The sequence below is a fragment of the Collinsella sp. AM33-4BH genome (assembly GCF_003469205.1).
Lineage (GTDB): Bacteria > Actinomycetota > Coriobacteriia > Coriobacteriales > Coriobacteriaceae > Collinsella.
In genome coordinates this window covers 1-57671 of sequence record NZ_QSIN01000005.1, presented here as the reverse complement: position 1 = coordinate 57671, position 57671 = coordinate 1, and the positions used below count along the sequence as shown (strand labels likewise).

Here is a 57671-nt window from a genome sequence, read left to right as displayed (position 1 = left end):
TCTGGTTGGTGTGCAGGAAGCGTCCGTTCTGGGTGCCGCCGCCAAAGAAGTTCTCGGACTTCTCCTTGGCGAGCGTCTGGACGGTACCCTTCTTATCAAGGTCGAGGGACGCGGACTCGGAAACCACGACACGGTCGCCTGACTTGATACTCATCTTGCCAGTCGCCTTGTCCAGGATCACGGTCGCCTTTCCGCCGGTGATCTCGATAGTGTCGCCCTTGTCGGCAACCGTCGCGCTCGGCTTGCTGTAGGTGTCCGAGGTATCGGGCTGAGCCTGGATTTTAGCCGTGTGGGACTTACTGCGCGGTGTGGCGTAATCGGAAAACTCACCCTTGGGGTCGACGTTATAACGGAAAATACCGTCCTCGAGGAACGTAATACGGCCCTTGATGCCGTCAGCGAAATCGATGTCGACGACATTCGAGGCAGACTGGGACACGGTCGCTGAGTCGACGCCCTTGAGTGGCGTGGCAATCGCCTGCTGGGGATTGGCAAACACGAGCGTCGCTGCAGTGGCAACGAGGACCGCGCTTCCCTTCACCCACCGTTTCGTAAAAATGGAATTCCTGCGCACCTGGTCTCCTTTCTTCCGAGATGCTGAGGTGCCGAGGACGCCCCCCCCCGGCAGCATGGGAAAACGTATCAAACGGGGATGTTCGGTACATTCCGCACAATGGGGCCACCCGTTACCAAGGGGCCAACTGGTAGTAACCAGATAGCCACCTACTAGGTCATATCAATATATGGGAGCACTTGCGCAACCAAGTTCGGAAGTCCACCAGCGGCAGTAAAATGAGCGTCAGCGGCAAGGTGGGCTTAATAAGCCATACCAATTGGTTCTTCAGTCAAATACCAATCTAGCAAAAATGTACTGTTTATCTGGTATTACACAGACCATACCTTTCCCTCGGGAACTGGGCTTCGCGAAGTTTCCCGAGAGAAAAGCTCGACCGCCGCCCTGCGACCTACCGAAGATTGCTATGACGTACGTTGGCTGATTTGGTTTGGAATGAGAGGTTGACGGAGGATGGTGGACAGTTAGTTCAGATTTGTATTTTTTGGCCGGGTCCTTACGTGCAAACGTATCGTTTTGAAGCCGTTTTAGACCCAATAACGCCCTTTTCTCATTCCTGACTGCGCATCCTTGTCGCATCAGACCGCCAAGAACGACTCATTTGAGCTCAAATCGGCCTTTTCCACCCTCACAAAAATACAAATCTGAACTAACTGTCCAGCGGCACTCTCAGCCAGCCACAAAAAGGTCCTCCGGTGAATGCAATTCACCGGAGGACCCCATACAAAACGTGGGCTCTGCCCACACTCACTTTTTATTCAGCCCTAGTCATCGCGCAAAGCCCCTTCGGCAGCACACGGTGCAACCGAGTCACCGTAGGCCGGGGCGGAGGGGGCTGAGTTTCCCCCTTCGCTCCGGCTGCAAGCAGAGTCGCTCAGTGAGAAACTCAGCCCCCTCCGCCCCGGCCGGCCAGCTCAATCTACACCGTGTACTGCGGCAGGTCCTGCAGGGCGATGACGTCCATGCCCATGTCGTTGGCGCTGCCGTGACCCTGCTGGTCCTCGCGCACCGCCTCGATGGCACTCACATACGTGTTGGCGGCAGACATCGCGGTCACGCAGGTCACACCGCGTCGCACCGCCTCGGTGCGCAGCAGATAGCCGTCGCCGCGCGAGCCCGGACCGTACGGCGTGTTGATGATCACCGCGATCTTGCCATCGGCGATGAGGTCGCCGATGTTGGGGCGCTCGCCGTCGTGCGGGCCGCTAATCTTCTCCACGATCTCGCACGTCACGTTGCCTCCACGCAGCACGCGCGCCGTACCCTCGGTGGAGCAGATGTCAAAGCCCAGGTAACGCAGGATACGCGCGACCGAAAGGATGTGGCGCTTGTCGCGGTCGCACACGCTGATGAATACCTTGCCGGCGCTCGGGTCGGGCAGCCTGTAGTCGATCGCCAGCTGCGTCTTGGCGTATGCCTCGGGATAGCTCTTAGCGATACCCATGACCTCGCCCGTCGACTTCATCTCGGGCCCCAGGATGACGTCGGCGCCCGGGAAACGACCCCAGGGCATAACGGCTTCCTTCATGCAGAACCAGTCCAGCTGACGTTCGTCGCTCGGCAGGCCCAAGCTCGCGATGGAATCGCCTGCCATGATGCGCGCCGCGCATTTGGCCAGCGGCACGCCGGTGGCCTTGGAGATAAACGGCACGGTACGGCTGGCGCGCGGGTTGGCCTCGATCACGTAAACGGTCTCGCCCTTAATGGCGTACTGCACGTTGACCAGACCGCGCACGCCCAGCGCCATCGCGATGCGGCGCGTGGTCTCGCGGAGCTTCGCCTGCAGGCTCTCGCTAAAGCTGAACGGCGGGATGCAGGTCGCGGAGTCGCCGGAGTGAATACCGGCTTCCTCGATATGCTCCAGGATGCCGCCGATGTATACCTCTTCGCCATCGCACAGGGCGTCGACGTCGGACTCGATCGCACCCTCCAGGAAGCGGTCCAGGTACACCGGGTAGTCGGGGCTAATGCGCGCAGCCTCGGCCATGTAATCGCGCAGATGCTCGGCATCGTAGGCGATCATCATGCCGCGGCCGCCCAGCACATAGCTCGGGCGCACCAGCAGCGGATAGCCGATGTGCGCGGCCACGGCCTCGGCCTCCTCAAACGAGGTGGCCTGGCCCGCCGGCGGGTACATGATGCCCAGCTTGTCGAGCAGAGCGGCGAAGCGCTCGCGGTCCTCGGCAAAGTCGATGGCATCGGGCTTGGTGCCCATAATGTTCACGCCGCTCTCCTCGAGCATGCGCGCCAGCTTAAGCGGGGTCTGGCCACCGAGCGTCACCACGACGCCGTCGGGGCGCTCGACATCGATAACGTCCATGACGTCCTCGTAGGTGAGCGGCTCAAAGTACAAGCGGTCCGAGGTGTCGTAGTCAGTCGAAACGGTCTCGGGGTTGCAGTTGACTATGATGGTCTCGAAGCCGCGAGCCGCCAGTGCGTAGCTCGCGTGCACGCAGCAGTAATCGAACTCGATACCTTGGCCAATGCGGTTGGGGCCGGCGCCCAGGATCATCGCCTTGGGCTTGTCCGCCGGCGTGGTCTCGTCGGGAGCCACGCACTTCTTGGCATCCGGGCTCGTGCGGTAGATGTTCTCGTACGTCTTGTAGTGGTACTCCGTGGCGCTCGAAAACTCCGCAGCGCAGGTATCGACCGTCTTCATGCTGGGAACCACGCCCAGACCCTTGCGATAGGCGCGCACAAAGCGCTCGTCCGAGCCGGTCAGCGCGGCAATCTCGGCGTCGCTCGTGCCGTACTGCTTGAGCAGGCGCATCGCGTCGGCGTCGATATCCTCCACACGCAGGCCGCGGATGCTCTCCTGGACCTGCACCATGTCGTTGATACGGTTGAGGTACCACGGATCGATACCGCAGATGGCATGGATGTGGGCGATGTCCCAGCCACGGCGCAGGGCCTCGACCACAAAGAAGATGCGGTGCTCGGTCGGGGTTGCCACGGCCTGAGCGAGCTCATCGTCGCTCAGCTTGTCGGCACCCTCCTTGCCACCGGCGCAGATGCCCTGGTGACCGTCCTCCAGTGAGCGCATGGCCTTGCCGAAGGCCTCCTCAAAGGTGCGGCCGATCGCCATAATCTCGCCCACGGCCTTCATGCGCGTGGTGAGCGTAGGATCAGTGCCTTTAAACTTCTCGAAGGCAAAGCGCGGCACCTTGACGACGCAGTAGTCGATTGTGGGCTCAAAGCAGGCGGGCGTTGCCTTGGTGATGTCGTTGACGATCTCGTCGAGCGTGTAGCCCACGGCCAGGCGAGCGGCGGCCTTGGCGATGGGGAAGCCCGTGGCCTTGGAGGCCAGTGCGGACGAACGGCTCACGCGCGGGTTCATCTCGATGACGATCAGGCGGCCGGTCTGGGGGTTCACGGCAAACTGCACGTTGGAGCCGCCGGTCTCGACGCCGATCTTCCCCAAGATGGCGAGCGAGGCGACACGCATGCGCTGGTACTCAAGGTCGGAGAGCGTCTGCGCCGGCGCCACGGTGATGGAGTCGCCGGTGTGCACGCCCATGGGGTCGAGATTCTCGATGGAGCACACGATGATGCCGTTGCCGGCGTGGTCGCGCATGACCTCCATCTCATACTCTTTCCAACCCTCGATGGACTCCTCGACCAGCACCTCATGGGCAGGCGAGAGCTCAAGGCCCTGGCTCACGATGGAGACGAGCTCCTCGTGGGTATGCGCGATGCCGCCGCCGGCGCCACCGAGGGTAAAGCTCGGGCGCAGTACGCAGGGATATCCCACGCGCTCGGCGATAGCCTCGGCGTCGGCCACGCTGTAGGCATAGCCCGAGCGCGCAACCTCCAGGCCGATCTCGGCCATGGCCTCGTTAAAGAGTTTGCGGTCCTCGCCGCGCTCGATAGCGGCCAGGTCGCAGCCGATCATCTCGACGCCGTACTTGTCGAGCGTGCCGTCCTTTGCCAGCTCGACGGCGGCGTTCAGACCGGTCTGGCCGCCCAGCGTGGGCAGCAGCGCGTCCGGGCGCTCTTTCTTGATTACGCGCTCGATAAACTCGGCGGTGATGGGCTCGACATAGGTGCGGTCGGCAAGACCCGGGTCGGTCATGATGGTCGCCGGATTGGAGTTGACCAGGATGACCTCAAAGCCATCCTCCTTGAGCACCTTGCAGGCCTGTGCGCCGGAGTAGTCGAACTCACAGGCCTGGCCAATGACGATAGGGCCCGAACCAATAACGAGGATGCGCTTGATGTCAGTACGTTTAGGCATGTTAGTTCTCCTCGGTCGCAGCGTTCTCGGACTCGGCGAAATTCCAGCCGGCGAGGCGGTCCTTCGCGGTGTCGATGTCCAGGTAGTTCTCCTCGCCGTCCATGAGTCGCGTAAAGGCGGTAAAGAGATAGTGGGCATCGGTGGGGCCAGGCGAAGCCTCGGGGTGGTACTGGACCGAGAAACACGGGGCGTCGAGCAGCTGGATGCCCTCGGCGGTGCCGTCGTTGAGGTTCACATGTGTCAGGCGAATGCGACCAAAGCGCTCGTTCATCACGACCGGCGCGATGCCGCGACGCACCCAGGCGCGCAGGTCACCGTCGGCCGCATGCTCGGTTTCGCCGCCGGAAAGCTCCGGAATCAGTTTGCCCAGACTGGGGAACAGCAGGCCAAAGCCGTGGTTTTGCGCGGTGATCTCCACGCGACGGCTCACCAGATTCATAACCGGCTGGTTACCGCCACGGTGACCGAATTTAAGCTTTTCCATTTGGGCGCCGCAGGCCAGGCTGATCATCTGGTGACCGAGGCAAATGCCAAAGACCGGCACCTTGCCGATCAGCTGCTGTACCTGCTCATAGGTCTCCACCACGGCATCGGGGTCGCCGGGGCCGTTGGACAAAAAGACGCCATCGGGATTCATGTCGAGCACCTGCTGGGCGGGCGTATCCCACGGCACGACGGTGAGATCGCAGCCGGCACGGACCAGGCCCTCCAGAATACCGCGCTTCACACCGCAGTCGTAGGCGACCACTTTGTGACGGGCAGGAGCGGCAGCCGCAAGCGCAAAGTCATGCGTGGCAGGCAGGTCGGCGGCCACAAACTCGTGAGGCGCGGGGCAACTTACGGTCTTGACCAGGTTCTCGCCTACCAGCGTGGGCGCAGCGGACAAGCGCTCGGCAAGCTCGTCGACGTCGAAGATCTCGGTCGAGATAATGCCCATCTTGGAACCATTGTCGCGCAGATGGCGCACCAGAGCGCGGGTGTCGATACCCTCGATAGCGACGATGCCGTGAGCGCGCAGGTACTCCGGCACGCTGACGGCCGAGCGCCAGTTAGAAGGCGTGGCGCACATATCGCGAACGATCATGCCGCGCATAGCCGGAGCGCTCGCAGGGCGCACGGCGTCGCCGGGGAAGGCCGACTGGACATCGGTCTCGTCGATACCGTAATTGCCGATCTGCGGATAGGTCATGGTTACAATTTGGCCGGCATAACTCGGGTCGGTCATGACCTCAAAGTAGCCCTCGAGCGAGGTGTTGAAGCAGACTTCGCCGGTCGCGGTGCCCTCGGCGCCGCATGCACGTCCATAAAAAATGGTCCCATCCTCAAGATACAGGATACAGGGACCGCAGGTGCCCTTGCTGGTTTTGGCCAGCATACGCTGGCAAAGCTCGCTGGGCGCGAAGGTGCGGGCGGCAGCGCCCGCGGTATGGTTGTTCGCCATAATTCTCCTTCCCGGTCTCACAGGACCGGCTTAAAGGTGTGTAGTTAGGCCTCGCGGTATTGTAACCGCAAGCATGCCTCATGGCGTTAATTTCATCGAAATGTTTACGAAATGATAATTATGACTTTCTATGCATAATGATTATTTAATCCCCGTCCCAGAAAAATTATCCCGCGTGGGCTTGTGGCTCACGCGGGATAATGGCCTCTTACTTTTGCTTGTCCTGTTCCAGCAGATCGGACGGTGAGCGATCGGGCTTGCCGCCGCGGAAAATCTCGCGGCCATGCAGACGATGCTCCAGGTCACGTTCGGCCTTTTCCTCGTCAATCTTGGTCTGGCTCACCACCGGGTCCTCGATCAGCGACGAAACCGAGTTCACCTGTTTTTGAATGCGCTCGGCAATGGTGTCGTCCATGCTTACGATGCGCATCTTCCAGTCGATACTCGTGGCGTTGGATGAGCTCTTGGTCCACACAAACGTCAAAATGGCGCTCTGATGACCCCGCGCGGGAAACATGCCAAAGAAGGAATCGTGCTGAATGTTGCTATCCTCGTCGATATAGGCGTGAACGTTATACACCACGCGGTCGATCTTATCGTTGAGCAGCGCGTTGGTCGCAAGCGCAGCGGCCTGAATCTGCCCGTTGGACAGCAGCTCGAGCTCGTTGGCAGACGATGTGTCCAACACCGTCACCTCGACCGTGCCCGTACGCTCATCAGCTTCATCGACGGTAAAGTCGAGCGGGAACTGCGTAAAGCCGTTGCCCCACTCAAGGCCGCCCTTCAGCGCCGTCGAAACGGTATCCACCGAAACGCTCTCGGACAGGTTGGCGGTGTTCAGGCGTCGCATCACGCCGTAGCCAATCTGCATGCCCACAATCAGCACCAAGATGCCAATGACCACGGCCATGGCAGTCTTCGTAATGGTATGGCTCACCTGCGAGCCCGAAGGGTCGTCCTCGGACAGCGGGTCGATATGTTTTGCCTGGCTCGCGCGGTCCTCGCTGCGCAGCTGCGCTAGCGCCGCTTTGTCACCGCGCTTGGCCGCAGCCTCCTTCTCACGCATGCGCTCGGTGCGCTTTTTGGCAAGCGTGGGATCCAAGACACCGGATGCATCGATTTCGGAGAATAACTCCGTCACTTCTTCCGGAGTCAAAGGGTTCTTGTCAGCCATAAACTTCCTGTCATATCAATCAGTCGAGCTCGTGCGCACGCGCACCTTCGAACTGCATTCGATAGTAACGGGCATAAGTGCCGCCACGGGCGAGAAGCTCCTCGTGCGTGCCACGCTCCACAACGCGACCATGCTCAACGGTCGCGATCTCATCGGCATGCTTAATGGTCGAAAGACGGTGGGCGATGATAATCGTGGTGCGGCCGCGTGCCAGCTCTTCGAGCGACTCCTGCACCGCCTCCTCGCTCTCGTTATCCAAAGCACTCGTCGCCTCATCCAAAATAAGGATCTTGGGGTTCTTGAGAAACACTCGCGCGATGGCAACACGCTGCTTCTGTCCGCCCGAAAGACGGCTGCCGCGCTCGCCCACGACCGTGTCATAACCCTGTGGAAGCGACTCGATAAAGGCATCGATGTTGGCGCGACGGGCGGCCTCGGCGATCTCTCCTGCCGTAGCGCCCGGCTTGCCGTAGGCGATGTTCTCGCCAATCGTGCCGTCAAACAGATAGACATCCTGCTGCACCAGGCCGATGGCGCGACGCAGGCTCTGCTGCGTCACATCGCGCACGTCCTGGCCGTCGATGCTAATGGATCCGGCAGCCACGTCATAAAAGCGCGGCAGCAGCGAACAGGTCGTGGACTTGCCACCGCCCGAAGGGCCAACCAAAGCGATGGTCTGCCCGGGCTTGATGGACAGATTCATATGGTCGATAACGGGACGCTCTTCGGCATCGCCCTCGCCCAGCTCAACGTCCTCGTAGTTAAAGCACACGTCGTGATATTCCACGGCGCCGGCAGTCACCTGCAGATCCGTGGCGCCCGGCTTGTCCTGGATATCCGGCACGGTCGAGAGCACCTCGTCCATACGCTTAAAGCCGGCGATAGCCTTCTGATACGTTTCGGCCGAATTGACGAGCGTCTCGAGCGGCGTGCAGAACAGCGAAATATAGAGTGCAAAGGTCGCCATATCGACCGCCTGCAGCTGTCCCTGGGCGACCAGCCAGCCGCCCAGCAGTACCACGATCACATAGAGCACACCCGAGAGCAGGCCATACGTCGCAGTATAGACGCCCATGGCGTGATACATGTTTTCCTTGGACGAAAGGTAGCGATTGTTGGAGGCGCGGAACTTAGAGCGCTCGGTCTCCTCATTGGCAAAGCTCTTGACCACGCGCATGCCCGCCAGCGAATCCTGCAGCTGCGCATTGATGCCGCTGATTTTTTTGCGATTGTCGCTAAAGACCTCGCGCATGCGCATGTTCTGCCAAAACATGATGACCGCAAACGCTGCTGTCACCACAGCCATGGCAAGCGCCAGCACCGGGGCGATGGTAAAGAGGATCACAAACGAGCCGATAATCTCGATGCCGCAGATGATGATCCACTCGGGCACATGGTGCGCCGCCTCGCAGATATCGAACAGGTCGTTGACCACGCGGCTCATCATGTCGCCCGAGCTGTTGCGATCGAAGTATGCAAAGCTAAAGCGCTCGTACTGATCGAACAGGTCCTCGCGCATCTTGGACTCCATGCGCGCGCCCATCACATGGCCCCAGTAGCTCACAAAGTAGCGGCAGGCGCAGCGGATGGCATACATCAGCACCAGTCCCACCGCAATCATACCGAGCGCCTGCATAATGGCAGCCTGACCCTGGGTAAACAACCCGCCGGTCAGATTGCGCAGAATAATAGGAAACGCAAGGTCAATGGCAGCAAGCACCAGAGCACAAACAGTATCGGCAACAAAAAGCCCCGTCTGGGGCTCGTAATACGAGAGAAACCTTTTAAACATGCAATCCTCGAAGAGAAATAAATAGCGTGAGAAATCCGGTTGAACCGGTCAGGCTGAAAACAAAGCGTCCCAACAAGCATAACGCCGATGTTCTGGCAGCGTCAGCGAAAACGTCCCTAAGCGAGCAAGGTGCCTTGAAAGAGGAGCGACGCGTACTTCGGTACGCGAGCGACGATTGAAAGGCAGATTGCCGCTTAGGGGCGTTTGCAGCGTCGACTCGTTACGCGGTTTGGTAAAACCGCGTAACCTAGAGCTCGGCCCCACCCAAGCGGTGCGCGATGCTGTCGCAGGCAAGCGCGCCTACGACGGTCTTGGCGTCTTCGATCTTGCCGTCGAGCACGGCGTCGATCAGCTCGTGCAGCGGCACCAGGTCCACGTTGACAAACTCATCATCGTCGGGGTTGGGCGCATCAAACTCGAGCTTGGTGGCCAGGTAGATGTGGATAATCTCGTCGCAGAAACCGCAGGTCGTGACAATCGACGTCAAAAAGCGAATACGGCCGGCCCTAAAGCCCGTCTCCTCATGCAGCTCGCGTTTGGCGCAATCGAGCGGGTCCTCGCCCGGGTCGAGCTTGCCGGCGGGAATCTCGACCGTCACGCGGTCGATAGCGGTGCGATACTGACGCACCAGCACGATCTTGCCGGTCTCGGTCAGCGCGACAACGGCCGCCGCGCCAGGATGACGAATCACATCGCGGGCACTGCGGTGGCCGTTGGGCAGTTCAACCTCAAGACGGTGGACGTCGAGGATCTTGCCCTTCCAGGCGCACTCCTCCGAAAGAATCTTCTCGTGCAGCAGCGCGTCATGCGGGTCTTCGTCCCCCAGCACCAGCACCGGCTCATCGGCAACCTCGCCGCCCGGCTCGCCCTCTGCGTGTCCGTACGCGCGGCTGTCTTCCTCGACGATCTGCGCGTCCACGAGCTCTTCGTTCTTATCGTCCATCCGTCTCATTCCTCCCGGATTTTAGGCATCCCAGGCGTCGCGGCCGCGCAGCGCGCGCAGACCAATGTCGTGACGCAGGGTCTTGCCCTCAAAATCGATCTTCTCGCAGGCCTCATAGGCAAGGTTGCGGGCGTTCTCGAACGTGTCGCCCAGCGCGGTCACGGCGAGCACGCGGCCGCCGTTGGTCACGAGCTGGCCGTCCACCACGGCGGTGCCGGCGTGGTACACCGTCACGTTCTCCATGGCCTCGGCATCCTCGATACCGGTGATGACCTTGCCCTTCTCGTAGCTGCCGGGATAGCCCGCACTCGTCAGGACAACGGCCACGGCCCACTCGTCACGCCAATCGAGCTCAATCTGGTCGAGCTCGCAGTTAGCGCAGGCGAGCATGACCTCGACCAGGTCGTTCTTAAGGCGCGGCAGCACGACCTGCGTCTCGGGGTCGCCAAAGCGGGCGTTGAACTCCAACACCTTGGGGCCGGCGGGGGTAAGCATAAAGCCGCCGTACAGGCAGCCGCGGTAGTCGATGCCCTCGGCAGCAAGCTCGGCAACGGTCTGCTCCATGACCGCCACCATGGTGGCGTGCTCCTCGTCGGTCACGATGGGCACCGGGCTGTAGACGCCCATGCCGCCGGTGTTGGGACCCTTGTCGCCCTCGAGCGCGCGCTTGTGGTCCTGCGAGGTGGCCATGGGGCGCACGGTCTTGCCGTCGGTAAAGGCCAAAAGCGAGCACTCGGGGCCGGTCAGCATCTCCTCGATGACCACAGTATTGCCGGCATCGCCAAAGGTGCCGCCAAAGCACTCGCGCACGGCCTCCTCGGCCTGCTCAAGTTCGATCGCCACGATGACGCCCTTGCCCGCGGCAAGGCCGTCGGCCTTGACGACCAGCGGGGCGCCCTGCTCGCGCACGTAGGCGAGAGCCGAAGCCTCGTCGGTGAACGAGCCGTAGGCTGCCGTCGGGATACCGGCGCGCTCCATGAGCTGCTTGGAGAACAGCTTGGAGCCCTCCATCTGGGCACCCTCGGCACCCGGGCCAAAGCACGGGATGCCCGCCGCGCGCACGGCGTCGGCCACGCCCACCACGAGCGGGGCCTCGGGGCCGATCACCACGAGTCCGCATCCGTGGCTCTGGGCAAACGCCGCCACGGCCGCAGGATCGCAATCGTCGAGAACCACGTTCTCGCCGCAGCTCGCGGTGCCGCCGTTGCCCGGCGCAATGTAGAGCTTGCCGGCGCGCGGTGATGCTGCGAGCTTGGCCGCCAGAGCGTGCTCGCGGCCGCCGCTGCCCAACAACAGGATGTCGATGGTTTGAGTGTCCGCCTTCAAGGGTGCCTCCTCTATGGATTAACGGCCCGCTCCGCGCGAGCCCTTTGCAAGCAAATATACCCCTCGGCCGCCCGCTTGGGCTGCAAAGGGGTATATCGCAATAACCAAATAGTCCCGATTACTTCCAGAATCGGTTGATGATCTGCTCGCGACCGGCGCCGACGCCAATGAACGTCACGCGGGTGTGTGCCAGATCCTCGATAAACGCCACGTAGTCCTGAGCCTCCTGCGGCAGCTCATCAAAGCTGCGGCAACCGGTGATGTCGCACTTCCAGCCGGGGAGCTCCTCGTAGATGGGCTTGGCATGCTCAAAGCGCACCTGATGCTCGGGCACGCTGGTGTAGCGCTCGCCATCGACGTCGTAGGCCACGCACACCTTGATGGTGTCGAAGGCCGAAAGCACGTCGAGCTTAGTCAGGGCGATATCGGTGAGGCCGTTGACGCGTGAGGCGTAGTTGGCGATGGGGCCGTCGAACCAGCCGCAGCGACGACGGCGACCGGTGGTCACACCGTACTCATAGCCCTCCTCGGTCAGCGTGTGACCGGCCTCGGACTCATAGGAAAGCTCGGTGGGCATGGGGCCCGAACCGACGCGGGTGATATAGGCCTTCATGACGCCCAGCACGCGGTCGACGTTCTTCATGCCCACGCCGGAGCCGGTGATGGCGCCGCCGGCGGTGCAGTTGGAAGACGTCACGTACGGATAGGTGCCGTGGTCGATGTCGAGCAACGTCGCCTGGGCGCCCTCAAACAGCAGGTCCTTGCCCTCATCGATCATGTTGTTGAGCAGCAGGCTCGTCTCGGTGATGTAGGGACGCAGGCGCTCGGCCATGGGCAGGTACTCGTCGCAAATCTGGTCCACGGTGTAGGTGGGCAGGTTGTAGATGAGCTCAAGCTCGGGGTTCACGCGGGCGAGAGCGGTCTCCAGCTTGTCGCGGAACAGCGCCTCGTCCAGCATATCCTGCATGCGCAGGCCAATGCGGGCCATCTTGTCCTGATAGCACGGACCGATACCGCGCTTGGTGGTACCGATGTTCTTCTTGCCGAGCTTCTGCTCAAAGGCGCCATCCAGGTCGATGTGGTACGGCATGATGACATGCGCGTTGCCGCTAATCTTGAGGTTCTTGGTGGTGATGCCGTCGGCCTCAAACATGTCGATCTCCTCAAGGACAACCTTGGGGTTGACGACGCAGCCGTTACCGATCACCGACACATGGTCGGAATACATGATGCCGGAGGGCACCTGGTGCAGGCCGTACTTCTTGCCGTTGACGACGATGGTGTGGCCGGCGTTGTTGCCGCCCGAGTAGCGCACGACGGCATCGAAGTCGCCGGCGACCAGGTCGCAGATCTTACCCTTGCCCTCATCGCCCCACTGGGCACCGACCAAAACGGTTGACGGCATGTTTACTCCTTACATTCATGGACTGTCTACGCGCCACGCCGGCACGCAGAAGCACAAAACATTCCCAGTATACCCGTGCAACGGGCGCCTGTCCTACTCCTCGGCATGTGCCCCATCAAGCTCATAGAACTTGGTGGATGCCGGCAGGAACATCAGGTCGACGTCGCCGATCGGGCCCGAACGGTTCTTGGCCACGACGATACGCGTAACGCCCTCGTCGGGTCGATCGTCGCGCGAGGCTTCGGCCTCGTCGGCGGAGCGGTCCAAGAACATAACGATATCGGCGTCCTGCTCGATGGAGCCCGATTCACGAAGGTCGGAAAGCTGCGGGCGCTTGCCGGTACGGGATTCGACCTGACGCGAGAGCTGCGACAGCGCGATGAGCGGGATCTTGAGTTCCTTGGCCATGATCTTCAGACCACGCGACATCTCGGAGACCTCGACGGTACGGCTCTCGGAGCGGCGTCCCGGCGGAGGACTCACCAGCTGCAGGTAGTCCAGGATGATGATGGCCTTCTCCTTGTTGTGGAGCATGCGGCGGCTCTTGGCGCGAATCTCGGTCACTGTGGTGCCGGGCGTATCGTCAATCAGAATATCGAGCTTGGACAAGGTCTGCGTGGCCTCGTTGATATTGGCCCACTGCTCGGGGCTAATGCGGCCCATGCGGAAGTCACTGATCGAAATCATGGCGTAGGCGCAAATCAGACGCTGGGCAATTTCCTTGCCCGACATCTCCAGCGAGAAGAAGCCGACGGTATAACCGGCCGCGGCAGCGTTGAGCGCCAGATTCAGGGCGAACGACGTCTTACCCACAGCAGGGCGGGCGCCGATGATGATGAGCTGGCCCTCGCGAAAACCCATGAGCATGCGGTCGAGCGACGGGAAGCCCGTGGGCACGCCCGCAGCCTGGCCGCCTGCCTGGCACACTTCCTCGGCCTCGTTATAGGCCTCGACCATAAACTCGGTCAGCGTCTTGTAGCTCGACTTGACCTCGCGCGCCGTGACCTTGAGCAACTTGCTCTCGGCCAGCTCCACGACCTCTTTGGTATCGGTGGGAGCGTTATAGGCCAGCGCGTTGATCTCGTTGGTGGCGCCGATCAGCTCACGCAGCATCGAATCGCGGCGAACGATAGCGGCATGGTGCTGCCAGTTGACGAGCGACAGGGTCTGACCCATCAACTCCAAAATGTAGGCCTCGCCGCCCACGGCATCAAGCTTGTTGATGCTTCGCAGGTAATCGATCAGCGAGATGGAGTCGATGGGAATGCGGCTGTTGTACATATCGACCATCGCGGTATAGATGGTCTTATGAATGGGCCGGTAGAAGTCATCGGGCTGCAGCTCGACCTGGGCCTCTTCGACCACCTCGGGCGATAGCAGCATAGCGGCCAGTACATTGGCCTCTGCATCTTGGTTTTGGGGAAGACCCAACTTGGAGCCGCGGTCCTCAACCGTCAGCCCGGTCTCCCTATCGTCATATGCCATGAGCATCCTCATTCATATCGCTTGCGAGCATCCATAGTATCAGCCACGGTCCCAAAACGCGCCGCGCGCCGCCAATCATCACCGAACCAAACGGATGAACGGTCCTGTATATAGGACTTCGACGCAACGTTCACCATGACACTCACTCAGCGCAAAAAACAAAAGGGCGCCCTGGTTTCCCAGAGCGCCCTTCTTAGAACAAGATTGTTGCGTTGCAGCAAATGCTACTCGGCAGCAGCCTCAGTCTCGACCTCGGCGGTCTCGGCCTCGGCGACCTCAGCGGCCTCCTCGACCTCAGCCTCGGCAGCGAGCTCCTCGGCGGTAACGCCGACGAGAACGACAACCTCGGCCTTGATCTCGCGGTACAGCGAGATGGCAACGGTGTGGGCACCGGCAACCTTGATGGGCTTACCGAGCTCGACGCGCTTGCGGTCGATGTCCATACCGAGCTGAGCCTTGATGGCGTCAGCGATCATAGCGGCGGTAACGGAGCCAAAGAGGATGCCCTCGTCGCCGACCTTGACGTCAACGGTGACCGTCTTGCCCTCGAAGGCAGCCTTGGTCTCGTTGGCGGTAGCCAGACGGACGGCCTCGCGCTTGGCGATGTTGTTGCGACGCTCGTCAAGCTGCTTGAGGTTGCCCTTGGTGGCGGCAACAGCGAGCTTCTTGGGGAACAGGAAGTTCTCAGCGTAACCCTGAGCGACCTCTACGACGTCACCCTCGCCGCCCTTGCCCTTGATCTCATCGAGAAGAATAACCTTCATGATGCGTCTCCCTTCTTAGCCGCGGTCGCGGTTGCCACGAGAGGAAACCACGGGGACGGTGTACGGCAGGAGAGCCATCTCGCGGGCGCGCTTGATGGCGTTGGCGATGTCATGCTGATGCTGCGTGCAAGCGCCAGTGACGCGACGGGGCTTAATCTTGCCACGGTCGGTCATGTACTTACGGAGAAGCTGAGTGTCCTTATAGTCGATGAACTCAGTGTTCTCCTTGCAGAACTGGCAGTACTTACGACGCGGCTGACGTGCAGAAAAATCATTAGCCATGTCAAAATACCTTTCGTTTGGCAACTTCGGCGAACCGAAGCCGCCTCTCACTCAAAAATAGGTGAACAACCCTTAGAACGGGATGTCCTCATCGTAGACGTCGACCGCGGGCGGCGTAGCCACCGGTGCGGCAGGACGTGCTGCGGGCGCGGGAGCTGCGGGGGCGTAACCGCCCTGGTCGTAGCCACCCTGGCCACCACGGGAGCTCATAAACTCGATCTCATCGACGATGACCTCAAGCTTGCTCCGGCGCTGGCCGTCGCGCTCCCAAGAGCTGTAGCGCAGCTTGCCCTCGATCGCGACCTTGTTTCCCTTTGCCAGGAAACGGCTCACGGCCTCGGCGCGGGTGCCGAACATGGTGCAGTCGACAAAGTTGGGATAGTCCTCCCACTCGCCAGTCTGCGCGTTGCGGCGACGATCGTTCACGGCGACGCCAAAGGACAGAACCTGGGTTCCGCCGGCGGTGGCGCGCAGCTCGGGATCGCGGGTGAGGTTACCGGTGATGTTCACTCGATTGATGCTCATAACTCACTACTTCCTCTTGGGGCACAAGCCCAGTCCAAAACGACAGTCTTACTCCTGGTCGTCGCGACGGACGATCATGTGGCGGACCACAGCGTCGGTGATGCGCAGGACGCGATCAAGCTCGGCGATCTGGGTAGGATCTGCGTGGAAGTTGATGAGGGTGTAGTCACCATCGGTGAGGTCGTTGATCTCGTAGGCGAGCTTGCGCTTGCCCCACTCGTCAACGGAGTCGACCTTGCCAGCGCCCTCAGCGATCGTGGTATCGATACGCTTCATAACAGCGAGACGAGTCTCGGGGTCGAGCGACGGGTCAACAAAGAACAGCAGTTCATAAGCCTTCATATTGTCACCTCCTCTGGGCAAATGTGGCTTCAGGTCGTGAAGGTGCGCCTGAAGCAGGAAAAGACTTGGTAATAATATCTTTCAACCTCCTAGGCTGCAAGAATATGCAGCTACAACCTCATGACCTCCACATATGTCCATGCTCACACGGCACTTCATGCGCATTCCAACCAAATGCTGACCAAATGCTTGACGGATCTGTGTTCAAGATACGGTGCCGTGGGGACAAGCTGAGCCAAGCCGCAGGTCAGCGGGCACAAGGCTGTGGTCGCAAAATGCATACCAGTGGCCCACAGCACCACCCAAAGATTTTTAAATTCATTGCCAAGTCGCTTATGAATACCCTTTTTTGAACAATTGAGTTGATCAACCACGCTGGTCGGAAGCCGTTTTTTGGGACCTCAAGCCCCACTGCAGCGCCAAGCACGGCCAAGCGTTTTAAAAAATGCCAACTTTTCTGTTTGCACTTTGCGATTCCTCGTGTATACTGACTTTCGCATTTAACGGAGAGTTGTCCGAGTGGCCGAAGGAGCACGATTGGAAATCGTGTAGGCGTCAAAAGCGTCTCCAGGGTTCAAATCCCTGACTCTCCGCCAGTTAATTCCAAAGCAGGCCTTCGAGCCTGCTTTGTTTTTACCCCACGCGGAGGGGTGGCAGAGTGGTTGAATGCGGCGGTCTCGAAAACCGTTTGGCCTGTATAAGGTCACGAGGGTTCGAATCCCTCCTCCTCCGCCATTTTGGTTGAGAAAGCTCCCGAAAACGGGGGCTTTTTTTGTTTAGAGTCCCTTACGAGCAAATACGGCGGAGGAGGAGGGATTCGAACCCGTCAGGACGCAAAGCGTAAAGAAAACGCGCCAGTGGCGCGTTTTTAGCGCAGCGCGGTCGGCGCAAGCCGACCGAATAAATTTTGAGCTCCGCTCAAAATTTAGACATCCCTCCTCTTCAACCCACACCCCCATCACGTTCAATCCCAACCCAACATCCCAAACATGTACATCACCCTCCAAAGATGTCAAAAAATGTCGTTTTTGGAGGGTGGTGTACACGTTTGTATATGACACACGCCGTGCATGAGTCGGCTTACTCGCATTCGGTATATTTCCCCACCTCAACGGACATAAGAGTTGGGTATCGACTCAGAGCGAGAGGTCCCCAATGGATACCCCTGTTCTCATTTCGCATAAAACTGCATGGCTCGTCCATCACGCGCCGCAAGGCCGGGTTCAAGCGGTCGCGCAACACGACTACCAGATAGGCGCAAGAGGTCTCTCCACCCAGCAACGCATCGCGCGCATACGACAGGCCCTCACCGACTGCGGCATTCCGCCCGATATGTTCAAGACTATCGATATCTCCGTAGTGTTTGCTTTCGAGCGAATTCGCACCAACGGCGTCACTTGCCATGTTCTCGGCCAAAGCCTACCCTATGGCCATATTGACGAGCTTACGCCCGGCATCTTTATCACCGACGAAGCCTTCACCTTCGTGCTCGCCGCCGAGTGGATGGATAGAATCGAATACCTCGAGTATGGCTACGAAGTTTGCGGCGACTATCGCATGGGCCTTAATCCCTCTGACCCTTATACCGAGCAACCAGCAACCACCTCCAAGGACGAAATTGTCGAACTGCTCGATCAACACCCTGGCAAACCCGGTGCCACACGCGCGCGACTCGCGCTCAGACATGTCTACGACCACTCGGTCTCGCCTATGGAGGCTGCATCGGCAATCGCACTTTCACTTCCAACAAGCGAAGGCGGCGTTGGCATTCGAGGCATCGAGCTCAACCGACCGCTCGAGATCCCTCAACGTCTTTGGCATTGCACCAAAGCCCGAACACTCAAAATCGATGCCCTCATTACCTATAAGCGCAGAGAGCTCGGCATCGAATATAAGGGTGGCTTTCACGACGAGACTGGCCGTAAGGGAGCAGATGCGGAACGCGAAGCTGTGCTCGCCCAAATGGGTTATCGCATTGTCACACTCACCTCAGCGCAATTTGCCAGTCAACTCGCTTTTCACCGTGCCATGAACAATATCCGCGAAGCACTCGGTATGCCCCGCTGCACGGATGCCGAGTATCAGCGAAAGCAAAACGAACTGCGAAAGGCACTTATCCGCAACTGGAAGGGCACGAAGGACATAGAGACGCCCTCCGAGTAACGTCGCCCGCTCGGCGCGCGCCAAAACATGTACATCATCCGCCAAAAACGACATTTTTCGACATCTTTGGAGGCTGGTATACATGTTTGGAACCTATGACCGCACCCAACCCCTACCGTTTGCCGAGCAATAGGGTCTCAATCGCCGCCAACCATGTACTATGTACGGGCATTGTCCAAACCTGCAACTCAAAGGATTCCATCTTGCCCGTCGTCGCCGCTATGACCGTTACCTCACACGCCACGGATGCCATGGTCGCCATCCCGTTTTGGCTCGAAATGTTCGCCGTCGTCGCGGCTTCAATCTCGGGCGTGTTGGTCGCGCGCGAGCACAAACTCGACCTGGTGGGTGCAGTTGCGCTCGCCGTGGTCTGTGGCTTGGGCGGCGGTCTTTTACGCGACATGACGCTGCAGGTGGGCAACGTCTACATCCTCAACCAGCCAATGGCGCTGCCGCTTTCCATTGCCACGGCAGCCATCATCTATATTTTCCCGGCAATCGTCGACAAGCCCGAAAAACTCATTCCCCTGCTCGACATCATCTCGGTCGGCATCTACGCCGCCACTGGAGCAGACAAGGCGCTGGTCTACGGCTTTGCGCCGGCGGTGTGCATCATGATGGGCTTTTTCACCGCGGTGGGCGGTGGCATGTTGCGCGACGGCTTTATGGGCGTGGTTCCGGGCATTTTCCAACGTACTAACTTTTATGCCATCGCCGCCATCGCCGGATCGACAAGCTATGTGTGTCTCGTTATGAGCGGCATCATGAGCAATGTCGCCGCGCTGGTCGTATGCGTTGTCGTGACCATGGGTCTGCGCTGGCTCTCGCTGCGCTTTGACATCAAAAGCCCCACCGAAGAGGACATCGCGCGCTTTTTGCACCGCAAAAAGTAGATTGCGCGGGCTCATCCTTCGAAATACAACCGAGAGGTTCTTTTAGAGCGCCCACGCGTTGGGTACCCTGTTAGATGCATATCGAGCATCTAACGAAGGATTCACTATGCCCCGCAATCAATTCCCGTCGACCCAGCGCTGTAAAGCGTGGGGCCGCATCACCATCCTATTCGCACTCATCGCGCTGGCGATCACCGCGCTTCCCACGGCGTCGTTCGCCGGCACAGACACCGCAGGCAACGTACTTGCGACCGACAATGACGCCAATTCGTCCGGCGTCGAAGGTGACCTGTACTGGGCAGGTCAGGCCCTCAACTTGGACGATGCGTCCATCGGCCGCGACATAATTGCAGCAGGCGAGAGCCTCTCCATCCGCGACTGCACGGTGGGCGGCGCCGTCCGCTTGGCGGCGCGCACCATCGACATTGCCAAGACTACGGTTGATGGCAGCGTGACCGTTGCCGGCCAGCATGTCGTGCTCAATTCCGACAGCACCGCCAACTGTTTCTATGCGATAGGCGAGACGGTTGCCCTGCGCGGCTCTACCAAGTCGGCAGCGCTTGCGGGCGATACGGTGACTATCGATGGCACCGTCGAGGGCGATGTCGAGGTTTGGGCCGATAAGCTCATCCTGGGCAAGAACGCCCACATCACCGGCACCGTGAACGCGCACGTCTCCGAGGACCCCGAGCGCGCCGCGGGAGCCGAGGTCGGTGCGCTCAAGATCGACCGCACCGAGAACGAAGATACTTCCACCGTTAACGATGTCATCGGCGGTATCGTCGCCGCGGCGCTTTCCACCTGTTTTGTCGCCCTACTGCTCGAACTCGTCTTTCCGCGCGCAACCGCCAGCGCCGCCGGCATGCTCCACCAGCGCCCCATGCCCCTGTGGGTGAGCGGTCTTCTGGGCACGATTGCTATCGTCCCCGCCGTCCTACTGCTAATTATCTCTATCGCTGGTCTGTCGCTTGCCGGAGCCCTCATGTGCGGTGTTATTGGCATCGCGTTGGTGTCGAGCGCCTTTGCGGGGTGCGCGATCGCCCGCATGGTCGGACACAACCAGAACCGCTACGCCATGGCAGCCGCGGGCGGCGTGGCCGCGGGCGCGCTTACGGCAATCCCCCTCGTAGGCGATTTCATCAGCGGCGTGGCCTTTGTCTTCACGCTCGGCTATGTTATCCAGATCATCTGGCGCAACGCTCACCTCAAGTCGCAACAGCCGGCTAATACGCCGGAACTCCCCACCGCCTAGCCGCCAACCACCACAAAGGGGACAGGCACCTTTGTGGTGGTGCAAGCGAACCTGTCCCCCTTGCACCAAAAAGGGCGCCGACCATCGCGGTCGACGCCCTTTCTTGTTAGTCGCTATAAAGCCCAGCGCCTATTTGTTGACCTGGCCGGCGCGGACGGCAGCCTTCTTGCGGTCGGTGGCGTTGAGCAGACGCTTGCGCAGGCGGATGTTCTTGGGAGTGATCTCGACCAGCTCGTCGTCGGCGATGTACTCCAGCGCCTCTTCCAGAGAAAAGGTGCGAGGCGGCACCAGCTGCACGGAGATGTCGGAGGTCGAGGAACGCTGGTTGCCCAGGTTCTTGGTACGGGCGATGTTGACGACCATGTCGCCTGCCCTGCTGCGCTCGCCCACGATCATGCCCTCGTAGCACTCGGTACCCGGCTCAACAAACAGCTGGCCGCGCTCCTGCAGCGTACCCAGGGCGTAGGCAACGGCCTTCTCGGTGGTCATGGAGATCATGGCGCCGTTCTGACGGTTGCCGATCTCACCGGCGTAGGGACCGTACTCCAGGAAGGTGTGGTAGAACACGCCCTCGCCGTGGGTGACGTTCATGATGCGGTTCTTAAGACCCATGATGCCGCGGGTCGGGATCTTAAACTCGAGGTGCGTCACGATGCCCGAGGTATCCATGCTCGTCATGATGCCGCCGGAGGTACCGAAGACCTCAACGACCTTGCCCGAGTACTCGTCCGGGCACTCGACAACAGCCTGCTCGACGGGCTCCATCTTGTTGCCGTTCTCGTCCTTCTTAAACAGAACGCGGGGACGGCCGACCTGGAACTCAAAGCCCTCGCGACGCATGGACTCCATCAGGACGGACAGGTGCAGGATGCCGCGACCCGAGACCTCGACGCCGCTCTTGTCCTCGAGCTCCTCGATCTTCATGGTCACGTTGTTCTCGGCCTCGTTGAACAGGCGCTCCTTGAGCTGACGGGCGCCCACGATGTCGCCGTCGCGGCCGACGAGCGGGGAGGTCGAAGCCTCGAAGACGATGGACAGGGTCGGCGGGTCGATCTCGATGGGCTCGAGCTCGACGGGGTTCTCGGGGTCGGTGTAGACATCGCCGATATCGGTGCGGTCGATGCCCACGACGGCGGCGATGTCGCCGGCGCCGACTTCCTGGCACTCGGTGCGGCCCAGGTAGTCGAAGGTAAAGAGCTGCTTGACGGTAGCGATGGCGCTGGAGCCGTCGTTCTTGACAACCAGGATCTGGTCGCCCTGGTGGATGGTACCGGAGTACACGCGGCCGATGCCGATACGGCCAACGAAGTTGGAGTGGTCGATGGTCACGCACTGCATGGCCAGCGGGGCGTTCTCGTCAACCTCGGGCGCGGGCATGTCGTCGATGATCATATCGAGCAGCGGATACATGTCCATGTTGCCGTCGTTGGGATCAAGACGGGCAAAGCCATTCATGGCGCTGGCGTAGACCACGTGCTCCATGGCGAACTCAAGCTGGTCGTCGGTGGCGCCCAGGTCGGCCATAAGGTCGAGGCAGTCGTTGTAGGCCTTCTCGGGGTTAGCACCCGGACGGTCAATCTTGTTGATGACGATCATAATCTTGAGGCCGGTGTCGATAGCGTGACGCAGCACGAAGCGGGTCTGGGGCATGGGGCCCTCAAAGGCGTCGACCAGCAGCAGGGCGCCGTCGGCCATACGCAGCACGCGCTCGACCTCGCCGCCAAAGTCGGCGTGGCCCGGGGTGTCGATGACGTTGATCTTGACGTCCTTGTACTCGATAGAGATGTTCTTGGCGAGAATCGTGATGCCGCGCTCGCGCTCCTGGTCGTTAGAGTCCAGGACGCGGTCCTCGACCTGCTGGTTGGCACGGAAGGCGTCCGTGGCACGCAGGAGCTTGTCGACCATCGTCGTCTTGCCGTGGTCGACGTGGGCGATGATGGCGATGTTCCTCAGATTGTCTACGCGCATGTAGTTCCCCTATCTTCTATCCATATACAAACGGCACGCGTATGCGACCCGCCCAGCAACACAACGCTCAGCGGGAATATTGAGCCTTTTACCGAAAACTCGTTTATTTTAGCGATTTTAGATAAGAGGGGTTTCCTCACCTGCAGGTTCAGGGTCGCTCCACATAAAACCATCGCCGGCACCCATGCCCTCATACAGCACGTATGCCGAAAAACCACTCTCGAGCGTGGTTTCGAAGAAGCTCACGAGCAGAGCATCGTGATAGCCGCCATCAATCTCAACGCAGCCGGTGTAGCCGATGGCATAGCGGGCGATACGGCCCAGGCCCTCGTCCTTAAGACCCATCTTGTGCTCGGAGATAAAGTTGGTAGCCGCCTCGAGGCACGCCTCTTCGCCATCCTCATCGAGCGCCGCCAGATAACGGTTGGAAGCGGCATCCTCAATTGCCACGACCACGCCAGGGTTTTCACCGGCGGCCAGGTCGTCCAAGAACGCACCGATCAGGTCACACACCATGGCGTCGAGCTCGGCGGAGACGTTACCGGCGTCCTGCATATCCTGTGCCATCTTTAGACCTTCCCATCGAGTCTGGCGTCGTTACAGTTCTTGCGCCTCGGCGGCGATCTTGGCGGCAGCGTCGCGGGCGCGCATCATATCCATCGCGCGCTTGTCGAGCACCTTGATCTGACTGGTCAGCATTACCGCATCGACCACGCCCCAGATCACGAGGCCCGTAGAGATCGAAAACCCAAGCGCACCAACTGTACCACGAAGGCGCGAGCAGATTGCCGCGACAAGGGCGGAGATGACAACCATCTTGATAAACGAGCCGCGGCGTTCGCGAAGCGTGCGGGCCTGCGTCACATAGGCAATGCGAGCCGCCTCAGAAGCCTCCGAGCGCATCTGGGCCTCGCGGGCGATCACAGCCGCCTCGGCCGACATACCGCCGGCCATCAGCGAACACTCCGCATCCTGGCCGCCCCGCATTTAGAAATCATCGGGGGAGAGCGTATGGACGAACTCGTCGAACTTCTCGAACTCCTGCTCGTCGTCGACTTCCTCGGCGTGGGTAGAAACAGTGCCCAGGCGATTCATGATGTCGTCCTCCACAAACATGGGGGCATTGCTGCGCACGGCAAGAGCAATGGCATCACTGGGACGGGCGTCGATCTTGCACTCGTCACCATCGGCCAGTACGACGATCGTCGCGTAGAACACCGGCGGCTCGGCGCGAACGATCTCGATGCGCTCGAGCTTGGCGCCCAGGGCGCCAACAGTATCGAGCAACAGGTCATGGGTAATCGGGCGCTCGGCTCGGCCGCTATCGATGCCACGGCTGATTGCCGCAGCCTCAAACGAACCAGTCTGAATGGAAAGGGAACGCAGCGGCGCGGGCGAGTCCGATTTGCTGCTGCGCTCACGAAGCACGATAAGCGATGGCACGGGACCGGCGGCCATGACGATGGTCTCTATGTCGACACGAACCATGGAACACCTCCGGTACGTAGCGGTTAACACGCGGCAGCCCGCCGCATTGAATAGCTATACTACCCAATCTTTCGCACAGCACACAAAACCAAAATGAGATTTATCGCAGACAAGAAAAAAGCCCCGAGGCAACGCCCCAGGGCTCTTCACAGTTTTGATGGTGGACCTGACAAGATTCGAACTTGTGACCTCCCGGTTATCAGCCGGACGCTCTAACCAACTGAGCTACAGGTCCATCATGGTGGAGGTTAGGGGGATCGAACCCCTGACCTCAGGCTTGCAAAGCCCGCGCTCTCCCAGCTGAGCTAAACCCCCACGGAGACAGTAATAAACACCCCAGCGGCGACTCGGCTCTCGCTGGGGTGTTTATTGCGAAAGAAAGTGGTGGACCTGACAAGATTCGAACTTGTGACCTCCCGGTTATCAGCCGGACGCTCTAACCAACTGAGCTACAGGTCCATCGCGCAAGGGATATATTAGACGAGTCGTTACGCGCGCGTCAACAACTTTTTTGAAAATCTTTGAGGGGTGTCGGCCCGGCTGCCCGGCGGCATGCGAAGTCGCCTGCTCGGACAGTCCTGCTCGCACGGAGAGCACATTAAGTGCTCTCCGGCTCGTGCGGAACTCGCGATCGACTTCGTATGCCGCCGGGCAGCCGGGGCCGACGCGAGGTTCAAGATTGTCAAAAAAGCGGTCGGCGCGCAGTGCGCCGACCGCCGATGTAAGGGGTCTGATGATTTTTACCAGCTAGGGCCTCTTACTCGTCTAGGAGATCCTCTGGCATGTCGTTGCCGTCGCCTAGGTCGACTGGGGCCTCTTCGACGTCGGTTGCGGCCTCGGCGCCTTCGCCTTCGGGCTTCTCCTTGGCGGCTGTCATGCGGGCTACGGCGCAGATGCGGTCGTTGTCGTCGACGGTCATCATCTTGACGCCCTGGGTAGCGCGGCCAGTCTGGCTAATCTCATCGGTCTTGACGCGAATGACCGTCGCGCCCTCCGTCACGATGAACAACTCGTGCTGCGGGCCCACCGTCTTCATGGCCGCGAGGTTGCCCTTACGCTCGGTCATTTGGATGGTGTAGACGCCCTGGCCGCCGCGATTCTGCTCCGGGTAGTCCGCGACCGGCGTGCGCTTGCCGTAGCCGCGCTCGGTGATGACGAATAGATCGCCGTTGCCGTTAGTGACTTCCATGCCCAGAACGCTCACGCCGTCCTTCATACCGATACCGCGAACGCCGCTAGTATCGCGGCCGGTGGCGCGCACCTGCTCCTCGGAGAACATGATCGCCTTGCCCGCGGTGGTGGCCAGGATAATCTTGTCGCCCTCGCGCACGCGGCGCACGTTCAGCAGCGCGTCGTCGTCACGCAGGTTGATAGCGATCAGGCCGTCGCGGCGGCTGCGGTCATATGCGCTCATTACGGTCTTCTTGACCATGCCGCTCTTGGTGGCAAACATCAGGTACTCGTCGGCAGGGAACTCGCGGCAGCTGATGACGCTCGCGATCTTCTCGCCCTCCTCGAAGGGCAGCAGGTTGACGATTGCGGTACCGCGCGCCTGGCGCGTACCCACCGGCAGCTCGTGCACCTTCAGGCGATAGACCTTACCCTTGCTCGAGAAGAACAGCACGTACTCGTGCGTGGACGCGATGAACATCTCGTCGATGACGTCGTCCTCTTTGAGGTTGACGCCCGACACGCCCTTGCCGCCGCGCTTCTGGGCGCGGTAGGCGGCCACCGGGATGCGCTTGACATAGCCGGTGTGGGTGATGGTCACGACCATGTCCTCATCGGCAATGAGGTCCTCGACGTCCAGGTCCTTCTCGACATGGCTGATCTCGGTGCGGCGCTTATCGCCGAACTTCTTGGAGATCTCGCGCATCTCTTCCTTAATGACGCCCAGGATCTTCTCCTCGTGCGCCAGCAGGTCCTCGTAGTAGGCGATGGCGCGGCGCAAGCCGTCCAGCTCTTCCTGAATCTTGTCGCGCTCCAGGCCGGTCAGGCGGCGCAGCTTCATCTCGAGGATGGCCGTGGTCTGCTCGGGCGTAAAGCCAAAGCGCTCGATCAGGCGGCTGCTGGCCTCGGAATCAGTCTGCGAGGAGCGGATGATGCTGATGACCTCGTCGATATGGTCAAGGGCCATCAGGTAGCCCTCAAGGATATGCGCGCGGGCCTGGGCCTTCTTAAGGTCGAAGCGGGTGCGGCGGGTGACGACGTCGACCTGGTGGTCGATGTAGTGCTGCAGCATCTCGCGCAGGCTCAGGCATTTGGGAACGCCGTTGACAAGCGCCAGGTTGTTGGCGCCAAAGGTCGCCTGCAGCGAGGTGTACTTGTACAGGTTGTTGAGCACGACCTGCGGGATGACGCCCTTCTTGAGTTCGATGACCAGACGGATACCCTTCTGGTTGGACTCATCGCGCATGTCCGAGATGCCCTCGATGCGCTTGTCGTTGACGAGCTGGGCGATCTTCTCCTGCAGGGTGCCCTTGTTGACCATGTAGGGAATCTCGGTAAAGACCAGGCGGTTGCGGCCGGTCTTGGTGGATTCCACGTGGGCCTTGGCGCGCACGGTAATGGAGCCGCGGCCGGTCTCGTAGCTCTGCTTAATGCCGGCGCTGCCCATGATGATGGCGCCGGTGGGGAAGTCCGGACCGGGCATGATCTGCATGAGCTCGTCGACAGTGGCGTCGGGATTATCGATCAGGTAGCAGGTTGCCTCGATCGCCTCGGTGAGGTTATGCGGGGCGATATTGGTGGCCATGCCGACGGCGATGCCCTGGCTGCCGTTGACCAGCAGGTTGGGGAAGCGCGCAGGCAGCGCCTGAGGCTCGGCGAGCGATTCGTCGTAGTTGGGCTGCCAGTCGACGGTATCCTTCTGCAGGTCACGCAGCAGCTCCATGGCGGGCTTTGCCAGGCGGCTCTCGGTGTAACGCATGGCAGCGGCGCCGTCGCCGTCGATGTTGCCGAAGTTGCCGTGGCCGTCGATGAGCGGCGTGCGCATGGAGAACCACTGCGCCAGGCGAACCATTGCCTCGTAGACCGCGGAGTCACCATGCGGATGGTACTTGCCGATAACTTCGCCGACCGTCCAGGCCGACTTCTTGTGCGGACGGTTGGGGTAGATGCCGCTCTCGTTCATCGCGTACAGAATGCGGCGGTGAACCGGCTTTAGGCCGTCGCGCACGTCCGGCAGGGCGCGCGCCGTGATGACCGACATCGAATACTCGATGAACGACTGTTTCATCTCACGGCCGAACTCCGAAATCTGGAGCTGGCCGCCATTGATATCCTCGCCGGCCGAGGCGCCACGGTCGACTTCGCCAAAGCTCTCCTCGAGCTCGCCGTCGTCGTCTTCTTCCTCATCATCATCGGCATCGGGGTTATAAGCGTCCGGATCGCCGTCCTCGCCCTGCTCAGCACGGGCAAGCAGGCGCTTCAGATCGTCGGGCATGCCGGCATCGCCGGCCTCGCCCATACCCTCGTTATTGTTGATATCGTCTGCCACGTTACCTCCTCATGGTTTGCGTGGTCCATTAATCATCCTGCCACGGAGACGGCTTTTCCAGGTGCCGCAGATTCGCTCGAAAGAGGAGGGAAGCGTACTTGGGTACGCGACCGACGATTGAGGGCGAAGGTGCGGTGGCTGGGAAAGCCGAACAGGTTAGGCGTCTAAGAAGCGCGCGTCGTGCGCGTGTTTTTCGATGTACTCGCGGCGATAGCCGACCTCGGAACCCATCAGCTCGCGCACGGCGCGGTCTGCCACCACGGCATCCTCGATCGACACGCGCTGCAGGATGCGGGTCTTGGGATCCATCGTCGTCGAGGCGAGCTGCTTGGGGTCCATCTCGCCCAGGCCCTTGTAGCGCTGGACGGTATAGCCCTTCCGCTTCTTGGTGATCTTGCCGTCCTTGGCCTTGCCGTCCTCGTCGTTGTCGTCGGGGTTCAGGCCCAGACTCTGGATGGTGTCGCGCAGGATCTCGTCTTCGGGCTGGCGGCCGTTGGGATACACGTAGTGGATCTTGTTGCGCACCTTAATGCCAAAGATGGGCGGGCAGGCAACATAGACGTAGCCGGCATCGATCAGCGGACGCATGTACTTGTAGAAGAACGTCAGCAGCAGGATGCGGATATGCGCACCGTCGACGTCTGCATCGGTCATGATGATGATCTTGTGGTAGCGCGCCTTGGTGATATCGAAGTCGCCGCCGTCGCCGGCACTCGTCGTGACGCCGCAGCCGATCGCGGTAATCAGCGACTGGATGGTGTCACTCGAGAACGCGCGATGGTCACCAACGCGTTCGACGTTCAGAATCTTGCCGCGCAGGGGCAGAATCGCCTGGATGTCTCGGCGACGGCCGTCCTTGGCCGAACCGCCTGCCGAGTCGCCCTCTACGATGAAGAGCTCGGTCAGCTCGGCATCGCGCACCGAGCAGTCAGCGAGCTTACCGGGCAGGGACGCCGTCTCGAGCAGGCTCTTGCGGCGGGTCGCCTCGCGCGCCTTGCGGGCGGCGTTGCGCGCCTTGCAGGCCTGTTGCGCCTTCTTGACGATCTCGCGGGCGGGCTTGGGATGCTCCTCCAAGTAATCGGCGAGGCCGTCGGTCACGATCTTGAGCGTGAGCGCGCGCATATAGGAGCTACCGAGCTTGGCCTTGGTCTGCCCCTCAAACTGCGGATCGGGCAGCTTGACCGAGATAACGGCCGAAAGGCCCTCGCGCACATCGTCGCCGGTCAGGTTGGCGTCTTTTTCCTTGAGCAGGTTCTGTTTGCGCGCGTAGTCGTTGATCACGCGGGTGAGCGCGGTGCGGAAGCCCTCAAGGTGCATGCCGCCCTCGGGAGTGTAGATGTCGTTGGCAAACGACATGACGTTCTCGCCGTAGCCGCTATTCCACTGCAGGGAAACCTCGACCTCGCCCATCTTGGCCACGGGAGCGTCCGGGTCCGATTTGCCCTCGATGTAGATGGGCTCCTTAAAGGCCTCGGGGACGTCCTTGCCCTCGTTGAGGAACTTGACGAAGTCGATGATGCCGCCCTCGTAGCAAAACTCCTCCACGTGGGGAGTCGCCTCGCGCTCGTCGGTCAGCACGATCTTGAGGTTCTTATTGAGGAACGCCGTCTCCTGCAGACGGTTGTGCAGCGTATCGAAATCGTAGATGCAGGTCTCGAAGATCTCGTCGTCGGGCCAGAAGGTGACGGTGGTACCCGTCGAATCCGAGGTGCCCACGACCTCCATCTTCTTGACGGTCTTGCCGCGCGAGAACTCCATCTCGTAGGTGTTGCCATCGCGACGAACCTGAACGACCACGCGCTTGGACAGTGCGTTGACGACGGAGATGCCTACGCCGTGCAGGCCGCCCGAGACCTTATAGGCCGAGTTATCGAACTTACCGCCGGCGTGCAAGATCGTCATAACGACCTCGAGCGTCGGGATCTTTTTAACAGGGTGCTCGTCGACGGGGATGCCGCGCCCGTTGTCGACGACCGTGATGGAGTTGTCGGCGTGGACCGTCACCTGGATCTCGGTGCAGAAACCGGCCATGGCCTCGTCGACGGAGTTGTCAACGATCTCCCACACCAGGTGATGCAGACCGCTGGCGCTCGTCGAGCCGATATACATGCCCGGGCGCTTACGAACGGCCTCGAGACCTTCGAGAATCTTAATCTCGCCGCCATCGTAATCGTTTTCGTTTGCCACACGTCCTCCTTCAGTCAAGAAAATGTGTACAGCCTTACTAGTTTATCGTAAAAAAATACCCTCGGGACCGAGGGTATTTGGCTCTACAAGGCCACCAGATGCGATTTAAGGCTCTTTTTTGCTTTGCACGCCCTTGGCCCACTCGGCACTGGCTCTCATGGCATTCTCGAGGGCCTCGCGCAGTTTTTGGTCTTCGATGGGCGCCACCTGGCGCTCGATCTCGGTGCACTCGGCCTCACTTAGGTCGGCGTGCGGGGCCGGCGGGCGCTCGGTCGTCGCCGGGCGCAGGCGCTCCTTGGCGGCGGGCGGCGTGTGACCGGGCGCGGTGGTTTTGAACACCAGGCCGTCCACATGCGCACCGGCGCGCTCCATGCGCGCGCGGATGATCTCGCGCAACAGCGTCATTTCCTGCGTCCACGAGGGCGAGTCGAGATACACCAGCAGCTCATTGGACTCGGGCAGGTAGCGCAGTCCCGTCACATGCCGCCCCTCGCGCGTGCCCGAGCACACCGCGTTCCATGCGCGATAGACCGTGCGCGACTCCTCGGCGGCCTCCATCTGCGCACGGCGCTTAGGCGTTGCAGCCGCCAGGATGCGCTGGCGCTCTGCGTTCAAAAACCCGCTGAAGGCGACTGTCTCGCTCTCGCGCTCGTAATTAGCACGTCTCACCCATGCTCACCACCTTGGCTCGATCAAGCAGGTCATCGGTAAAGTACCCCAGGTTGGTCGTGGTTATGACCGTCTGGATATCATCGCCGATCAGCCGCAGGAAAGCGCCGCGACGCTCGCCGTCGAGCTCGCTCATCACGTCGTCCAAAAGCAGCAGTGGGGCGGTGCCCAGGACATCGCGAGCCACGGCAACCTCGGCCACCTTCCAGGACAGCACCAGCGTGCGCTGCTGTCCTTGGCTGGCAAATGAACGGGCGGAGCGACCCGCCACGGTAAACTCAATCTCGTCGCGATGCGGTCCCACCAACGTCACGCCGCGGCGAATTTCCTCGTCGGCATGCTCGTCAAGGGCGGCCAGCATGCGCTCGTACGCCCAACCCTTCAGCTCTTCGCGATCCTCGACCTGGGGCAAAGCCCCCAGCGTGGACGCATAGGTCACGTTGGCGGCCTCACCTGACGCTACTTGCCCGTAGGCAGTGTGCACATGGCCCGCCAGCCGGTCGAGCAGGGCCAACCGGTGCACGAGCAGGGCCGAGCCCGCGCGGGCAATCGAATCGTTCCACGCGCCGAGCATCTCGCGGCAGCACCAGGTCTCCTTGAGCAAGGCGTTACGCTGGGTCACGCAGCGCCCATAGGTGCTCGCAAGATCGGCATAGCGTGCGCTCAGTTGCATGCCAAAGTCATCGAGGGCGGCGCGGCGCACACTGGCGCCACGCTTAACCATGTCCAGATGGTCGGGGCAAAACAGCACGCTCGGAAGAACCCCGCGCACACCGGCGGCAGAGCATCTCTTGCCGTTGCGGCTAAACGAGCGCTTACCGTCCTCCGCGCTCAATCCCATATCAAGCACGCGGCCGTCGCCCTCGAGCCTCAGCTCGATCTTGCACGAGCCCACGCCGTCATGGACGAGCTCGGCTGCGGTCGGATGCCTAAACGAGGCGCCGCTCGTCAGCAGCTGCAGCGCCTCTATGAGATTGGTCTTTCCCGCCGCGTTGGGTCCCGCAAGTATCGTCACGCCCTCGTCCAGGGCAAGGTGATAGCTATCGAAGCTGCGGTAGTGCGCGACGGAAAGATCGCGGGCGAACATGGTCATGGCGCAGCGCTAGATGCGGACCGGCATGACCAGGTACAGGTAGTTGATCTTGTCGTAGGACTTAAAGATGCCCGCCTGCGAGTAGCTCTTGAGCTCCAGCGTGATCTCCTTCTCCTTGGACAGGGCATTGAGGCAGCCGAAGATGTAGTGGTAGTTGAAGGCGATGGTACCCGACTCGCCCTCGGCCTCGACATCGATCGTCTCCTGCGCAAGGTCCTGGTCATTGGAAATGGAGGACAGGCCCATCTGCCCGTTCTCGACATCGATCTCGAACTTGACGGCGGGGTTGGCGCTCGCGATAACGGCCACGCGCTTGAGGGCGGCGTTAAAGGCGGCGACGTCGATCTTGACGCTCGTCACGCACGAATCGGGGATGAGCTGCTTGTAGTTGGGGTACACGCCCTCGATGCGACGCGACACGTAGGTGGTGTTGCCGGCCTCGAAGACGACCTGGGTGTCGGTAGCCCCGATCATGATGGTCGCTTGGCTGGCCATGATGTTCAGCGCGTCGTTAAAGGCGTCAGCCGGAACGTTGAGCTCAAAGGAGCCCTCGAGGGTCGAGGTCTCGACCTGCGTATCGCACACGGCCAAGCGGAAGGAATCGGTCGCTACCAGGCGTACGGTGTTGTTCTCGACCTTCATGTGCACGCCGCCCAGGATGGGGCGAGCCTTGTCGGTCGAGGTGACGCGCCACACGCGGCCGACCATTTCGGACAAGACATCGGTCGGCAGCTCCACGGCACTCTCGATGGCATAGGCCGGAAACTCGGGGAAGTCATTGGCATCGAGCGTGTTCAGGCGGAAAGAGCTCTTCTCGCAACCAATCAGCACCTGGCGCTCGGACAGCTCAAAGGTAACCGGGGCATCGGGGAGGGTCTTGGTGATATTGGAGAGCATCTTACAGGGAATAACCATCTCGCCCTCTTCTTCGACATGCGCCGCGATGCGATGACGGATCGAGATGGTGTAGTTAGAGGTCTGGAATTCCAAGATGCCGTCTTGGGCCTTAACGAGCACGCCCGACAGGATGGGGAGGGTGGATGCCGAAGCGACACCCTTCATAACGACGCCGATGGCTTGTGTAAGCGAGCTCTGGCTGACGGTGAACTTCATCTTTTAATACCTTTCTATAGATATAAATATCTTAATAATAGTAATAGCACTGACGAAACTGTTGATTACTCCCAAAGACGCAGGTCAGACCCAGAAAGAGAATCGACAGCAACCTGTGTGCAACAGGGGTGGTTTTCCACGTTCAAAACCTGCGCAAAACTTTTCATCACCGCGGGTTGGGTTTTAGACACCTTATGCCCGTGGTTTCGACAAGTTTTCAACAGGTGTCTCTATTTCCCTACGAGCGCAGTGTAATTTTATCGCGCAGCGACTTGAGGTCTTCGGTGACGGTGCGGTCTTCCTGGATCATCTTCTGGACCTTTTTGTAGCTCGTGCTGACGGTCGAGTGGTTGCGGTTGCCAAATTCGGCGCCCACCGCCGTGGTCGTCATCTCGCACATCTCGATGGCCAGATAGATGGCAATATGGCGTGCTTTGGCGATATTGGCGTTGCGACGCGGGCCGATGAGCTCCTCGTGCGTCACGCCGTACTGCTCTTCGATGACGGACTGAACCGTCTGGACGTTGATCTTTTTGGCCGATGTGTCGAAGTACTGGCTGGCGATGGCGTCGATATCGTCAAAGGTGAGCTCCCCGCCCTCGCGCTCGCGGTCGCCCGCCTCGCCGGCGCAGCGCTCGCAAAAGCTCTCGAGTTCGCGGATGTTGGTGCCCGAGACCTCGGCCATGTGTTTAAAGTGGTCGTCGGTCAGGTGCCCGCTGTCGCCCCCATAGGCCGCCAGCAGCGAGTCGTCGCCTGCCTCGGGAGCGGCGACGATGGTGTTCTCGTAATAGCGCTGCAAGATCTTGTATTTCATCTCGTAGCTGGGCTCTGCGACCAGGCAGAGCATGCCGGCGTTGAAGCGGCTGGTCAGACGCTCGTCCATGCTCAGGTCCTTGGGGGCGCGGTCTGCCGCGATGACGACCTTCTTGTTGTTGCGGATGAACTCGTCCATGAGCTGGAAAAAGTAGTCCACGCTCGCGCGCTTGCCGATGATGTTTTGGATGTCATCGATGATGAGCACGTCCACGCCGTGGTATGCCTGCATGATAGGGGCGTTGCTCTTCTTTTGGCGGTCGAACTCGGTCATCAGGTCGTCCAGATATGCCTGGGAGTTGGCATACTTGACCTTGATCTCGGGCGACTTCTCGGCGAGCTCGTTTTTGATGGCAAGCAGCAGGTGCGTCTTGCCCAGGCCCGATTTGCCGTAGATGAACAGTGATGTGCACGTGCCACGCTCGTCCGCGAGGGCGGCAAACTTGAGTGCCGAGCGATAGGCATGGCTGTTCTCGGGGCCGTAGACAAAGTTCTCAAAGGTAAATTTTGAGTTCGCGGCGAGCGGGGCTCCATCCGCATTCTGCTCGGCCGGTACGGTCGGTGCCGGCATGGGTGAAGCGGGGGTCGCAGCTTGCGTGGACTTAGTCGGCGCTCCGCCCTTCATCTGGTTCATCATGCGACGAAAATCATCGGCCGAGAGCGTGTTCTTGATTGCAATGCCCGAATCCGCGCCCGCCGCTGCGTCGTGAGCGATAGGCATGTGCGTGACGGGTGCGTTCGTTGACGTCGCCGCCGCGGTCGGCAACGGTGCCATGGTTTCACGGGAAACATCGCCGTGCTGGTGCTCGATTGTCGGCACGTCGCCTGCGGAGGCCGGCACCGCCGGGGAGGCAGCGGGAGCCGCGGCGGGCGCCGTCGCAGCAGCGGATTCCGCCACGGCTCCTTGCGGTGCCACGATGTCGAGCGCAATCGGTGCAAAGGCGATTTCTTCCAGATAGGCCTCAATAGTCGGCTGATGCTTTTTGAGCTGCGCGATGGCAAAGCGCGAGGGGGCCTCGATCGTGAGCGTATCTTCGGTCAGGCTTATGGCGCGCGATTGCCCCAGCATGTTGATGAGGCGTGCATCTTGGCCGTCGCGCTGGCAAAAGGCGATGGCATCCCCCAGGATGATGCTTGCTTCCTCGTCCACTGTCTCTCCCGTTCTTTAGCTCTGAGCTCGCACGCGAGCGGCGCCGAGTTCGGTCAGATGGTATTTCTGGCCATGCTTGATGACCAAGCCGGCCTGCGCCAAGTCATTGAGCGTGCGTGACCAAGTGGGGGCCGAGTTTCCAAACGCCCTCGCCAGATCGGTAGCACCGCACGCTTGATTTTGCGCCAGATAGCCCAGCGCGGCGTTGCCGCGATCGCTTACGAACACGTCCGGTTGTGGCTGCGCATACTGATTTGCTGCATTAGGATACATCATTTGAGCTGCTGGTTGTTGAGAACTCTGCATCGGCGGCATTTGCTGTTGAAAACTTTGAGGCCACTGTTGGTAAGGCTGCGGAGTCATCTGCTGGGCCCAGGGGTTGTACTGCTGCTGCGGCATCTGCTGGTACGGCTGCTGATATCCCTGCTGGTACTGCTGCGGGAACTGCTGGCTATACCCCAGTGGTGGCATCTGCTGATATGGATATCCCTGTTGGTACGGCTGATAGCCCATTTGCTGGCCACCCGGTGCCCCCGTCGCCTGCTGCATTGCGGCTGTGTCCTGAGCCGCCAGTGGCATGGCTTCTTGCATGCTTGGCGGCATCGACATCGATGCCGCCTGGGGCTCTTGTGTAGGAAGCATTCCGGGCTGCTGCATCTGCCCCACGGGGGGCTGCATCTGCTGCGTTGCCATGGGCTGCTGCGCAAAAGCTCTCGGCAGGGGATATGTGGGCTGCTCCGTCTCGGGCCGCACGGCAGCACCGCGTCCGCCGGCACGCTCGATTTCCTGCACGCGTTTAGGGTTCAGGCTTACCGTAACCACGGTTCCGTTGCCCATGTTGTCCTCGATGGATACGGCACCGCCGGCGTTTTCCAAATACTCCTGCACCATGGGAAACCCTGCTCCGGTTCCACGGATATAGCGCTTCATCTTGCTGTTTGCGCTGGTAACGCCAAAGTCGAAAGCGCGTTCCTTGTCGTCGATGCCGGGTCCTTGATCGGCAAAGCGGATGGTGTCTCCGCCGTCCAGAATCGAGATGATGGGCTCGGCAAAGTGTGCGTGGATAAAGTTTTCGACAATCTCGCGGATGACCATGAGCGAGATATGGCCACCTTGCTCTTTCATACACTGGTAGACGGTGTTGGTCGTCTCTTCCAAATACGTGCGGACATCTTGCGGCTCAATGACGATCACACGCGGTGTCGACAGCATGTCGTCATAGACGGCGATTCGTGCGGCGTACATGGCTTTTGGCGCCTGCGTGGTCGTCTGCTCGCCTTCCTCACGCTCTTCGCGCACGCCGGTGATGTGCTCGTTGTCGGGTGCCGGGTCTCCGGAATCGACCATGGTGTAAAAGTCGTCAGACATGCCGCTCGCAATCTTTCAAAAGGTTTTGAACAAATAGTAGCTCACTGTGCAATGTTTCTCATCTTTCGACAACTTTTCAAAACCTGTTGAAAACTTTGGAAAACGGGCGAAAAGTTCTCAACATTGCCAACATGACCTGTTGAAAACTGGATGAAATATCGTGAAAAGTTGCCATGTACCGCTAAATCGAGCTTGGCTTATGGGGGAACCGTGTGAACTGCGCAACCTTTTACCTTTGATTTCTTGACATTTGAACATTGATTTCCCTACAATCTTCAAGCTCACGTGTCTATATCTGCGTCCGCGCCCCCGCGGACACTCGAAATGCAGCAGGAGGAACTTAAGATGAAGCGTACGTATCAGCCTAATAAGCGTAAGCGTGCCAAGACCCATGGCTTCCGTGCCCGTATGGCCACTAAGGGTGGTCGTGCCGTGCTCGCCCGTCGTCGCGCCAAGGGCCGCAAGCGTCTCACTGTCTAGCAGCGATACACACATCTCGCATGAAGACTATTAAGTCTCGGCAAGATTTCGAGCATGTGTTCAGTCAGGGGCGTCGTTTCAATCACCCTCTGATTCGAATGACCATATGTGAATCGGTTGGCGAAGGCGACTCCGGAAGGGTCGCCTTCGTTGGTGCTAAACGGCTCGGTTGTGCTGTCGTGCGCAACCGTTCTAAGCGTGTGATGCGCGAGGCCGCCCGCAGCTGCGGATTTCCCGTTGCGGGTTATGACATCATCTTGTTCGCAACTCCCAAGACGAGGGATTCCTCGCCGCAGGAGATGGACAAGGCATTGCGTTCGCTTATGAAACGCGCCGGCGTTGCCGGGGAGGAGCGATGAGCAACCACGTTTTGCGACGTGTTGCCATCGCTCCTATTCGCATATATCAACAGGTTATTTCGCCCTTATTGCCTGACGCCTGCATTTATTACCCAACGTGCTCGCAATACGCCATCCAGGCGATTGAGAAGTACGGTGTTTTGAGAGGCTGCTGGCTTGCCGTGAGGCGCATCGCTCGCTGCAATCCCCTGCACGTCGGCGGTTATGACCCTGTGCCCTAGCGGGCACTCGCTATCGGAGGAAAACTTACATGTGGGATTGGATCGTTAACATCCTTTTCGAGCTGCTCAAGCTCATCCAGACCTTTGCGGTCGACTGGGGCCTGTCCATCATCATCCTGGTGGTCATCATCCGTCTGCTGCTGACGCCGCTTATGCTCAAGTCGACCAAGTCGACGGCTCGCATGCAGGTGCTGCAGCCCAAGATGCTCGAGATCCAGGAGCGCTATGCCGACGATCCCCAGCGTCAGGCCGAGGAGATGCAGAAGTTCTACAGCGAGAACAAGTTCAACCCCATGGCTGGTTGTCTGCCGCTTCTGATTCAGATGCCTATCCTGTTTGCCCTGTTTACGCTGCTTCGTAACCTGCCGCAGTACTTTAACGAGGGCACGTTCTCGTTCTTCAACATCCTGCCCGACCTGACCACCACGCCGAGCGCTTCCTTTGCCGATGGCTTTATGGTTGCACTGCCTGCGCTGGTCTGCCTGATCCTGTTTGCCGTCCTGACCCTGATTCCGCAGCTCTATATGTCGCGCAACCAGACCGGCCAGCAGGCCCAGAGCATGCGTATGATGGCCGTTGTCATGACGGTCATGATGCTTTGGATGGGCTGGAGCTTTCCCGTTGGTGTTCTGCTGTACTACGATGTGTCTTCTGCCTGGCAGGTTATCCAGCAGATCTTCGTGACACAGAAGGTTATCGACAAGGCTAAGGCCGATGAGGAGGAGCGCCTCAAGAACGCTCCGCTGCAGGTCGAGGTTACCCGTCGCGAGAAGAAGCCGCGCCCGCACAAGAAGAAGTAGTCGGGATATCAATCTTATTTAGGTACCTAACTTTTGGAGTACGTTATGTCTGAAGAGATCATCGAGGATATGCTTGAGGAGGTTGCCCCGCAGATTGTGGGCGATTATCCCGAGATTGCACAGCGCTACAAGGCCGGTGAAGAGCTGACCGATGAGGAGCTCGACACCATCGCCGATGTTGCGATTTCCATTCTGCGTTCCATCCTTTCGCACTTCGATGCCGCCAACTCTCCTATTGATGAGTACGAGGGTGACGAGGGCGAGCTGATTTTGGATGTTACCGCTCCTGATCTTGCTGTTCTCATTGGCCGTCATGGTCGTACCCTTGATGCCCTTCAGGTTATGTTCTCTTTGCTGGTGAGCCGCAAGCTTGGCTTTAGGTATCCGGTTGTAGTGGACGTCGAGGGATACAAGAGCCGCCGACAGGACAAGGTTGCCTCCATGGCTCAGTCTGCTGCCGAGCGTGCCATCCGCACTCATAAGAGTGTTTCGCTTCCGCCCATGAATGCCTACGAGCGCCGACTGGTTCACATTGCACTTCGTGGCAATGATGCCGTCGATACTCATTCTGAGGGTTCTGACCCCGATCGCCATGTGGTGATTGTTGCTCGATAATCTACTCGAGCTTATGCTAAGGGGACGTGGTTTCCACGTCCCCTTTTTTTGTCAAAAGTTCTCGATACACTGATTTTTGTCAGAAAGGAGCTTTCGTTGTTAGTACTTACTGAGCAGCAAGCTGACGAGATGTTGAGTCGCCTAACTTCCTATTGCAAAGAGTATTCCTCGAGCGTAACTGATGTTGAGCTGAGGAAATGTATCAAGCATTTGGATTTGGTTTTGGAAACAAATAAGACAACCAATCTCACCCGTATTCTCAACGTAGAAGATGCTGCAGTACTTCATATCCTCGACTCACTTGTTTTACTCCCCTATATCAATAAGGCTCCTGAGGGAGCTTTGCTCGATATGGGTACAGGTGCGGGCTTCCCTGGTATTCCGTTAACCATAGCCACGCATCGTAAAGCTACTTATATTGACTCTGTTGGCAAGAAGGTTGATGCTGTCGATTCCTTTGTCCATGCTCTTGGATTGAAACATGCTCATGCGGTCCATGATCGTCTTGAAGAATATGCTCGAAACCATAAGAAGCAGTTCTCTGTCGTAACCGCCCGCGCACTGGCCCCTCTACCGATTCTTGTTGAGTATGCGGCTCCGTTCCTCAAAGATGGAGGGCTATTTGTTATCACCAAGGGCAATCCTTCGGATGAGGAGCTTGCTTCCGGCATGTCAGTAGCTAAGATTTGCGGCTTTACTTTGCTTCTGAATGACGCAATCGATTTGCCTGAGGGCTTGGGCCACAGGGAGTTCATTGTTCTTAAGAAGAGCCATCCAGCATCTGTCTCATTGCCTCGTGCAAATGGCATGGCAAAGAAGAATCCGCTTGCCTAGATGTTTCACGTGAAACATAATGGATACTAACAACTTGCAGTGTTTCACGTGAAACATGGCGGTTGATATCGAATCGGAATGTTTCGCGTGAAACATCCTCCGTTTGACAGCATTAATACACACCAGGAGGGACCGTGGGATTTCGCGACGTTAAGCGTTCTAAGAGCGCAAAAGACACGCGTATCATTGCAATCATCAATCAAAAAGGCGGTGTCGGTAAGTCGACGACGGCTGTAAACCTTGCAGCAGCACTGGGTGAGCAGGGTCGTAAGACACTGATTGTCGATTTTGATCCGCAGGGAAACAGCACCAGTGGATTCGGAATTGAAAAAGAAGACCTTGATCGCTGCATCTATGATGCATTGTTGAATGATGTGCCGGCAGAATCACTTGTTCTTGATACAAATTGCAAAAAGGTATTCGTAATTCCGGCTACCATTCAGCTTGCAGGCGCGGAAATTGAGCTCGTAAGCGCAATTGCTCGTGAAACCCGCCTCAAAGATTTGCTTGAGCCAATTCAGGACGAGTTCGATTTTATTTTCATTGACTGTCCTCCTTCGCTCGGCTTGCTTACAATCAACGCCCTGACTGCAGCAGACAGTGTTTTGATTCCGATCCAGTGCGAGTATTATGCACTTGAGGGTGTTACGAAGCTGCTTGAGTCAATGAAGATGGTCAAATCACGTCTGAACAAGGGCTTAGACACCTATGGCGTGCTTATGACCATGTATGACTCGCGTACTTCTCTGTCGAATCAGGTTGTTGAGGAGGTTCAATCGTACTTTGGTGATAAGGCGTTTAAGACGTTGATTCCCCGTACAGTTAAAATCTCCGAAGCTCCGTCTTTTGGAGAACCGGTAATTACCTATGCACCTCAAAATAAGGGTGCAAAAGCGTATATGAACCTTGCAAAAGAGGTGATCAAGCGTGCCTAGTGCAAAGAAACGTGGCGGATTAGGACGTGGTCTCAATGCTTTGGTCTCAGAGGCCGAATATGAGACCGGTGGTTCGGCTGCATCTGCTTCAAATGCCGCATCTGAAACAAAACTCCCTATTGAGGATATCGTTCCCAACCCTAATCAGCCGCGAATTCACTTTAACGAAACTGAACTTCGCGAGTTGAGTGAGTCAATCCAAGAGCATGGTGTTTTGCAGCCGCTTTTGGTTCGCAAGCACAGAAACGGCTATGAGATCATTGCTGGTGAACGTCGTTACCAAGCGTCAAAGCTTGCTGGTCTTGAGGAACTGCCTGTCATCATTAAAGATGTTAATGATGAAGAGATGCTGGCCCTTGCACTTATCGAAAACCTTCAGCGTTCTGATCTGAATCCCGTTGAAGAAGCCAAGGGGTATCGCCAGCTCATTGATGCCAGTGGTATGACCCAAGAGGCATTGTCGAAGGCTGTAAGCAAGTCACGCTCTGCAATTACAAACTCACTGCGCCTTCTCGATCTCCCCGAAGTTGTTCAGCAGATGATTTTTGAGGGTAAACTTACTGCTGGTCATGCACGTGCGATTCTTGCTGTTCCCTATGAGGACGCTCGAATTCGACTTGCTGAGAAGGTTGTTGCAGAGGGTCTTTCCGTAAGAGCGACAGAAAATCTTGCTCCGTTGTTTTCTGCCGGAGAGACGCCTAAAACGTCGAGGCCTGCAACGCCTCAGTCTTTTAAAAAAGCTGCCCGTGTACTTCGTCAGGTATTTAATACCAACGTACGTGTGAAGAGCTCACGTGGAAAGAATAAGATTGAGATTGAGTTTAAAGACGAGGAAGAACTCTCTCGTATTCTTGGTGAAATGATTCAGTTTGATCAAGGAGACCAAGATGAGGAATAAGATTTTAACTGCGATTGCATTGGCGACGACTGTCGCGGCTGGTGCCTTTGCTGGCTATAAAATCGCGACAGACGATGAGCTCCGAGGTCGTTTGCTTCGTGGTGCGCAAGATATCGTCGATACGTCCAAGAAGAAAATGGGTGTTATGACAGAAGATGTTGCCATGCGAACTGCTCAGGTAACGAAGAATCCCAAGATTAATCAAGGTTGGGTTAGCAACCAATGGGAAAATGTGGGCTATTAGGTACCTAACAATTACTCAGTAAATTTTGAGGGGTCCTTGTCTGATTCACGAGACAAGGACCCCTTATTATGGCCGTAATAATTGAGACCAGTGGCAGCTGATTCATAATCGTAGCAGCTGATTCAAAATTAAGGTCAATAAATGAAACGACCCCGGTTGCATATTCTGCAACCGGGGTCGTTCGATGTTTCACATGAAACGTTTTGGGGTGCGACTCCCCTATGCGTTCTTCTGAACTTTGAAGCGCTGTTTCAGCTGTCCGCAAGCGGCGTCAATATCGTTACCACGGGAGTTACGAATCGTGGTCTCGATGCCACGGGACTCAAGACGACGCTGAAGATCCTCAACCTTATGAATCGGCGACGGCTTGAGCGGGCTGCCCTCGATGTCGTTAAGTTGAATCAGGTTAACGTGGCACAGCGTTCCCTCGCAGAAGTCGCAGAGTGCCTGCATCTCGGGATTCGTGTCGTTGACGCCTTCGATCATGGCATACTCATAGGTCGGGCGGCGGCCAGTCTTCTCGGTGTAGAGCTGAAGCGCTTCGTGAAGGCGAAGCAGCGTGTACTTCTTAACACCGGGCATGAGCTTATTGCGCGTCGACTGGATGGCGGAATGCAGGGAAACGGCAAGAGTGAACTGCTCGGGGATATCGGCAAATTTGCGAATACCGGGAATAACGCCGCTGGTAGAGACGGTGAGGTGACGAGCGCCGATACCGATGCCATCGGGGTCGTTGAGGATACGCAGTGCCTTGAGAACCTCGTCGTAGTTGGCAAACGGCTCGCCCTGGCCCATGAAGACAACACTTGTGGCACGCTCGCCAAAGTCGTTGGATACATGAAGCACCTGGTCGACGATCTCTTGAGCGGTCAGAGAGCGCTTGAGGCCGTTGAGACCGGTGGCGCAAAAGGCGCAGCCCATGCCGCAGCCTGCCTGGGTGGAAACGCAGACGGAAAGCTTGTTACGACGGGGCATGCCGACAGTCTCGACGGAAATGCCATCGTGGTACTCGAGCAGATACTTGCGCGAGCCATCTTTGGAAACCTGCTTGGTGAGTTCAGTCGGCGTATCAAAGGCAAAAGCCTCTTTAAGCTGCTCGCGGAAAGCCTTGGGAAGGTTGGTCATATCGTCAAACGAACAAACGTTCTTCTCAAAGACCCATTCGATGAGCTGCTTCGCGCGGAAGGCGGGCTGGCCAAGTTCGGCCACGAGCTCGCGAATATCGTTTTGGCTCAAGTCGCGAATGTCCTGAGATTTAGTCCTGGGATTCATGGAAGCCTTTCGATTTTGGGGAAACGTAGAGGGTATCGCTACAATATGGTATCAGCTGCAGAAATTATAGAGGAGGAGTCTGCCCATGCCGGGTAAAAGCCTAGAGAACATGCACGTAGCGGTCTTGGCGGGCGGTCATTCCGCCGAGCGCGAGATCTCGCTCGATTCGGGAAAGAACGTTGTGGTGGCACTGAAGGAAGCCGGCTACACCTCGGTGGAGCTGCTTGACACGGCCGCTGATGACTTTATGGTAACCATGGCGACCGGCGGATTCGATGTGGCATTTATCGCCATGCACGGCGCCGGCGGTGAGGATGGCGCCATGCAGGGTGCCATGGAGACCCTGGGTATCCCCTACACGGCCTCGGGCGTACTTGCCAGCGCCTGCGGTGCCGACAAGGAGGTCTCGAAGCTCCTATACGCCAAGGCGGGCATTCCCATTGCCCCCGGCCTTGCGCTCGAAGTGGGCGATGAAGTCGATATCGATCACGTTGTCGAGGTCTGTGGCGAGCGTTGCTTTGTGAAACCGGCCGTCAACGGTTCCAGCTATGGCATTTCCCTGGTCCACGAGCCCTCCGAGCTGCCTGCGGCTATCGCCAAGGCGTTTGAGTTTGGCGACAAAGTGCTGGTCGAGAAGTGTATCGAGGGTACCGAGATCACCGTCGGCGTATACGGCGAGGATGACGTGCGCGCCCTGCCGATTGTCGAGATCCGTAAGCCCGAGGACTGCGAGTTCTACGATCTGGACGTGAAGTATGTCGACCCTACGGACATCCATCGCATTCCGGCGCAGATTTCGCCCGAGAACTACGCTCGTGCCCAGGAGCTTGCCTGTGCTGCCCATAAGGCACTCGGCTGCCTGGGTATCTCGCGCAGCGATTTTATCGTGAGCGAGGACGGCCCCGTTATCCTCGAGACCAACACGATTCCCGGCATGACCGATACGTCGCTGTATCCGGATGAGATTCGCCACACCGATGACATGACGTTCCCGCAGGTCTGTGACAGCCTGATTCGCATGGGACTTCGTCGAGCGGGCGTTGCATGCTAATCGAGGACGCTGTTTCGTCGGGAACGCCGCAGTTTGTCATCGATTCCTATGCCACGCTTGCCGAGCGCGCCAAAACCCAAGCGTTTGGTCTCATCGAGGAAGATGTTATCGTCCTCGATACCGAGACCACGGGTCTTTCGGTGCAGGACAACGAGCTTATCGAGATATCGGCGGCTCGCCTTTCGGGCCGCGAGGTTGTCGATCGCTTCGATACCTTCGTGCATCCCAAGCAGCTGATTCCCGCCGAGATTACCGAGCTCACGAGCATTACAAACGCCGATGTGGCAGATGCCCCGTCGGCCGTTGAGGCTGTCGCCGCTCTCGCCGATTTTGTCGGCGGCTGCCCGGTGATCGCACATAACGCCACCTTCGACCGCTCGTTTATCGAGTCGGTCAAGGGCGGCGTCAACGTCAGTGACATCTGGATCGATTCGTTGGCACTGTCGCGCATCGCGCTTCCGCGCCTGGCCTCGCATAAGCTGTCTTTCATGGCCGACCTGTTTGGCTGCGACTCGGTGTCGCATCGCGCCAACGCCGATGTCGACGCCTTGTGTGGTGTGTGGCGCGTGTTACTCGTGGCGCTCACCGACTTGCCTCAGGGCTTGATGGCGCGCCTGGCCGACATGTACCCCGACGTACCCTGGTCCTATCGTCCCATCTTCTCCTTCTTGGCGGGACAGAACCCCGGTTCCATCTTCTCTCTCAGCGCCGCCCGCGCCGACGTTCTCAAGGCCGATCGGGCCGATGATCGCGTTGATGCGGACGAGCTACCGGTCCTTAAGATGCCGAGCCGCGAGGAAATCGAGGCGGACTATGCCCCGGGCGGCCTGGTCAATCGCATGTATCCCACCTACGAGCCGCGCGATGAGCAGATCGCGATGGCGCTCGAGGTCCGTGACGCGCTCGTTACGGGAACGCATCGCGTGATTGAGGCGGGGACGGGCGTCGGCAAATCGATGGCTTACCTGGTGCCTTTTGCCGAGGCCGCGCGACGCAACAACATCACGGTGGGTATCGCGACTAAATCGAATAATCTTGCCGACCAGCTCATGTATCACGAGCTGCCCAAACTTGCTGAGCAGCTGGACGGAGGCCTATCGTTTTGCGCCCTCAAGGGCTATGACCACTATCCATGCTTGCGCAAGCTTGAGCGCATGAGCCGCGGCCAAGTCGAAATTACGACTAAGCGTGATCCTGCCGACACGCTTACGGCAGTCGCGGTCATCATGGCGTACGTGTGTCAGTCGGCCGATGGCGACCTCGACTCGCTCGGCATTCGCTGGCGCAGCGTCAACCGTCCCGACTTTACGACGGCGTCGCGCGAGTGCGCCCGTCGCCTATGCCCGTTTTTCCCCGATAAATGCCTAGTCCACGGCGCCCGCCGTCGCGCGGCGCATGCCGATGTGGTGGTCACCAACCATTCCCTGCTGTTCCGCAATGTTGCGGCCGAGGGCAGAATCTTGCCCCCGATTCGTCATTGGGTAATCGACGAGGCCCATTCCATCGAGCGCGAGGCACGCCGTCAATGGGCGCGCGTGGTGTCGGCGGACGAATCACGCGTTCTGTTTGAGCGTCTGGGTGGCTCGAGCACCGGCGCGCTAAGCCAGGTTTCCCGTGATTTGGCAACCTCCGAGGGCTCTACGCTCTATCTGGGCCTTACTGCCAAGGCGACGTCGACGGTTGCGCGCGCGAGCATGGCGATCGCCGGCGTGTTCGATGGCGTTCGCGAGCTCGGTCGCCGTGCCCGTGGGGGCTATGACAATGCCAATCTATGGATTGGCCCCGAGCTGCGCGAATCTGACGACTGGCATGATTTCTTACAGTCGGCCTACGCTGCCATCGGCACATTGGAACAAGCTGACAAGAGCGTCGACGCGCTGGTACAAGCCGTCGCCGCCGACAAGCCCGAGGTTGTTGTCGACCTGGGTGATATCTCGCGCCGCCTGCACGAGCTGGCCGAGAACCTCAAGCTCATCATTGACGGCACCGATGAACACTACGTGTATTCGCTGCAGGTCAATCGCAGGCTGCGTGCCGGCGGCGAGTCGATGACCGCGGAGCGCATCGATATTGGCGAGGCCTTGGCAACCGAGTGGCTGCCCGAGGTTCACACGGCTATCTTTGCCTCGGCGACCATGACGGTGTCCAAAAGCTTTGAACACTTTAACCATGCGGTCGGCCTCGATCGCATCGGTGCTTCAACATCCTCATCGCTGCACTTGGACTCGAGCTACGACTTCGATTCGAACATGGCTGTAGTCGTTGCGGGCGATATCCCCGATCCGCGCGATCGTGAGAGCTATCTTACGGCGCTCGAGCGCGTGCTGGTCGACGCTCATCTTGCCATGGGCGGCTCGGTGCTCACGCTGTTCACCAACAGGCGTGACATGGAGGAGCTGTACGATCGCGTCGAGCCCAAGATGGCTCGTGCGGGCCTGGAACTCAACTGCCAGCAGCGCAACTCATCTCCTCGTCGCCTGCGCGACCGGTTTATCAACGAGCCAACCTCATCGCTTTTTGCGCTTAAGGCCTTCTGGGAGGGGTTTGACGCCAGCGGCGAGACGCTGCGCTGCGTCATCATTCCCAAGCTGCCGTTCTCGAGCCCCACGGACCCGCTCTCGTGCGAGCGCAACCTGCGCGAAGACCGCGCTTGGGCGCGCTATTCGCTGCCTGAGGCAGTGCTCGAGGTCAAGCAGGCGGCCGGCCGCCTTATCCGCTCGTCGACCGATTGCGGCGTGCTGATTCTGGCCGACCCGCGCCTGGTGACGAAGGGCTACGGAAAGAAGTTCTTAACGTCGCTGCCCACGAGCTCCTACCAGCGCATCGAATCGGCGCAGATCGGGCACTATCTACAGCTGTGGCGTGCACGCCACGAGCGGCGGCGCTAAAGCGGACAGATGAGGGTTTTTGCCATATCGCACAGACGCTTTGACAGGGCGGGGTCATCCAAGATGCGGATGGCTCCGCCCGCTGCGATTATCTGGCTCAGCAGCCAACGCTCGGAGCCGTAATGTACGGTTACCGTTGCCATGTCTGTCCCGCTGCGTTCGATTAGGGTGATGCCGGCCCAGTCCAGATGCTCCGCCATATCGAATGGCATCAAGAGCTTTGCGCTACGCTGCGTCCGGGCAAGGGAATCGTGGAGGGATGCAACGTCCGGTGCGTGAGGCACGACGGAGTCTTCCGTCAAGGCGAGTCCCTCGATTTTATCCATGCGATAGGTGCGCTGCTCATCGACCGCGATGTCCCAGGCAATCAGATATGTTTGGTCGCCGTTTGCTGTAATGCGCAAGGGGTCGACCAGACGCTCGCGTGGCCGCGCATCGTCCATCGAGCGATACGAGATACGACAGCGAACACCGTCCTGAATGGCGCAGCTCAGCTGCTGCCAGTGCGACCCGTGGTTGACGGTGTCAAAGACGTGCTGGTTATAGCCGAGCTCTTCGGGTAGAAGAGCATGTCGAATTCGAGCCGCCGCCTGGGGCTCGATCCCCAACGATTCAAGTTCGTGGTTGAGCACAGCGCCCTCGGCGGCACTCAGGCGCAGCGGTAGTACACGCCCGGCGTCACCGGTGAGGACCACGCGCTCGCCGTGGCATTCGCAGATGATACGCGCACCCGATTCTCGGTCCGCGAGCGTCGAGACGATCTCGAGAATCTCGTCGAGCGACGCCCCCGTGATGTCAAAGCGACTGCAAATCTCGGTTCGTGTCATGCCGCTCTCGCCGGCGGCGTAGAGGGCCTCCATGATGTCGACGGCGCGCGAGAGCCTCTGCTCGCTGGTGAGTTTACGCACGGGCATGCTCGTGCACCGTCCTTTCAATGAGGTGGTTCCACGCCTGCTTGAGCGATTTGGGGGCCATGGGCCTCATGCCGTCCATGGCGTGGGCCATGCAAAATGAGGCGGCGGCTTCAAGATCGCGCACGTCAACGGTCCAAGTCCATCCCGAATCGGTGTGTGCGAGCTCACCTCGCCCGCGCGTGAGGCCGTTGATCATATCGATCTGCGTCTGCGGGGCGAACGAGAACGTAGCCGCAACGGGCGGGCGGTCGGCAAAATCGAATTCAAAGAACAGGTAGTCGTTGAGATTGAAGTCTGCAGGGATGGCGTAGGCCTTCGAAGGACGCCAAGCGCGAACGATACGGTCGCAGCGGAATGTCCTGATGTCGTCGGTGGCATTGTCGAGGCCGCAGAAGTACGCAACGCCCTCGCGCTCGAACATGCCGTAGACGCAGACGGTACGCTCTTTCTGCTCACCGCGTCCGTTCTGATATAAAAATCGCAGCGCGCATCGCTCGGCAAAGGCGCTCCATACCGCATCGACGGTGGGAGAGCGGCGGATCGGTGCTTCGTCCGCCGTCGTCCTGCCGGTGAGGTAGGCAATCTTGGAACGAATATCGGCAAGCGGCGCGGCAAAAGTGGATGAGCCGGCCGCTATTGTCTGGTCGATAGCGTTGAGCAGGATATCGGCGTCGTCTGCGGTGATGAGGCCGCCTGCCGCAAACGTGTGCTCGCGGTCGATTGTCCATGAGCTTTCCTCGGTCTCCTGCGCGCCGGCGGGGCGAACCTCCTTGATTAAGATGCCGCGTTCGAGCAGTTTGTCACGATCGCGCCGAAACTTGCGCTTATCCGAGTCGATATTGCCCGAGCCATATCCCAGGTCAGAATCCAAGACGATCTGCTCGGTCGTCAGCGGTTCGGGGGAGCTGTTGAGCACAAAGAAAAGATTGAGGATGCGCTGAGCCGTTTTATCGAAACTGGGCTCCGAATTCCCCTTTTTAATTGTCGCGGTCGCGTCGCTTGCCGTCATAGAGTCCTCGCATGAGAAGGTGGTTTGCTGCCATGATTTTAGTCCGATATGGAGATTAGGCTATATCCTTGTCCGCTCGGGGCGTTAAGATGGCCCGAATTCGGTCGTTTGCGCTCGCTCGGGGTATACTTTCGACTATATACGGTTCTAATGTGCATGCATTGGGCCTATTTGTCGGATTATGGATGTGGAGCGCACATGGCGAACACCCAGAACTATATTAACCACCTGCTGCAGAACACCGGCATCACGCCGGCATGCAGCGAAGAAGAGCGCTTGGCTGCCGAGGATATCGCTCAGATCTTCCGCAACCACGGCTTTGATCCCGAGGTTCAGGAGTTCAATGCCCCGGCGCCCAGCAGGTTGGCATTTGCCGTTACCGGTATTCTTGCGTTTGCCGCCGCCCTGCTGATGGGCATCGGTGGCGGCATCGGCTTGGTCGGCACCTTGCTGGCCATTGTCGGCGCCGTTCTTTACGTGCTCGAGCGCACGGGCCACCCCGTGGTTTCGCGCCTGGGCAAGACGGGCGTGAGCCAAAATGTCATCGCCTACCACAAGGCCTCGGGCCCGCTCGCGTCTCCGCGCAACCGCCCGGTGGTCGTTGTCGCACACTACGACTCTCCCCGTGCTGAGCTGCTCGCCCGCGAGCCCTATGCTTCGTATCGTGCGCTCATCGCCAAGCTGTTGCCCGTTGCCACGGTTGCCCCTGCTGCCGTTGCCATCTTGCGTATCCTGCCGCTCCCCGGCGCGCTCAAGGTTCTGCTGTGGATTGTCGCGATCCTCGCTTCCCTCGTTGCGCTCGCCAACGCGGCAAACATCATTTCTAACCGTTTTGTGCTTCCCTATACGTCCGGCGCAGTGTGCAACAAGTCTTCTGTCGCCGCTATGCTCGGCGTTATGGACAACGTTGCTCCCTTCCAGGGCGAAAACGAGTTTCCCGACGATGTTCCGTTCGATACCTATTTTGGGGAGCAGAAGCGTCGTGCCGAGGAGATGGCGCGCGCAGCAGCGGAGTATGCCGCGGCCCAACAGCAAAACGACTACGGCAACACCATCGAGTATGAAGAGCCTACCTACGCCGAGGACGAGTTCGGTCAGCCGATTGCTCCCGACGCTCAGACCGAGCCCGAACAGGGCGAGGCTTTCGACGAGCAGATCGAGGGCTTTGAGGGTGCGTCTGCCGACGAGACGCTGATTGGCGCCATCGTGCCCGAGGATCAGAATCAGGCTGTCCAGGCCGAAGAGTTCAATGACGAGGTTCCCACTGCCGAGCCGGCGGAGGAGCCTGTCGCGGCCGAGCCCGAGCCCAGGCTCTATCGCAATGCCGCCGGCAACATCCGCTTTGGTTCGGATGCCATCCGTGCGCTCGGAATGCTTCCCGAGTCCTGCACGCTCGATTACGAGGAAGGCGAGGAGCCGACGTTTGAGCCCGAGCCTGCCCCCGTCGTGACTGCATCTGCGCCCGTTGTCGCCGTGGATGATGAGTCTGCCGCGGTTGCCGCTGCCGTTGCCGAGCCCGAGGCGGTGTCCGCGATCGATCCCGCGGCAGGACTGGACATTTTGGCTCCCGCCGCGCCGGCGCAAGACGTTACGGACGAGCCTGACGACGATTACGCTGAACAGCCGAGGCGCGTGTCTTACGAGAGCGATACTGATTTCTCGGCCGAGATTCCCGCGGCAACGCCCCATGCCGATATTGCATCCGCGTTCTCTTCGATTGGCGCCAGCGCTTCCAACTTCTTTAAGGGTGCGCTTGCAAAGGGCAGGAAATTTGTCGACGATTTCGAGGGGAAGCGCGCTGCCGCACGCGAGGCTGCCGAGCAGGAGGCTATCGCTCAGCAGCAGGCAGCCGAGGCGGCACGTGAGCGCGCGGCGCAAGAGTTCGAGCAGAACGAGGCTATGCAGTCCGTGCCTGTCGACGCCGCCGAAGCTACAACGTCCTTTGAGGCTCAGCAGCACGTCGATAGCACCATGTCGTTTGATGCCGCGCAGTTCGATTCCACGATAACGTTTGAAAAGCAAGGCACCGCGATTGCCGAGCCCCTTCCTGTTTCCGATGAGCAGGGCGACGCGGCAGACGATGACGAGCCTATTGATGCTGCCGAAATCCAAGATGTCGCCGGGCACGAGCCCGTCGAGGTCAACTGTGACGAAGAGCAATACGCGGCAGCCGATCAAGGTGATTCGACCGAGGTCGAGCAGGAGGAAGTGCCTGCGGTTTCCGAGGCTCCCGAGACAGATGGGTCGAGGCCTTACTCCACGCAGATTTTCACCATGCCGATCCCGAGTGGTTCCGGTGCCACGGTTGCCGATGTCGCTCCCACTCAGGACGAAACGGTCGATTCCCTTATGGCCCAGATTTCCTCCCAAGCATCGCCGCGTCCGCAGATGAATGTTCCCGATCCGGCGTCGGCACCGTCGCCTGCACCCTCCTCGTCTCCGCTGGCTTCGGTTCCCGATCCGTCGCTGCCGTCGATGAAGCAGACAAACGTTGCGTCTCGCACGTCGCTGTTCGACCTTCCCGATCCCTCCGCACAGGTCAACGACCCCTTTGCTACCGCTCAGGGTCCCGAACCCACATCGGCACCCGTTGCGCCTCCTATGCCCGTTGCGTCGGGCGCACAGCCGATCGAGACCATTTCGGCTCCCGCCCCTGCGGCACCTAAGTCTCGCAAGCGCGGCCTGGGCGGCCTGTTCGGTCGTAAAAAGAAAAACGAACAGGACAGCATGAGTGACTGGCTGGGCGTCGAAGACGATTACGATGCCAAGAAGTCCGGTCGCGGCATCGGTTCGTGGGATAATTTCGAGGACGATAACGATGGCTGGAAGGGCGGCGCTACGTCTTCCGACGGCGCTTCTTCCGAAGATATGCTCTCGGCTGTCGCCTCTATGGGCGACGATGAGCTGCTCGGTCACGATATCTGGTTTGTGGCAACGGGCGCCTCGGATTGTGATGGCTCCGGTATGAAGGCCTTCTTGGCTTCGCATCGCGATAAGCTCCGCGGCGTCTTCTTCATCAATCTTGAATCCGTCGGCGCCGGTAGGCTTTCGGTGGTGACGGTTGAGGGCGAACAGCAGCTGCTCAAGGGTGATCGCCGCATCATGAACCTGGTCAGCAAGGTGTGCAAGTCGTTCCATGTCGATTGTGGCGCGCTCGAGATGCCCTATGCCAAGACCGATGCCTACGCCGCGCTCGAGGCGAGCCGCCGAGCCCTCACCATCGCCGGCGTGGACGGCACGCGTCTGGCTTGCGCTCGTACCGAGGACGACCTGCCCCACAATGTCAACCCGACGAACATTGCCACGGTATCCGAGGTCGTGACCGAGGTTATCCGCCGTTCGTAGACGGAGCTCTAAGGAGTCAACGTGTTTTCGTATATTAAGCGCCATTGGCCTGTCTACGTGATTTTGACCTTGATTGCCATTGCGTTAGGGCTTGGAGCTGCCTACATCGTGGGCGCGAAGGGCTCGACCCCCGCCTCCGCAATCAGCGAAGAGGTGGAGCAAGAACAGAGCACGGGTGCCGATGGGATTCCTGAGTCCGAGCAAGCAATCGTTGATGGTGGATCTTCGTCTGCAGAGTAGATGCGGCGATTTAAATGATTGAAAGCGGGCGAGCCGGGGGACTGGCTCGCCCGCTTTTTCATCGCTCTAGCGCTTCTTTGGGATTGACCTAAGGCGAGCGAACCATAGGGCTGCGGCACCCGAGGTCAGGAGCGCGGTGATGCAAGCGGCGATGGGAGCTGATCCTGTTGCCGGTAGGTCCTGCGGTAGGGTACAGCGTTGAATGACACTGTCCTCGTCATGTGACTCAAGTTTATCGCCGCCGCCGTTGCGGCAAAGATCGACGCGTGCGCTGTTGGTGAGTGCAGTTTGGGGTGTGTAAGCCGATGTTGCCTGCATGTGCACGACTGCGCCCCGAGCATCTGTGCCAAGGATTGCTTTGGCATCGTCAAGGTCGTCGTGCTCATCTTTGAGATCATCACGGGTCCAAGAATCCGTATCGCTTCGAGTCGTAAAGTCGGCGGCTACCGCACCGTATTCAATGCGAATGCCCGTCACGACGGTATTGGATGCAAGGTCGAGTTCTTTCGCCTCGAGTGTGGCGGATTCCGTGGTCGAGACATCCGCCTTCCAGAGGTGCCAGCCGTCGTAATCGACGAGGCGGCAATCTTCACCCAGACTCTCTTTTACTTCGTCTGACTCAAGCCAAGGATTTTCGTGCCCATCGCCAAGCGTCGCGTTTGCCGGCTCATCGACGTCTGTCGAGTCCAACGGCGTCGTGCGATACCACACGTTGCACAGACCGTTGAGGTCGCCGATGGCGACAGGGGTTTCGATTGAGACGAATCTCGCCGTGCCGTCTTTGGCGCACTCAAGATCATCGGTAATCGTAAACTCATCAACCCAAGTAGCGGAATCGTTTCGAGCATCGATGGTATAGGAGAAAAGCCCATCCGTATTGGTTTGCATCGCGGCGCGGTTTTTTCCATCGCCGTTAGCCAACAGACCCTTCCCGATAGGTTGGACAAGTTCCTGACGCTTGTCGACCTGTCCTTTGATCTCGATGGGCGCATCCTTCATCGCGACGGATTGGACTTCTCCCGTATCCTTTATTTCAAACGTTATCTCCTCGGCAAGGTCATAGGTCCGCGGAGACATCGTTTCGCGCAACGAGTAGGTGCCGGGTGCAAGATGTTCGATGCGGTGCGGCTTGTCGGATGAGGTCCAGGAGTCTATTTCGGTTTTATCGGGACCATATAAGGTGAGCTGTGCGCCTTTCACTTCCTGCTCTCCGCTTGCATCGACCTTGGAGATATCAACCTTGGTGTAATCGTCGGATACGTTAAGCCGTGCTTCCACAACGGGTGTTTTCTGGTCGGCATAGGTAAGGTCGACGATATGGTGCGTCCGGTCGAGTAAGAAGCCGGTCGGCGCTTGAGTCTCGACAACCTCGTAGCGTGCGGTGCCAGATCCCAGCGGGAGGTCGTCCGCGCGTGCTTCTCCAGTTTCATCCGTCGTGACGGTAGCGACAGTCTCACCGTCGAGCGCGGCAATGCTACCGTCGGGGCGCACGATATCACCTGAGGCACGGATCTCAAAGGTGGCGCCCGCGAGGCTGCTGCCGTCTACGGCATCGGTTTTAACGATCCTGATGTTTCCGGTCGCGGCGTGGTTATAATACGAGACGATTGCAACGGGCGTTAGGTTTATATCGGCGGGTATGTTCACCTCGATCTCTCCGCCGACAAGATAGGGCTCTTTGGCCGAGGTTTCGCGTACATAATAGGTGCCCGGCATGAGCGATTCGGGCAGTGTGACGGTGCCGGTCGCGTCAGTCGTAAAGGTGTCCATTACGTTATATGCTGGATACCAGCATGTTTGTGAGACAGGTTTGTGATTGCTGTCGAGGAGTTGGAAGGTGAATCCGGCTAGGGGAACAGAGGCGCCTGTTTGGGCATCGCGTTTTACAATCTGGAGATGCGTCGACAGGGCGTGGTTGTCCACGATATATTGAAGCTCGGCGCCGTCGGAAATCTGATTGGCCTCGACGGTCCATTCCCCCGCACGTTTAAAACCCTCGGGGACGGTTTCCGGAACCTCACGAACCGTGTAGCCGGCGCGGTCGTATGGGACGGCTCCGTGGACACCGGCTGGTCGCTTGCCTGTGCCGAACCATGCTTCGGGCTGGTCTTTGGTGGAGGCAAAGCCATAGATGTTTGTAGTCAGTGTGCCAACAACCTGCTGAGAGTTGTTACTGACAACCTCAAAGACAACATCTCCTGCCGGCTGCTCCAGGCCGGATTGATCGCTATTGCCGTAGTCCTTGAATTTGGAAATATCAAGGTCAAACGCAATGGGGATATTGGAAACGCGAGATTCGATCTCGACCACGCCTGAATCGCCGAGTTGGTCGGCTCCAACGGTGTAAGACCAACTGTCACCGGAGGGCAAATAGCCCTCGGGCGCCTTCGATTCATAGATGGTAAAGGTTCCCAGGGGGACATCGGTGAGGGTAGCTCGACCGCTTTCATCGGTCCTGAGAGTTTGTGTCCATCCAGGGGTTGATTGCGATACGCACACGAATTCTGCTCCTGCGAGCGAAGCTCCAACTTGGGGGCCTGCATTCGTTGCGGCGTCGAGCTTTACAATGCGCAAGGTAATGGTGCCGGGTTGTTCATCAATGGTGACGTATCCGCCGTTATTCGTCGTGGTAAAGGCAATGCGATCGTGCAGGGAGATATAACCAGCTGGCGCTGTTGTCTCAACTAGGTAGTATGCCGTGTTGGGTAGGAGTGTTGCCTGCGCTCGACCGTTGCTGTCCATCTGGACGGTGCCGACACGCGCGCCGCTGGCGCTCTCAAAAACATCGAATGTTGCCCCGTCAAACTGATAAGTATTGTTTCCGCTGGTAATGGCAGCGTTTGCAGACTGCTTTTGGAAGGAAACAGAGACCGCCGGCAGTACATAGAGCATGTCTTGACGTTTGCTGCCGCCCGATACGGTTCCTATATAGCGCCGCGCGCGGTGCGGAGCGGCTTTGATGCTTCCTGATTTTGCGCTGTCGTGGAGCCACCGCGCAGCCGCCACGACTTCATTGTCGGCGGTAAAGTGCCCGCTCTTGGTTTTGCCCTGAGCGGTCGTGTAGGAGTAGGTGCCGTCGACATGGGTAGTGCCGTTGAGCATCCATACGGCAAGCTGGGTGGCGGCGCGGGCGCGATCGGGTGAAAGATGGTAACCGCCAAACGACGCGGCGGTAGGATATCCGTGACAAACGATTGCTGCGAACTCGTCGTCGAGCCACACCCAGCCTTGATCAAAGTTGAGCCATGGGCCGCCCGGCTTGGTGGGGCCGGGACGCTCCTGGTTCATGCAGTAGGCAATCGAGGCGTCTTGAGCTTCATACTTGCCGATAAAGAAGGGCCCACAATTATCGCTGATAGTGCGGAAGCCGAGCTGGTCGTAGCCATCGACGGCAAATGCGGCTCCCGGTGCCAGGCAGCCGAAAAGCAGGAAGAGGAGCAGGAGCAGCGGACCTGTTGCGATTGCGCTGTGGACAGAGTGCGTGGGTGCGTTGGACATGGCTGCTCCTTATCCCTCGTGCGCCGCACGGGGAGGCTGCGACGCGTAGGATGAGGCTACCCCCGAGGTTCATGCGGGTAAGTACCGGAGCCTGACCAAAAGCTTGCCCAATTCCTGACAAATTGAGCTCAAATACAACAATCAAGCAAAAGCGCAGGTAGAAGATAAGGTGAACAGGAAGTCAAAGGTCCTCATCTCCACAATTGACGCGATTTTCAAACGAATCTCCACAGCTAAAACAAGCATCACCACCCTTGTATCGAACAAGACAACCGCGTTATACTATCCCCCACATATGCGGGCATCGCCAAGTGGTAAGGCATCAGCTTCCCAAGCTGACACTCGCGGGTTCGAGTCCCGTTGCCCGCTCCATTCGAATTTCAGGCACGGTAACGTTTCGTTACTGTGCCTTTTTCAATAAAGTGCCGGGACTCGAACCCGACAGGGTGCGAGCGTTAAATAAACGCGAAGCGTTTATAGCGAGCAGGCAAGGTCGCCGATAGGCGACCGCAGCCGGTGCGGATTTGCGAAGCAAATACGCGGATGTCCCCATGCCCGCTCCAATTCCAAAATGTTAGGTTCATGCCTGCTGCCCATACTTGCACCTGCGCACGGTACAATGGTTGGGTTACGACCAACGTGCCAATAACCAAAAAGGAGCCGCTATGATCGATCGCTATACCCGCCCGGAGATGGGACACATCTTCTCCCTCGAGAACAAGTACGCCATTTGGCAGGAGATCGAGGTCCTGGCCTGCGAGGCCCAGGCGGAGCTCGGCAAGATCGGCATTTCTAAAAACGAAGCCCAGTGGATCCGCGACCACGCCAACTTTGAGAAGGCAAAGGTCGATGAGATCGAGGAGGTCACGCGCCACGATGTCATCGCCTTCCTGACCAACATGAAGGAGTACATCGACGCCGATGTTCCCGAGGGCGACCCCAAGCCCAGCCGCTGGGTTCACTACGGTATGACCAGCTCCGACCTGGGTGATACTGCTCTGTGCTATCAGCTTACTCAGGCGTGTGACCTGATTATCGAGGACGTCAAGAAGCTCGGCGTGATCTGCAAGCGCCGCGCCTTCGAGGAGCGCAATACGCTTTGCGCTGGCCGCACCCATGGCATCCATGCTGAGCCGATGACCTTCGGCATGAAGTTTGGCTCTTGGGCATGGGAACTCAAGCGCGACCTTGATCGTCTTGAGGATGCTCGCAAGAACGTTGCCTTCGGTGCCATCTCCGGTGCCGTCGGCACCTACAGCTCCATCGAGCCGTTCGTCGAGGAGTACGTCTGTGAGCACCTGGGTCTGGTTCACGACCCGCTGTCCACGCAGGTCATCAGCCGCGATCACCACGCCTATCTTGCCGGCGTGCTTGCCACTACAGCGGCCACCTGCGAGCGCATCGCGACCGAGGTCCGCAACCTGCAGAAGACCGATACACTCGAGGCCGAGGAGCCCTTCCGCAAGGGCCAAAAGGGCAGCTCCGCCATGCCACACAAGCGCAACCCCATCACCATGGAGAAGGTCTGCGGTCTGTCGCGCGTCGTGAAGTCCAACGCCCAGGTCGCCTTCGACAACGTCGCCCTGTGGCACGAGCGCGACATTTCACACTCTTCCGCCGAGCGTGTCGCCCAGGCCGATAGCTTCATCGCGCTTGACCATATGTTCCAGTGCCTCATTCGCGTTATCGACGGCCTGCAGCTGTATCCGGCCCGCATGATGGCCAATCTCAACAAGACCCGCGGCCTCATCTTCTCCTCCAAGGTCCTGCTTGCCCTCGTCGATACGGGTATCACCCGCGAGGATGCGTACGCCATTGTGCAGGAGAACGCCATGGCCACCTGGCACGAGGTGCAGGATTGTGTCTCTGGCCCCACCTTTAAGGAGCGTCTCGAGGCCGATCCGCGCTGCACCGTCAGCCAGGAGAAGCTCGACGAGATTTTTGATCCGTGGGACTTCCTCACCCGCATCGATACGGTCTTCGATCGCCTGGAGCAGCTGAGCTTCGAGTAGGGTTAACCTAATTCGACCGCTTGCGGATGCATTTCAACCTTTGGCGCCTTGCCCGTCTTGGGCGAGGCGCTTTTTTTCAAGACTTTAGTCTGCTGGCCGCGCAGCGGCCAGCT

General features: G+C 59.2%; 45 protein-coding genes and 6 tRNA genes (1 of these 51 running past the window's edge). 20 read left to right on the top strand and 31 right to left on the bottom strand.

Annotated elements, in window-relative coordinates:
* The 13 genes from DW821_RS05105 to rpsF all read right to left on the bottom strand — a co-directional run.
* Positions 1-541, bottom strand: the 5' end (the start) of a protein-coding gene (locus tag DW821_RS05105) for a discoidin domain-containing protein (RefSeq protein ID WP_158551680.1). 5840 nt of this gene lie to the left of the window's left edge; the window shows 541 of its 6381 coding nt (coding positions 1-541); the start codon lies at positions 539-541; the stop codon falls past the left edge of the window.
* Between the two features lie 952 nt (positions 542-1493).
* The gene (gene carB / locus DW821_RS05100; RefSeq protein ID WP_117638150.1) at positions 1494-4808 is read right to left on the bottom strand and encodes a carbamoyl-phosphate synthase large subunit; all 3315 of its coding nucleotides are present in this window, start codon (positions 4806-4808) and stop codon (positions 1494-1496) included.
* A gap of 1 nt (position 4809) precedes the next feature.
* A complete protein-coding gene (gene carA / locus DW821_RS05095) occupies positions 4810-6249 on the bottom strand; it encodes a glutamine-hydrolyzing carbamoyl-phosphate synthase small subunit (protein ID WP_118065898.1) in 1440 nt (479 codons plus the stop codon).
* Between the two features lie 208 nt (positions 6250-6457).
* Positions 6458-7423, bottom strand: coding sequence for a hypothetical protein (locus DW821_RS05090; RefSeq protein ID WP_117564028.1), 966 nt, complete (start codon positions 7421-7423; stop codon positions 6458-6460).
* Positions 7424-7442: 19 nt separating this feature from the next.
* Positions 7443-9215 carry an ABC transporter ATP-binding protein gene (locus tag DW821_RS05085; RefSeq protein WP_118065896.1) on the bottom strand — a complete coding sequence of 591 codons (1773 nt, stop codon included), beginning with the start codon at positions 9213-9215 and terminating at the stop codon, positions 7443-7445.
* A 247-nt stretch (positions 9216-9462) separates the two neighbouring features.
* Positions 9463-10158, bottom strand: a complete 696-nt coding sequence (locus DW821_RS05080; RefSeq protein WP_199579182.1) for an NUDIX domain-containing protein — start codon at positions 10156-10158, stop codon at positions 9463-9465.
* 21 nt (positions 10159-10179) lie between these two features.
* Complete coding sequence (purD, locus tag DW821_RS05075; RefSeq protein ID WP_118065894.1) at positions 10180-11484, bottom strand: phosphoribosylamine--glycine ligase; 1305 nt, start codon at positions 11482-11484, stop codon at positions 10180-10182.
* Between the two features lie 118 nt (positions 11485-11602).
* Complete coding sequence (locus tag DW821_RS05070; RefSeq protein ID WP_055251352.1) at positions 11603-12889, bottom strand: adenylosuccinate synthase; 1287 nt, start codon at positions 12887-12889, stop codon at positions 11603-11605.
* Positions 12890-12982: 93 nt separating this feature from the next.
* Positions 12983-14380 (bottom strand): replicative DNA helicase, encoded by a 1398-nt coding sequence (dnaB, locus tag DW821_RS05065; protein WP_006235827.1) that lies wholly within the window; start codon positions 14378-14380, stop codon positions 12983-12985.
* Between the two features lie 218 nt (positions 14381-14598).
* Entirely contained in the window at positions 14599-15138 is a 540-nt protein-coding gene (rplI, locus tag DW821_RS05060; protein ID WP_022094073.1) for a 50S ribosomal protein L9, read from the bottom strand.
* Between the two features lie 15 nt (positions 15139-15153).
* A complete protein-coding gene (gene rpsR, locus DW821_RS05055; RefSeq protein ID WP_006235829.1) occupies positions 15154-15420 on the bottom strand; it encodes a 30S ribosomal protein S18 in 267 nt (88 codons plus the stop codon).
* A gap of 72 nt (positions 15421-15492) precedes the next feature.
* A complete protein-coding gene (locus DW821_RS05050; RefSeq protein ID WP_006235830.1) occupies positions 15493-15945 on the bottom strand; it encodes a single-stranded DNA-binding protein in 453 nt (150 codons plus the stop codon).
* A gap of 48 nt (positions 15946-15993) precedes the next feature.
* Positions 15994-16287 carry a 30S ribosomal protein S6 gene (gene rpsF, locus DW821_RS05045; protein ID WP_006235831.1) on the bottom strand — a complete coding sequence of 98 codons (294 nt, stop codon included), beginning with the start codon at positions 16285-16287 and terminating at the stop codon, positions 15994-15996.
* 505 nt (positions 16288-16792) lie between these two features.
* Here rpsF and DW821_RS05040 point away from each other — a divergent pair.
* The 5 genes from DW821_RS05040 (at position 16793) to DW821_RS05020 (ending at position 20595) form a co-directional block, all read left to right on the top strand.
* Positions 16793-16883, top strand: a tRNA-Ser gene (locus tag DW821_RS05040).
* A gap of 48 nt (positions 16884-16931) precedes the next feature.
* Positions 16932-17022: transfer RNA gene (locus DW821_RS05035), tRNA-Ser, on the top strand.
* Between the two features lie 420 nt (positions 17023-17442).
* A complete protein-coding gene (locus tag DW821_RS05030) occupies positions 17443-18450 on the top strand; it encodes a hypothetical protein (RefSeq protein ID WP_117564023.1) in 1008 nt (335 codons plus the stop codon).
* 203 nt (positions 18451-18653) lie between these two features.
* Positions 18654-19343, top strand: a complete 690-nt coding sequence (locus tag DW821_RS05025; RefSeq protein WP_229057814.1) for a trimeric intracellular cation channel family protein — start codon at positions 18654-18656, stop codon at positions 19341-19343.
* A gap of 106 nt (positions 19344-19449) precedes the next feature.
* Complete coding sequence (locus tag DW821_RS05020) at positions 19450-20595, top strand: polymer-forming cytoskeletal protein (RefSeq protein WP_117640653.1); 1146 nt, start codon at positions 19450-19452, stop codon at positions 20593-20595.
* A gap of 129 nt (positions 20596-20724) precedes the next feature.
* On the opposite strand, the gene typA is transcribed toward DW821_RS05020, so the two are convergent.
* The 14 genes from typA to DW821_RS04950 form a co-directional block, all read right to left on the bottom strand.
* Positions 20725-22563, bottom strand: coding sequence for a translational GTPase TypA (gene typA / locus DW821_RS05015; protein ID WP_118065892.1), 1839 nt, complete (start codon positions 22561-22563; stop codon positions 20725-20727).
* A gap of 117 nt (positions 22564-22680) precedes the next feature.
* Positions 22681-23130, bottom strand: a complete 450-nt coding sequence (locus tag DW821_RS05010; RefSeq protein WP_089572580.1) for a hypothetical protein — start codon at positions 23128-23130, stop codon at positions 22681-22683.
* A 30-nt stretch (positions 23131-23160) separates the two neighbouring features.
* On the bottom strand, positions 23161-23550 hold the full coding sequence (locus DW821_RS05005; protein WP_118065890.1) for a hypothetical protein: 390 nt from the start codon (positions 23548-23550) through the stop codon (positions 23161-23163).
* Positions 23551-24051 (bottom strand): bifunctional nuclease family protein, encoded by a 501-nt coding sequence (locus DW821_RS05000; RefSeq protein ID WP_117634709.1) that lies wholly within the window; start codon positions 24049-24051, stop codon positions 23551-23553.
* Positions 24052-24209: 158 nt separating this feature from the next.
* Positions 24210-24286: transfer RNA gene (locus DW821_RS04995), tRNA-Ile, on the bottom strand.
* 4 nt (positions 24287-24290) lie between these two features.
* A tRNA-Ala gene (locus DW821_RS04990) sits at positions 24291-24366 on the bottom strand.
* A 67-nt stretch (positions 24367-24433) separates the two neighbouring features.
* A tRNA-Ile gene (locus DW821_RS04985) sits at positions 24434-24510 on the bottom strand.
* 298 nt (positions 24511-24808) lie between these two features.
* A complete protein-coding gene (gene gyrA, locus DW821_RS04980; protein WP_199584293.1) occupies positions 24809-27520 on the bottom strand; it encodes a DNA gyrase subunit A in 2712 nt (903 codons plus the stop codon).
* Positions 27521-27706: 186 nt separating this feature from the next.
* On the bottom strand, positions 27707-29737 hold the full coding sequence (gene gyrB, locus DW821_RS04975) for a DNA topoisomerase (ATP-hydrolyzing) subunit B (protein WP_117769723.1): 2031 nt from the start codon (positions 29735-29737) through the stop codon (positions 27707-27709).
* Between the two features lie 105 nt (positions 29738-29842).
* Positions 29843-30406, bottom strand: a complete 564-nt coding sequence (locus DW821_RS04970; protein WP_117584032.1) for a DciA family protein — start codon at positions 30404-30406, stop codon at positions 29843-29845.
* On the bottom strand, positions 30393-31499 hold the full coding sequence (locus DW821_RS04965; protein WP_117584031.1) for a DNA replication/repair protein RecF: 1107 nt from the start codon (positions 31497-31499) through the stop codon (positions 30393-30395). The genes DW821_RS04970 and DW821_RS04965 overlap by 14 nt, the downstream gene beginning before the upstream one ends.
* Before the next feature lie 9 nt (positions 31500-31508).
* Complete coding sequence (gene dnaN, locus DW821_RS04960; protein ID WP_099432409.1) at positions 31509-32612, bottom strand: DNA polymerase III subunit beta; 1104 nt, start codon at positions 32610-32612, stop codon at positions 31509-31511.
* A gap of 238 nt (positions 32613-32850) precedes the next feature.
* Positions 32851-34575, bottom strand: a complete 1725-nt coding sequence (locus DW821_RS04955) for a DnaA ATPase domain-containing protein (protein ID WP_117800667.1) — start codon at positions 34573-34575, stop codon at positions 32851-32853.
* 15 nt (positions 34576-34590) lie between these two features.
* Positions 34591-35943 carry an ATP-binding protein gene (locus DW821_RS04950; RefSeq protein WP_117800666.1) on the bottom strand — a complete coding sequence of 451 codons (1353 nt, stop codon included), beginning with the start codon at positions 35941-35943 and terminating at the stop codon, positions 34591-34593.
* 345 nt (positions 35944-36288) lie between these two features.
* On the opposite strand from DW821_RS04950, the gene rpmH reads away from it, so the two are divergent.
* The 9 genes from rpmH to DW821_RS04905 all read left to right on the top strand — a co-directional run bounded on the left by rpmH (position 36289) and on the right by DW821_RS04905 (position 41329).
* Positions 36289-36423 carry a 50S ribosomal protein L34 gene (gene rpmH, locus DW821_RS04945; protein ID WP_019127408.1) on the top strand — a complete coding sequence of 45 codons (135 nt, stop codon included), beginning with the start codon at positions 36289-36291 and terminating at the stop codon, positions 36421-36423.
* A gap of 20 nt (positions 36424-36443) precedes the next feature.
* A complete protein-coding gene (gene rnpA / locus DW821_RS04940) occupies positions 36444-36782 on the top strand; it encodes a ribonuclease P protein component (RefSeq protein WP_117766363.1) in 339 nt (112 codons plus the stop codon).
* Complete coding sequence (gene yidD, locus DW821_RS04935; protein ID WP_117584026.1) at positions 36779-37003, top strand: membrane protein insertion efficiency factor YidD; 225 nt, start codon at positions 36779-36781, stop codon at positions 37001-37003. Before rnpA ends, yidD begins: the two co-directional genes overlap by 4 nt.
* 29 nt (positions 37004-37032) lie before the next feature.
* A complete protein-coding gene (locus DW821_RS04930; RefSeq protein WP_118065888.1) occupies positions 37033-37803 on the top strand; it encodes a YidC/Oxa1 family membrane protein insertase in 771 nt (256 codons plus the stop codon).
* Between the two features lie 45 nt (positions 37804-37848).
* Entirely contained in the window at positions 37849-38418 is a 570-nt protein-coding gene (locus tag DW821_RS04925; RefSeq protein WP_117584024.1) for a R3H domain-containing nucleic acid-binding protein, read from the top strand.
* 96 nt (positions 38419-38514) lie between these two features.
* Positions 38515-39252, top strand: coding sequence for a 16S rRNA (guanine(527)-N(7))-methyltransferase RsmG (gene rsmG, locus DW821_RS04920; RefSeq protein WP_233503845.1), 738 nt, complete (start codon positions 38515-38517; stop codon positions 39250-39252).
* Between the two features lie 134 nt (positions 39253-39386).
* Complete coding sequence (locus DW821_RS04915; RefSeq protein ID WP_117584022.1) at positions 39387-40187, top strand: ParA family protein; 801 nt, start codon at positions 39387-39389, stop codon at positions 40185-40187.
* A complete protein-coding gene (locus tag DW821_RS04910; protein WP_199584281.1) occupies positions 40180-41085 on the top strand; it encodes a ParB/RepB/Spo0J family partition protein in 906 nt (301 codons plus the stop codon). The genes DW821_RS04915 and DW821_RS04910 overlap by 8 nt, the downstream gene beginning before the upstream one ends.
* Complete coding sequence (locus tag DW821_RS04905; protein WP_118065886.1) at positions 41075-41329, top strand: hypothetical protein; 255 nt, start codon at positions 41075-41077, stop codon at positions 41327-41329. The genes DW821_RS04910 and DW821_RS04905 overlap by 11 nt, the downstream gene beginning before the upstream one ends.
* Positions 41330-41548: 219 nt before the next feature.
* On the opposite strand, the gene rlmN is transcribed toward DW821_RS04905, so the two are convergent.
* A complete protein-coding gene (rlmN, locus tag DW821_RS04900; protein ID WP_055251319.1) occupies positions 41549-42601 on the bottom strand; it encodes a 23S rRNA (adenine(2503)-C(2))-methyltransferase RlmN in 1053 nt (350 codons plus the stop codon).
* An 85-nt stretch (positions 42602-42686) separates the two neighbouring features.
* Here rlmN and DW821_RS04895 point away from each other — a divergent pair, with 85 nt between their 5' ends.
* Together DW821_RS04895 and DW821_RS04890 are read left to right on the top strand one after the other, a co-directional pair.
* Complete coding sequence (locus DW821_RS04895; RefSeq protein ID WP_117843531.1) at positions 42687-43652, top strand: D-alanine--D-alanine ligase; 966 nt, start codon at positions 42687-42689, stop codon at positions 43650-43652.
* Positions 43646-46540: a helicase C-terminal domain-containing protein gene (locus DW821_RS04890; RefSeq protein ID WP_118065884.1), complete on the top strand. Its 2895-nt coding sequence runs from the start codon at positions 43646-43648 to the stop codon at positions 46538-46540. Before DW821_RS04895 ends, DW821_RS04890 begins: the two co-directional genes overlap by 7 nt.
* On the opposite strand, the gene DW821_RS04885 is transcribed toward DW821_RS04890, so the two are convergent.
* Both DW821_RS04885 and DW821_RS04880 read right to left on the bottom strand, forming a co-directional pair.
* A complete protein-coding gene (locus DW821_RS04885; protein ID WP_118065882.1) occupies positions 46537-47454 on the bottom strand; it encodes a YafY family protein in 918 nt (305 codons plus the stop codon). The two genes, DW821_RS04890 and DW821_RS04885, sit on opposite strands and share 4 nt — an antisense overlap.
* Entirely contained in the window at positions 47441-48463 is a 1023-nt protein-coding gene (locus tag DW821_RS04880; RefSeq protein WP_117647825.1) for a YafY family protein, read from the bottom strand. Before DW821_RS04880 ends, DW821_RS04885 begins: the two co-directional genes overlap by 14 nt.
* A 198-nt stretch (positions 48464-48661) precedes the next feature.
* Between DW821_RS04880 and DW821_RS04875 the strand changes: the two genes are divergently transcribed.
* Together DW821_RS04875 and DW821_RS04870 are read left to right on the top strand one after the other, a co-directional pair.
* Positions 48662-51808: a hypothetical protein gene (locus DW821_RS04875; protein WP_118065880.1), complete on the top strand. Its 3147-nt coding sequence runs from the start codon at positions 48662-48664 to the stop codon at positions 51806-51808.
* A 21-nt stretch (positions 51809-51829) separates the two neighbouring features.
* Positions 51830-52048 carry a hypothetical protein gene (locus tag DW821_RS04870; RefSeq protein WP_117776722.1) on the top strand — a complete coding sequence of 73 codons (219 nt, stop codon included), beginning with the start codon at positions 51830-51832 and terminating at the stop codon, positions 52046-52048.
* Positions 52049-52114: 66 nt separating this feature from the next.
* Here DW821_RS04870 and DW821_RS04865 read toward each other — a convergent pair whose 3' ends face one another.
* Complete coding sequence (locus DW821_RS04865) at positions 52115-55546, bottom strand: SpaA isopeptide-forming pilin-related protein (protein ID WP_118065878.1); 3432 nt, start codon at positions 55544-55546, stop codon at positions 52115-52117.
* A 297-nt stretch (positions 55547-55843) separates the two neighbouring features.
* Here DW821_RS04865 and DW821_RS04860 point away from each other — a divergent pair.
* Together DW821_RS04860 and purB are read left to right on the top strand one after the other, a co-directional pair.
* A tRNA-Gly gene (locus tag DW821_RS04860) sits at positions 55844-55918 on the top strand.
* A 293-nt stretch (positions 55919-56211) separates the two neighbouring features.
* Positions 56212-57558, top strand: coding sequence for an adenylosuccinate lyase (gene purB, locus DW821_RS04855; RefSeq protein ID WP_117798115.1), 1347 nt, complete (start codon positions 56212-56214; stop codon positions 57556-57558).
* The last annotated feature ends 113 nt before the right edge of the window (positions 57559-57671 follow it).

Excerpts from the sequence above, each read along its gene's own strand:
- carB (WP_117638150.1), bottom strand. The coding sequence starts at position 4,808 with ATGCCTAAACGTACTGACATCAAGCGCATCCTCGTTATTGGTTCGGGC.
- carA (WP_118065898.1), bottom strand. The coding sequence starts at position 6,249 with ATGGCGAACAACCATACCGCGGGCGCTGCCGCCCGCACCTTCGCGCCC.
- DW821_RS05090 (WP_117564028.1), bottom strand. The coding sequence starts at position 7,423 with ATGGCTGACAAGAACCCTTTGACTCCGGAAGAAGTGACGGAGTTATTC.
- DW821_RS05085 (WP_118065896.1), bottom strand. The coding sequence starts at position 9,215 with ATGTTTAAAAGGTTTCTCTCGTATTACGAGCCCCAGACGGGGCTTTTT.
- DW821_RS05080 (WP_199579182.1), bottom strand. The coding sequence starts at position 10,158 with ATGGACGATAAGAACGAAGAGCTCGTGGACGCGCAGATCGTCGAGGAA.
- DW821_RS05070 (WP_055251352.1), bottom strand. The coding sequence starts at position 12,889 with ATGCCGTCAACCGTTTTGGTCGGTGCCCAGTGGGGCGATGAGGGCAAG.
- dnaB (WP_006235827.1), bottom strand. The coding sequence starts at position 14,380 with ATGCTCATGGCATATGACGATAGGGAGACCGGGCTGACGGTTGAGGAC.
- rplI (WP_022094073.1), bottom strand. The coding sequence starts at position 15,138 with ATGAAGGTTATTCTTCTCGATGAGATCAAGGGCAAGGGCGGCGAGGGT.
- rpsR (WP_006235829.1), bottom strand. The coding sequence starts at position 15,420 with ATGGCTAATGATTTTTCTGCACGTCAGCCGCGTCGTAAGTACTGCCAG.
- DW821_RS05050 (WP_006235830.1), bottom strand. The coding sequence starts at position 15,945 with ATGAGCATCAATCGAGTGAACATCACCGGTAACCTCACCCGCGATCCC.
- rpsF (WP_006235831.1), bottom strand. The coding sequence starts at position 16,287 with ATGAAGGCTTATGAACTGCTGTTCTTTGTTGACCCGTCGCTCGACCCC.
- DW821_RS05030 (WP_117564023.1), top strand. The coding sequence starts at position 17,443 with ATGGATACCCCTGTTCTCATTTCGCATAAAACTGCATGGCTCGTCCAT.
- DW821_RS05020 (WP_117640653.1), top strand. The coding sequence starts at position 19,450 with ATGCCCCGCAATCAATTCCCGTCGACCCAGCGCTGTAAAGCGTGGGGC.
- typA (WP_118065892.1), bottom strand. The coding sequence starts at position 22,563 with ATGCGCGTAGACAATCTGAGGAACATCGCCATCATCGCCCACGTCGAC.
- DW821_RS05010 (WP_089572580.1), bottom strand. The coding sequence starts at position 23,130 with ATGGCACAGGATATGCAGGACGCCGGTAACGTCTCCGCCGAGCTCGAC.
- DW821_RS05005 (WP_118065890.1), bottom strand. The coding sequence starts at position 23,550 with ATGCGGGGCGGCCAGGATGCGGAGTGTTCGCTGATGGCCGGCGGTATG.
- DW821_RS05000 (WP_117634709.1), bottom strand. The coding sequence starts at position 24,051 with ATGGTTCGTGTCGACATAGAGACCATCGTCATGGCCGCCGGTCCCGTG.
- gyrA (WP_199584293.1), bottom strand. The coding sequence starts at position 27,520 with ATGGGCGAGGCCGGCGATGCCGGCATGCCCGACGATCTGAAGCGCCTG.
- DW821_RS04965 (WP_117584031.1), bottom strand. The coding sequence starts at position 31,499 with ATGACCATGTTCGCCCGCGATCTTTCCGTCGCGCACTACCGCAGCTTC.
- dnaN (WP_099432409.1), bottom strand. The coding sequence starts at position 32,612 with ATGAAGTTCACCGTCAGCCAGAGCTCGCTTACACAAGCCATCGGCGTC.
- DW821_RS04950 (WP_117800666.1), bottom strand. The coding sequence starts at position 35,943 with ATGTCTGACGACTTTTACACCATGGTCGATTCCGGAGACCCGGCACCC.
- rpmH (WP_019127408.1), top strand. The coding sequence starts at position 36,289 with ATGAAGCGTACGTATCAGCCTAATAAGCGTAAGCGTGCCAAGACCCAT.
- rnpA (WP_117766363.1), top strand. The coding sequence starts at position 36,444 with ATGAAGACTATTAAGTCTCGGCAAGATTTCGAGCATGTGTTCAGTCAG.
- yidD (WP_117584026.1), top strand. The coding sequence starts at position 36,779 with ATGAGCAACCACGTTTTGCGACGTGTTGCCATCGCTCCTATTCGCATA.
- DW821_RS04930 (WP_118065888.1), top strand. The coding sequence starts at position 37,033 with ATGTGGGATTGGATCGTTAACATCCTTTTCGAGCTGCTCAAGCTCATC.
- DW821_RS04925 (WP_117584024.1), top strand. The coding sequence starts at position 37,849 with ATGTCTGAAGAGATCATCGAGGATATGCTTGAGGAGGTTGCCCCGCAG.
- DW821_RS04905 (WP_118065886.1), top strand. The coding sequence starts at position 41,075 with ATGAGGAATAAGATTTTAACTGCGATTGCATTGGCGACGACTGTCGCG.
- rlmN (WP_055251319.1), bottom strand. The coding sequence starts at position 42,601 with ATGAATCCCAGGACTAAATCTCAGGACATTCGCGACTTGAGCCAAAAC.
- DW821_RS04895 (WP_117843531.1), top strand. The coding sequence starts at position 42,687 with ATGCCGGGTAAAAGCCTAGAGAACATGCACGTAGCGGTCTTGGCGGGC.
- DW821_RS04890 (WP_118065884.1), top strand. The coding sequence starts at position 43,646 with ATGCTAATCGAGGACGCTGTTTCGTCGGGAACGCCGCAGTTTGTCATC.
- DW821_RS04885 (WP_118065882.1), bottom strand. The coding sequence starts at position 47,454 with ATGCCCGTGCGTAAACTCACCAGCGAGCAGAGGCTCTCGCGCGCCGTC.
- DW821_RS04880 (WP_117647825.1), bottom strand. The coding sequence starts at position 48,463 with ATGACGGCAAGCGACGCGACCGCGACAATTAAAAAGGGGAATTCGGAG.
- DW821_RS04875 (WP_118065880.1), top strand. The coding sequence starts at position 48,662 with ATGGCGAACACCCAGAACTATATTAACCACCTGCTGCAGAACACCGGC.
- DW821_RS04865 (WP_118065878.1), bottom strand. The coding sequence starts at position 55,546 with ATGTCCAACGCACCCACGCACTCTGTCCACAGCGCAATCGCAACAGGT.
- purB (WP_117798115.1), top strand. The coding sequence starts at position 56,212 with ATGATCGATCGCTATACCCGCCCGGAGATGGGACACATCTTCTCCCTC.